Genomic DNA, 46,338 nt, shown 5'->3' with positions numbered 1-46,338 from the left:
CGGGGCGCCTAAGATCAAAAGCAGAGCAAGATCAAGAGCGGCTCGCTTCGCATCCTGGTTACCGTCTGCTGCTACAGCCCATAAGTTGTGTAGATACCTATGGCCATCGCAGGCAAGCCAGCTCCCACATGTTGACCGAGGTTGCGGTTAAGTTAAATCCAGTGATCGCCGCTACGTTTAATCCTGAAGAGCAGGAATGTCACGACGTCGACTTTTTTTCGTCATGACGGCACTTTAGGCTGGGTTCGCAGGTCATTAATCTGCAACCGCTTTCAACATGAAGAAGGAGTCCACCATGGACGATTACCAGGAAGAACTGCTGGAGTACCAGGCATTCGAGCTAGACCCACTGGACCCAGCCGACGATGCTACCGAGCTGTAACACCGACTTCAGGCGGAGTGTCGCTGACTGCGGCGAAATTCCCCTGGGGTCTGGTTGTTCCAGCGCCTGAAGGCCCTTTGGAAGGCTTGGGCCGAAGCAAAACCGAGCAAGTAGGCGATCTCGCCGAACGCCAGTTCCGTGTCGCGAATGTAGGTCATGGCCAGGTCGCGACGGGTGTCATTGAGAATCGCGCGAAACTGCGTGCCTTCCTCGGCCAGTTTGCGCCGCAATGTCCAGGTGGGCAGCTTCAAGCGTGCCGCCACTTCTTCAAGGTCGGGTTCCCGGCCGCCATTGAGCATCGGCCCGAGCAAACGGGTAATGCGCTCGCGCAGGCTGCGGGTGCGGGTCAACTGCTCTAATTCCCTTTCACACAGCTGTAGCAACAGGTGCCAGGTGCTTGGGCAGTGCTGTGGGTTGCGCAGCGCCAGGGTGGGTTGGTTGAGGCGCAGTTGATTGACCTCGGCGCCGAAGTGCACCACGCCCTCTCCCAGTACCCTGTAGTGATCGTGGTAGTCCGGCGCGTCGAATTCGATTTCAATTCGTTGTGCCTGCACCGGCTGTTGCGCCAGGCCCGAGAGTTGCTGCAGCCAGCCGGCGATGATCGAATCCACCACAAAGCGGTTGTAGGCGTTATAGGGGCTGATGGAATAAAACCGCAGCCACGCGCCTTCGGCGTCTTCATGAAAGCTTGATTGCCCGCGATAGTTGGAACCGTACAGCGCTTCAAAGCGTGTGAGCGTCCTTGCGGCTTCGCGCACCGTGGGCGCTTGGGCGGCGGTGACGCCGGCAAGGCCGGCCTGGCTCAAGCGGCTGAGCTGGCCCATGCGCAAGCCGAGGCCGGGGTTGCCGGTCAGTTGGATGGCCGCGTGGCCCAGGCGCATGTAGCGCGGGATCGACAGGCGTGCGCCGGCTTCAGCCAGGCGCGCCGGGTCGAGGCCGTATTGCAGCAGTAGGGGCTGTGGGTCCAGGCCGTGGCTGTGGATGGCGTCGGCCAGGGTGTGCACGAAGCCCACCGACAGATCCCCCAGGCGCACCGGCTTCAAGGCGCTACAGCCAGATATTCAGCAGGCGCGCACCACGGGCGTCGCCATCGGCGAAGACTTGCCCATTGCGGCTGAGGAAACTCTGGCCGGCGCTGCCCAGGTCCCAGAACTGCCCGCGCAGAAAGACGCTCATGCCTGCGGTGGCTTGGCTGACGGGTGGCTGGCTGATCAGCGTGAGGCGACGCCAGGCTGCGCCCTCGCTGGTTTCTTCAGGCTTGAGGCTCACTTCTGACGGCGTGGATACGCTCTTGAAGCCACGCCACGGACGCTCCCAGGTGTCGCGGCCGGTGACAAAAGCCGGCACCGCGATCAATTGCGCGCCTTGCTCGTTGAGCTTGCGGTAGTTGTCCGGGTACCAGCTGTCACTGCCCACCAGGATGCCCAGGCGCCCGGCGGGAGTATCGACAACGTTGACGACATGCTCATCACCCGGCTCGATAAAGCCCCGCTCATCGTAGATCGGGTAAAGCTGGCGCTGCGGCTGGCCCAGCGGCAAACCGTCGGCGGCAAACACCACGCTGGCGTTGTACAGCGCGCCGTGGCCGATCTCCAGTTGCCCCTGAATCACGCTTGGGTTGGGCAAGGCAATGGAACCGGCCACCAGGGTCACGCCAAATTCTTTGGCGAGGCCGCCAAACAACACTTGATAGTCGCGGGCCATGGCCGGGGCTTTCATGCGCAGGTACGCATCATCCATGCGGTTGTCGCCGGTGGCGCTGATCCAGGCTTTGGCAAATTGCAGCGGGTTGCTGATCGACAGCCAGTTCATGGCGTCCTTGAGATGAGCGGCCTGGTACAGCTCATTCTTTTCGCCGCCGAGCATCAGCCAGGTGCCGATATGCTCCGGCAGCACCACCACGGTTTTGGCGTTGATCAGCCCCAGGTCCCGAGCGTTTTGCAGGTAGGCCGACAGCTTCAGGTGCAGGCGTTCCAGGCTCTGGTAATCGGCAGGGAACAGCTCCGGCTGGATGCCCAGCAGGTTGCCCCGGTCGGCCGGTTCGCCCTCATTGACGGCGAGGGTGATGCGCAGGTCGGACAGGTAATGCGCCACGGGGCGCTCCTGGGTCCAGACCAGATACGCGGCGAGGGAGGCAACCAGGGCCATGATGACGGTCAACGCTAGAAGTTTACGCATGGGGCAACAGACAACAGACCAGGTGCAGGGTTCGCGACTAGGGTAGGGCCCATGGCGTGGCTTGCCAAGGGGCGCTGTGCATTTGGATCAATAACTTGTCAGTTTCAGTCATTGAGCCGTGGTCCACCGCCTTTTAGTCTGTGGGACATAAACCGATGGCACGCCGTTCGAGTGCGCCACGTCCCGTGATGATCCGTTGTGGAGCTGTACCATGACCGCTGCTGCCTACCCGCACCTGCTGGCCCCGTTGGACCTGGGTTTTACCACCTTGCGCAACCGTACCCTGATGGGCTCGATGCACACTGGCCTGGAAGAAAAGCCCGGCGGTTTCGAGCGCATGGCCGCTTACTTTGCCGAGCGCGCCCGTGGCGGCGTGGGCCTGATGGTCACCGGCGGCATTGGCCCCAATGATGAAGGCGGCGTGTATGCCGGTGCGGCCAAGCTGACCACCGAAGAAGAGGCGCGCAAGCACAAGATCGTCACCCAGGCCGTGCACGACGCGGGTGGCAAGATCTGCATGCAGATCCTTCACGCCGGGCGTTACGCCTACAGCCCCAAGCAGGTGGCGCCGAGCGCTATCCAGGCACCGATCAACCCGTTCAAGCCCAAGGAATTGGATGAAGAGGGCATCGAAAAGCAGATCCAGGATTTTGTCACCTGCTCGCTGCTGGCCCAGGTCGCCGAGTATGACGGCGTCGAAATCATGGGTTCCGAAGGCTACTTCATCAACCAGTTCCTCGCCGCCCATACCAACCATCGCACCGACCGTTGGGGCGGCAGTTTTGAAAATCGCATGCGCCTGGCGGTGGAAATCGTGCGCCGTGTACGCGAAGCCGTAGGCCCGAACTTCATTATCATCTTCCGCCTGTCGATGCTCGACCTAGTGGAAGGCGGCAGTGTCTGGGAAGAGATCGTGCAGTTGGCCAAGGCCATCGAACAGGCCGGCGCGACGATCATCAACACCGGTATCGGCTGGCATGAAGCCCGTATCCCGACCATCGCCACCAAAGTGCCCCGTGGTGCGTTCAGTAAGGTCACGGCCAAATTGCGCGGTTCGGTGCAGATCCCGCTGATCACCACCAACCGCATCAACACTCCGGAAATCGCCGAGCAGATCCTGGCTGAAGGCGACGCCGATATGGTCTCGATGGCGCGGCCGTTTCTCGCCGACCCCGAGTTCGTCAACAAGGCCGCCGCTGGGCGCGCCGATGAGATCAATACCTGCATTGGCTGCAACCAGGCCTGCCTGGACCACACCTTTGGCGGCAAGCTGACCACCTGCCTGGTCAACCCGCGGGCGTGCTACGAAACCGAACTCAATTACCTGCCGGTCAAACAGATCAAAAAGGTCGCGGTGGTCGGCGCCGGCCCTGCGGGTCTGGCCGCTGCTACTGTGGCCGCCGAGCGCGGGCACCAGGTGACCTTGTTCGACTCCGCCAGCGAGATCGGCGGCCAGTTCAATATCGCCAAGCGCGTGCCGGGCAAGGAAGAGTTCTTCGAGACCCTGCGTTATTTCAACCGCAAATTGCAGACCACCCACGTCGAGCTGTGCCTCAACACCCGTGTAGACGTTGCGCAACTGGTAGCGGGTGGTTATGACGAGGTGATCCTGGCCACCGGCATCGCACCGCGTACCCCGGCAATTCCGGGTGTCGACAACGCCAAGGTGTTGAGTTACCTGGATGTGATCCTTGAGCGCAAGCCGGTGGGCAAGCGCGTGGCGGTGATCGGCGCCGGAGGCATCGGCTTTGACGTGTCTGAATTCCTCGTGCACCAAGGCGTCTCCACCAGCCTGGATCGCGAGGCGTTCTGGAAAGAGTGGGGCATCGACACTCAGCTGCAAGCCCGTGGCGGCGTGGCCGGGATCAAACCCGAGCGCCATGCGCCGGCCCGTGAAGTGTTCCTGCTGCAACGCAAGGCTTCCAAGGTGGGCGATGGCCTGGGCAAGACCACGGGCTGGATCCACCGCACCGGCTTGAAGAACAAGCAGGTGCAGATGCTCAACAGTGTCGAGTACCTGAAGATCGACGATGAAGGCTTGCATATCCGCATCGGCGCCGAGGGCGAGCCGCAAGTCCTGGCGGTGGACAATATCGTCATCTGCGCCGGCCAGGACCCGCTGCGCGAATTGCACGACGGCCTGGTGGCTGCCGGCCAGAACGTGCACCTGATCGGCGGCGCCGATGTGGCGGCCGAACTGGACGCCAAGCGCGCCATCAACCAGGGCTCACGCCTGGCTGCAGAGCTGTAAGGCACCAAGCGGGGCGGTGGTAGACTACCGCCCCTTTTTCATTCCGATACCTGCCGATGGGCCCTTTTGACTGGCTTCCTCATGCGCCCCTTGAACCCTTGCAGCTGGACTGGCTGAACGGGGTCGGGTTGGCCGTGCTGCGCCTGGACCGTATCGACCCGCTGATCAGCGGCAACAAGTGGTTCAAGCTCACCGAACACCTGGCCCAGGCCCGACGCGCTGGGGCCACCGGTGTGATCAGTCTCGGCGGCGCTTACTCCAACCATTTGCATGCACTGGCGGCGGCGGGCAAGCGCTTTGGTTTTCCCACGGTCGGCCTGCTGCGCGGCCATCCTCAAGACACCCCTACGGTTTTCGACCTCAAAGCACTTGGCATGCAACTGCATTGGCTCGGTTATGGCGGTTATCGGGCGCGGCATGAAGCGGGTTTCTGGCTGCCTTGGCGCGAGCAGTATCCTGGCTTTCATCCGATACCCGAAGGCGGCGGGGGGCTGGCTGGTGCTCGGGGCTGTGGCGTGTTGGTCGAGCAGGCGCGGGCGCAGTTGGGTAACCTCGGTTGGAGCGATTACGACGCCTGGTGGCTGGCGGCAGGTACCGGCACGACGGTGGCGGGGCTGGCGCTGGCGGAGGCGGGTGGGCATTGGGTGTATGGCGCTATGGCGGTGCCGGATGACCACGGTGTGGCGCAGAACGTGAATGCCATCGTGCAGGACGGTTATGCATTGCTGGACGCCAGCCGCGGTGGCTTTGCCAAGGTCGATCCGCTGTTGCTGGACTTCATTGAGCGCACCGAACAAGCGTGCGGCCTACCGCTGGAGCCGCTCTACACCGGCAAGGCGCTGTTGGCGTTGAAACAGCAGGTCGAGGCCGGACGCTTCACCCCCGGCACGCGCCTGATCTTCATCCACACCGGCGGCCTGCAAGGCCGCCGAGGCTTCAGCGACTGGCGCAAACCTCTTGTGGGAGCTGGCTTGCCTGCGAAAGCCATAGGTATCTACACAACTTCGGTACGACGCTGAACCTGTGGCGAGGGAGCTTGCTCCCGTGACGGCCTGACAGCCGACGCTGATCTGGCTGAGGCACGGCGATCCAAATGTGGGAGCTGGCTTGCCTGCGAAGGCGGCCTGACAGTCAACGCAGTTGGACCGTGTACATATCCATTGCTGCGGTAACGGCCACTTAGGGTTCCGCTCTGACAGCGGGTCACTTTTGGAAGGACCCAAAAGTAACCAAAAGGTCCTCGCCCCACCACTCGGCACCTCGCTTAGGCTCGGTGTGCCCGTAATCCGCCAGTGATTTGGGGGGCCGCCGCCACGCGCCATCCATGGCGCGTGGCGGCTAAACCGGCATCCCTGCCGGTTTACCCCCCAAATCACTGTCGAATTCCGGCCAGCGTGGTTTAACGGGGCGCCTGAGATCAAAAGCAGATCAAGATCAAGAGCGGCTCGCTTCGCATCGTGGTTAGCGTCTGCTGCTACAGCCTACAAAGTTGTATAGATACCTATGCTGCGAAAGCGGGAGTGCAGTAAGAGATACTGTGACTGACACACCGCCTTCGCGGGCAAGCCCGCTCCCACAGGGGAGTTGCGCTTAACTGATGGCCTAAGTTCAGTCCATGAATGGGTTAAAGCCTCCTTCCAGCCGGCATCATGCGCAGCGCCGTGTTATCGCGCATCACGTAATGATGAAAGATCCCCGCCAACGCGTGCAGCCCAATCAGCCAGTAACCGACCTGGGCGAACAGCACATGCCAGCCTTCAATCTCTTTGGCCAGTGCCTTGTTCTCAGCGATCAATGGCGGCAATTCCATCCCATAAAACATCACCGAATGCCCTTTGGCACTGACGATCAACCAACCGGCAATCGGCAACCCGATCATCAACGCATACAGCGCCCAGTGCATCAGCTTCGCCAGCAGGCTCTGCCATTGCGGCGGTGCCGGCACGATCTTCGGCGCCACCCCCAGGCTGCGGGCAAACAGGCGCAGCCACACCAGCACAAACACGGTAAGGCCGAGCATAAAGTGCATTTCAACAATCAAGGTGCGCGCACCGCTGCCTTTGGGGAATTGGCCGCGCAGTTCAATGCAGGCGTAGACCACCGCCAGCAGCACCACCATCAACCAGTGCAACGCAATCGACATGGTGCTGTAGCGTGTATCGGAATTTTTCCACGGCATCGCTGTGTTCCTCACTCATCAGGGCATACCTCCATTCTTTAGCGATGGAGTGCATTAACTCTATGCCTGTTTTGAGCGCTGCGCTTGTTGCCAATGCCGTTGTCTTGACCTCGGTCAGTAGGCCTGCGGCATTTCCCCGCGGGCCAGGCGCTGGTTGATGTCGCTGATGACCCGCGGCAGGTCGGTAATGGTGTCGATCAGATAATGCGGGCGCGACCCTTCGAACATCGCTTCGATGCGCTGGCGCTCGCTGGCCAGTGTGTCGCTGTCCAGGACGCGGAACTGCTCGTAGGTAAGGCCCAGCGCGTTGCCCGAGCAGGTCAGGGCCACCGTCCACATGCCGGCACGTCGGCCTTCGAGAATGCCCGGCACGGTGTCATCGACCTTCACGCAGGCCGCCACATCATCGATGCCCAGGGCGATCACGTTGGCCAGCGCCTGGGCCGGCCATGGTCGGCCGTTGGGCACTTCGTCAGTGGCCACGACGTGGTCGGCGACGTAGCCGTTGGTGGCAGCCAGGGCCACGACCTTGTCCATCACCTGCTTGGGGTAGCCGGAGCAGGAACCGATCTTGATACCTTGGCCGCGCAGGGCGGCGATGGTGTCGAGGGCACCGGGGATCAGGGCCGAGTGTTCGGCGATCTTCTCGATCTGCAGCGGCATGAAGCGCTGGTAGATGGCGGTCACGTCGTCGTCGGTGGGCGTGCGGCCGAACGCCTGGCGGTAGCGTTCGGCAACCTGCGGCTGGTCGCAGAGGGTGCGGATATGGTCCCACTTGCCCATGCCCATCGGGCCACGGGCCTCCTCGATAGACACCTGCACGTCGAACTCGGCGAAGGCCTCGACAAAGATCTGCGTAGGGGCGAAGGAGCCGAAATCGACCACCGTGCCGGCCCAGTCGAGGATAACGGCCTGGAGGGTGTTGGGGTTTTGATAGTTCATGGTTCAGATCCTGTGGGGTAATAACATTCATCTATGTAGGAGCGAGCTTGCTCGCGAAAAACATCCAGGCACCGCGTTGACTCAGGATGCCCGCGCTATCGTTAACGTGCTTCGCGAGCAAGCTCGCTCCTACACATTTCTTGCAGCACCTCGGCGATGGCCTTGACCGCTGCGCGCATGCCATCGGCGTCGACATGGCCGATGCAGCCCACGCGGAAGGTTTCCACCTGGGTCAATTTGCCCGGGTACAGAATGAAACCCTTGGCCTTGACCCGTTCGTAGAACGCTTTGAACTGGTAGCGCGGGTCGTCGGGGGCGTGGAAGGTGGCGATGATCGGCGCCTGGATCGCCGCCGGGAGAAAGCTGCGCAGGCCCAGTTCGGCCATGCCGTCCAGCAATGCCTGGCAGTTGTTCGCATAGCGCCGGTGACGGGCGGGCAAGCCGCCTTCCTCGGCGTATTGCAACAGTGCTTCATGCAGGGCGGCGACCACGTGGGTGGGCGGAGTGAAGCGCCACTGGCCGGTCTTGACCATGTAGCTGTGCTGGTCGAACAGGTCCATCGCCAGGGAATGGCAGTTGCCCTGGGCGGCGGCCAGCGCGGCTTTTTCGGCAAAGACAAAGCCCATGCCCGGTACGCCTTCCAGGCATTTGCCCGAGGCGGCGATCAGCGCGTCGAAGGGGACTTCGCGGGCGTCAATCGGCAGCGCGCCGAAGGAACTCATGGCGTCGATGATCAGGCGCTTGCCGTGGCGTTTGACCACCTCGGCAATCTGCGCCAACGGGTTGAGAATACCGGTGCTGGTTTCGCAATGAATCAGCGCGACGTGGGTGATGGCGCTGTCGGCGTGTAACAGGCGATCCACATCGGCGGCAGTGGTGGGCTCGTCTTCGGCGGTTTCAAAGGTGCTGAATTCGCGGCCAAGCACCTCGCAGATTTTCGCCAGGCGCTTGCCGTAGGCGCCGTTGATCAACACCAGCACCTTGCCATTGCGGGGGACCAAGGTGCCGATCGCAGCTTCGACGGCGAAGGTGCCGCTGCCTTGCAACGGCACGCAGTGGTGGCTGTCGGCGCCGTTGAGGATTGCCAGCAACTGCGTGCACACGCTGGCGGTGAGCTGGTTGAAGCGGTCGTCCCATGAGCCCCAGTCCACCATCATCGCCTGGCGGGTACGGTTCGATGTGGTGAGGGGTCCGGGGGTCAACAGGATCGGCGCGGCAGGGGTCATGTCAAATCCTCGCAAGGTGTCGGGGGTCAAGCTACGGCGCCTAAATTGCAGTTTGGCTTGTCATCAATCAAATTGTTTGTTGTTATGCGAGCTATCAGTGAGGCCGATAGCTATGAACCTGTTTCAACTGCGCGCATTCGATGCCGTGGCCCGTGAGGGCAGTTTTACCCGTGCGGCGGCTCGGCTGTTTATCAGCCAGCCGGCGGTGACCGGGCATATCAAGGCGCTTGAGGAGCACTACCAGATCCCGCTGTTGCGTCGCACCGCACGCCGGGTGGAGTTGACCGAGGAAGGTGCGCGCCTGGCGGCCATCACCCGCGCTATCTTCGGCTTGGTCGACGAGGCGCAAACCATGTTGGAGGCCAACCGCCAGTTGCTCACCGGGCGCCTGGAAGTGGCGGCGGATGGCCCTCACTTGGTCATGCCGATGATCGCCAGCCTGCGCGCACGCTACCCCGGCATTACCGTGAATCTGCGTTTGGGTAATGCTCAGGAAACTCTGGCGGCGCTGCTGTCCGAACATGCGGATGTGGCGGTGCTCACCGAGGTGGAACCGCGCAATGGCCTGCACTTGCAACCCTTGGACGAGTCACGGATTTGCGCCTTGGTGCCGGCCGCGCACCCGTGGGCCAAGCAGCGCAAGGGTATTGAACTGGCGCAGTTGCATGAGGTGATCATGGTGCTGCGCGAGCCCAGTTCCATCACCCGCCGTACCTTTGATGACGCGTGCCTGGCGGCGAATGTGCAACCCAAAGTGCTGTTGGAACTCGACAGTCGTGAAGCCGTGACCGAAGCGGTGGCGGCAGAGTTGGGGGTGGGTGTGGTGTCGTCGATGGAGGTCAGCCCGGACCCGCGTGTACAGGCGGTGCCGATCCTCGGCGATGGCCTGCTGAACCAGCACATGCTCGGCTGCATGGAGCGCCGCCGCTCGCTGCGCTTGATTCAGGCGTTTTTCGAGTTGGCGTGAAGGCTTTCACGTACGATCTCCAGGAAGGTCGCGACCACGCGGCGTGAACTCTGTTCTTTCAGGCACACCAGGGTTTCTTTCATGCGTTGGGTGCAATCGCGGATGGGCATGGCGTACACCCGCGCGTCGGCGCCGAACTCTGCCGCCGACACCACGCCGACGCCAATCCCGACCACCACCGCTTCGCGGGCGGCTTCGCGGCCTTCCACCTGGATGGCCGGGCGAATGCGCAGGCCGGCCTGGCGCATTTCCTGCTCCAGGGTCTGGCGGGTGACCGAGCCGGTTTCCCGCAGTACCAGCGGGGTGTCATCCAGGTCGGCCAGGCAGATTGATTCGCGCCCGGCCCAGGCATGATCCCGTGCGACAAAAGCCAACAGTTGGTCGTCGGGCAGCGGCACTGACAACAGGCGCGCATCATCGACATCGCGCCCCAACAGCGCCAGGTCGGCCTGATAGTTGTAAAGACGCGACAGCGACTCGTCGGTATTGCCGGTTTCGATTTTCACGCTGATCCCAGGGTAGCGTTGGCAGAAGCGCGCGATCTGCGGCAATACGTGCACGGGCGCATCCACCGCCAGGGTGAGGGTTCCGGTGAGCAGGGCACGCGAATCCTGCAGCAATTCTTCGGCTTCGGCCTCGATCACAAACAGGCGTTGGGTAATGGCCAGCAGGCGTTCACCCAGATCGGTCAGGCGCACCGAACGCTTGTTGCGGTGAAACAGCAACACGCCGAAGCGCTCTTCCAGTTTGCGCACCTGGTCGGAAATCGCAGGTTGGGTCAGGAACAGGCGTTCGGCGGCCCCGGTAAAACTGCCGTGAATGGCCACCGCATGGAAGGCTTTGAGCTGGGCATGGGAAACCGACATGGCACATCCTCTTAAAAGCTGAACTTATATTTGAAATACGATAAATCGATTTTACCTATGAGTCAGCCATTGCTTTGATGCTCCTCAGTCGCCGTAGGTTGAGTCCTACAACCACGGCGATCATGGGCGCAGGCACACCGCACCCATCTGACCAATGCCGCGCTATTCAAGGCCCGGTATTGCAGTGCTCAACCATAAAAACAACAGGCGTTTTCTTTCGATTCTGCCGGCACACTCACACCTGAGGTCAGAACCACCATGAATATCCCTATGGGTAGCATCAAGCGTTGGCGCGTGCAGATTTTCGCGATTACCTGGCTGGCGTACGCCGCTTTCTATTTCACCCGCAAAGCCTTTTCGGTGGCAAAGCTGGGGATTGGCGACGACCCGAGTTTTACCCTCGACAAAATGACGATGGCCAACCTGGATGGCCTCTACCTCGCCGCGTATGCCGTGGGCCAGTTCACCTGGGGCATGCTTGCCGACCGCTTCGGGCCACGGGTGGTGGTGCTCGGTGGCTTGCTGATTTCTGCGGCTGCGGCGCTGGTGATGGGCACCTTTGCCACGTTGCCAATCTTTGTCACCTGCATGTTGATACAGGGCTTGGCCCAGTCCACTGGCTGGTCGGGGCTGTGCAAGAACCTCGGCAGTTTCTTCCCGGCCCAGCAGCGGGGACGGGTGCTGGGGCTGTGGAGTTCGTGTTATGCGTTTGGCGGGTTGGTTGCGTCACCGTTTGCCGGTTGGTGGGCTTATACGCTGATCGGCAGCTGGCATGCGGCATTTATTTCCAGTGCCGCAGTGGTGGCCGTGGTGGCCGTGCTGTTCTTTATGTTCCAGCGCAATACTCCACAGGATGTGGGTTTGCCGGCAGTCGAACCCGAGCCGGTGTTGAGTGCCGAGCAGTTGGCCGCCGAGCAGCGCGTCAGCGTACTCGAACCCCTGCGCGCGATCCTGCGCAATCGCACGGTATTGACCCTGGGACTGGCGTACTTCCTGCTCAAGCCGGCGCGCTATGCGATTCTGTTGTGGGGCCCGGTGATCGTCTACGAGCAGATGCCGTCGGTGGGCAAGGTCGGCGCCGCCATCGTGCCCACCGCGTTTGAGTTGGCCGGTTTGCTCGGGCCGGTGTTGATCGGCCTGGCCTCCGACAAGCTGTTCGGCGCGCGGCGCATGCCCGCCTGTGTGCTGAGCCTGTTGGCGCTGACGGTTGCCCTGGCGTTGTTTATGGGCGCGCTGCACACCGGCAGTGTAGCGCTGGTGATGACCTTGCTGTTTGTCATGGGGCTGACGCTGTATGGGCCGGACTCGATGATCAGCAGCACGGCGGCCATCGACTTCGGCACCGCCAAGGCCGGCGCTACCGCTGCGGGCTTTGTCAACGGCTGCGGTTCGGTGGGGGCGATCCTGGGTGGTTTGCTGCCAGGCTATTTCGATACCGTCACGGTTTTTATCGTGTTTGCCGGTGCGGCACTGTTTTCGTCGCTGGTGCTGATGCCCTACTGGAATGCCAGGCCCGCCGTACTGGCCCAGGCCGGGGATTTTGTGCCGGACCGCAATGCGGTGATCAAACCCCTGCGCACCTGAGTACCCTGGCCGGTTTTTTGGTGGAACGAAGCGTTCTCGCGCTATAAACTCTGCCCCCAAAGCGCCGGCCAGTAGACGTTTGGGCGCGATGGAAATAAGAGAGTGAGTCATGGGCGCACAGTGGAAAGTCAAACATAAAGAAGCGGCAGCCAATGCCAAGGGCAAGATTTTCGGCAAGCTGGTGAAAGAAATCACCATCGCCGCCCGCAACGGCGCCGATACCTCCACCAACGCGCACCTGCGCCTGGTGGTGGAACAGGCCAAAAAGGCCTCGATGCCCAAGGAAACCCTGGACCGCGCGATCAAGAAGGGCGCCGGTTTGCTCGGTGAAACCGTGCAATACCACCGCGTGACCTACGAAGGTTTCGCGCCGCACCAGGTGCCTTTGATCGTCGAGTGCGTGACTGACAACATCAACCGCACCGTGGCGGAAATCCGCGTGGCCTTCCGCAAGGGCCAACTGGGCGCTTCCGGTTCGGTGGCGTGGGATTTCAACCATGTCGGCCTGATCGAAGCATCGCCGGACACCCCGGACGCCGATCCGGAAATGGCCGCCATCGAAGCAGGCGCCCAAGACTTTGAAGAGGGTGAAGAAGGCGCCACCTTGTTCATCACCGAAACCACCGACCTGGATGCCGTGCAGAAGGCCTTGCCGGAGCAGGGCTTCACCGTGCTGTCGGCCAAGCTGGGTTATATCTCCAAGAACCCGGTCAGCGGTTTGACCGATGAGCAGATGGCAGAAGTCGAGGCGTTCCTGGAAGGCCTGGACAACCATGATGATGTGCAGGATATGTTTGTCGGCCTGGCGGGCTGATGTTTATCTGAGTACACGCGGTCAACCTGTGGGAGCGGGCTTGCTCGCGAATGCGGTGTGACAGTCAACAGATGTATTGGCTGTGTTCCACCGCATTCGCGAGCAAGCCCGCTCCCACATTGGTTTAGTGGTGTTGCATAGATTCGAGCAAGACCTCAATTGCTTCAAAGCCCGGCCGCGCCAGCACATCCGGCTGGCAGCAGCGTTGTTGCAGTGCCTGCAAGCTTTCGTCACTGGCCTCAGCCCGCTCCAACAACTCCCCCAGCAACACCCCGAACGCGCGCACTTCAATACGCTGCAGCGCACGGGTTTCCAACGTGTCCGCCGTGGCATGGAAGGACGCCGCGCCAAAGTCTCCCAGCAAGCAATCACCCTCTGCGTTCCACAAAATATTGTGGCCATACAGGTCACCATGGGTAATGCCTTGGCGATGCAGGTGCGCCGCCACCGAAGCGATGCCCCGTGCCATGCGCAGTGCCACCTCCAGGCTGAAACGGGTGGTGGGTGCGTAGACATCCCGCGTGCACGACGCCAGGCTCGGCAGGGCCGCGAGGTTGCGGTAACTCGGGTCGATCAGGTCCATCACCAGGGCGGCCTGGTTGTCGGGGTGGCCGATGACGCGTCCTTCAACCTTGATCAGGTTGGGGTGCAGCCCGGCGGCGATGCAGGCTTGCATTTCATGCAGCGGTGAACCGTCGCTGGTGATGGTGCCTTTGTACAGCTTGACCGCAACCGGCAACGCCCGGGGTTTCCACAGCGCCTTGCGAATGATCCCCGAGGCACCTTCGCCCAGGACTTCGCCCATTTCCAGTTCCTGCCAGGCAATGTTCGGCGTCGCCTCATCACTGCTTACCTGCACGGCCATTTCCACCGGGTTGCCGGCGTAGGCCAGCCAGGTCAGGCTCGGCAGGGACAGCAGCCATTGCGGCAGTTGGGTGAGGCGGTTGGAGGCGATGCGGATCAACTCCAGGTTTTGGCATTGGGCCAGGCTTGGCGGCAGGTCGGTCAACTGGTTACCGGCCAGCATCAACTTTTGCAGCAAGGGACGTTGGCCCAGCTCATCGGGCAACTGGCTGATGCAGTTATCGGTGAGGATCAGCCAGCGCAACAGCGGCGGCAGGGCGGCGGCGGGTACCTGGCTGATCTGGTTGGCCTTGAAGCCGATCATGCTCAGCTTGGCGCACTGGCCCAGGCATTGCGGCAGTTCGGTAAAGGCGTTGTCCGAACAGAACAGCACGCGCAGGTGCGTCAGGCGGTGCAGGTCGTCGGGCAGGCTGCTCAGGGCGTTGCCGGTGAGGTTGAGGATTTCCAGCGAGTCGGCCAGATCGAAAATTTCCCGGGGGAACTCGGTCAGCCCGCAGGCCAGGTCCAGGCGTGTAGCGCCGGCCAATTGGCCAGCCATGAGTTGGGCGAGGGTATTCATGCAGGGCGCGGTGCTCGGAAGAGGGCGTAAAAGGCGCTCATGATAGCGGCTCGGGCGCGGTTTGCGGGCACAGGGTGTGCAATTGGCGCAGGCGACTGGCGGTGCGGGCGAGGTCGATGGCCTGGCCTTCCAGGCATGTATCCAGGGGCTGGTGGCCGATCAGCGTCAGTTGCTTGTCCTGGTCGTAGAGCACGTCTACCAGGTTGATAAAGCGCTGCTGCACGGCGATAGGGCATTCGGCCAACTGCGGCAGGCCGTCGATGATCCAGTGGTCGAAGTCCTGGCACAGCAACAGGTAGTCCATGACCGCCGTGAGTTGTTCGCACAGGTCGTTGAAGGTGAACGTGATGGTTCGCGCCTGATGGCCTCGGCACTTTAACTGCCGAGTGCCGACCTTCAGGGTGTGCGCCGGGCAATCTGTGGCAGGCAGGCCCAGGCTTTCACGCTGGCCAGCCGTACCTGGCCAGACGTACTGGCCGCCCGTGAAGCGCTGTTGCGCGTGGGTCTGGGCCAGGCTGCGAAAGTCCTGGGGCGCACTGACTTCCAGCACGTCCATGCGCGCGGCGATCAGTTCGATCACCGGTTTGAAGCGCTCGTGGTACAGCGGGTTGGGCAGCAATCCTTCCGGCGGGTAGTTGGAAGTCACCAGCACCAGCACGCCGCGCTGGAACAGGGCCTTGAACAAACGGCTGATGAGCATCGCATCGCCGATATCGTGCACATGGAATTCGTCGAAACACAGCACTCGGCAGCCGGCCAGCAGCTCGTCCAGCGTGACGCCCAGGGCATCGTCATGCTCGCGGTGCAGGAACATGCCCTGGTGCAGCCGGGCGAAGAAGGTGTGGAAATGCACGCGCTGCTTTTGGGCGATGGGCAGTGCCTGGAAAAAGCCGTCCAGCAGCCAGCTTTTGCCACGCCCCACCGGGCCATGCAGGTACAGGCTGCGCGTGGCCTGGCCGTTGAGCAGGTGCTGGGCCTCGCGATTCAGGGCGCTAATCGCCCGGATTTGCCCATCACTGAGGGTATAGCCCTGTTGTTCGGCTTTTTTCTGAAAATACGTCGGAATAAGTGAGGCGTCCGAGGCGTCGGTTTTTTTACCCAGCAGGCGCTGGAGCAGGGCAAGCACGGCCAAGAATAAACACTCTGTATTACGGTGGTCGCTCACTGTAAGACGCTCGAAACCATTTGACCAATAGCGAAGGACCCCAAGCCTTGCAAACTGGCACTTTCGGGTTAACTGGCTAACCTCATACACAGTTGTTACCCCTGTATAAGGAATTGGGGCTGTGAAGGGACCGGCGGTATTGGCAGTCATGGGCACGATGCTCTGCAACACGGCTTTTGCTGCGCAACTCCAAGTAGAGGTGCGTATCGACGTGCAGCGGGGTTGCCAGTTGGTGGGCACCACCCGCAGTGCGGGCATCGAGCAACTTGGCGTATTGGATTTCGGCAGCGGCCCGCGTCTGGATGACCCGGCCGGCCCCCTGAGTGCGGCCCTGATCAGCCAGCGCCAGCCGCGCCTGGAATGTAACCCCGACACGCCTTATCAGGTGCGCGTTGACGGTGGCCTGCATGGCGGCGTCGGCGAAGTGCGTTATCTCGCCAATCCGGCACCCTCCAGCCGGCCCATTCCCTATCGAATCTATGCCGACGCCGCGCGGCTGATCCCCTTGCCGGTGGACGTGCCCGTCAGTGGCCGCGTGCCAGACACCGGCTCTGTAGACCTGCCGCTGTATGGGCGCATCGAACCGCTCAAGGACATCCCCGCCGTCGGCCGTTATTCCGACCTGCTCAAGGTCACGGTCACATGGTAAGCCGCTACCTGGCCGTGACGGCCCTGGGCGGCCTGCTGTTGCTGGCGGATGACGTGCAGGCGGCGGTGGTCAACGGCCAGGTCCACGCGCGGTTGGTGATCACCGCCAGTTGCGAAGTGAGCAAGGGCGTGGAAACCGCGCCGGTCACCCCCGAGGGCGGCACCGCGCTGTTGGACTTTGGCAGCCAGGGGCCGACCTGGAACGAGACCTTGGACGCGGCGATTTCCGATGGCGACAAGGCGCCGCTGTCGGTGTCCTGCAACCCCTCGGTGGTCAGCAGTTTCACGGTGACCATCGACGGCGGCGCCAACGGCGACGGCACCACACGGCGCCTGAGCAATGGCCGCCAGACCATTCCCTATCGACTCTCGGCTGACCCCCAGGGGCGCAGTGCCTACCGCATCGGCCAGCAACGCAATTTCGTCGTGACCCAGGGCACCCAGGTACCAATCCCGGTATTCGGCTCCGTGGTGGCGAATACCAGGGCCCTACCGGCCGGCATCTACACAGACACCCTGACGGTGACTCTGGATTGGTAAACCATGAGGATGGATATCATGCATGTACTTGTATCGCGAATCGGCCTCTGTGCCCTGGGCCTGGGGCTGGCGTCCAGCCTGAACGCGGCGACCACGGTGACCGGGCAGATCAGTTCCAGCCTGACCTTGATCGCCAGTTGCCAGGTCAACGGCTCTGGCGCGGCCACCGGGCTGAATTTCGGTAGCTTGAATTTCGGCACCACCAACAGCCTGTTTACCAATGCCGACGCCCAGTTGCTCGGCGGCACCGGTACCGGCGGGGCGTTGTCGATCCTGTGTTCGGCTGGCACCGCGCCAACGATCAAGGTGCGTGCCGGCGCCCACGATGGCGCTTCCCCCGGTGGCACCCGAGCGTTGGCCGATGGCGTGGGTAACTTCGTGCCCTACGATTTTTACACCGACAGTGGGCGGTCAGCGCTGTTGGCGATTGACGGCGTGGTGACACTTGCCACCAGTACCGGCGTGGCACAGACCGTCAACCTTTACGGCCGGGCGGTGGGCAAAGCGGGGCTGCCAGCGGGCACCTACACCGACACGGTGGCCGTGGAACTGACGTTCTAACGATGTGGCCCAGGGTGTTGCTCGCCGTCGGCCTGGCGATGCCGTTGCCGCTGTCGGCGGTGGTCAACCAGAGCTTCCAGGTGAGCGCGACCATCACGCCAGGTTGCCTGATCGTGGGCGGCGGCTCCAACTACGGCACGTTGGCCTACGGCAGCTATTCGGCCCTGGCCACCAGCACGGTGACGGCGGCCCTCACTGGCGGTGTAACCCTGCAATGCACGCCGGGCGTGGCCCTGAGCATGAGCGTCGATGGCGGCCTGCACAGCAGCACTGGGCGCAACTTGCAGCTCAACAGTGGCAGCGCGCGAGTGGCATACCAATTGTTTCGCGATGCGGCGTTCAGCCAGAGCCTGGGTATCAGCCAGAGCGTCAGCGTGACGTACAGCGATGCGAGCAACATCAGCCTGCCGATTTACGGGCGGGTGGTTTTACCGGGCAATCAGCCTGGGGGGACGTACAGCGACACGCTGCAGGTGCAGCTGACGTGGTAGGGCTAACGGTTTTAAGGAGGGGTGTTATGGGGTGTGCTTTGCGACGGTTATGGACCGCGGGTTTCGCCTTGGGGGCGTTGTGTACGGCGGGGTTTGGACAGGCGGCCAGTTCGGTGCTGATCTGGCCCATCGACCCGGTGCTGGAGGCCGACCAACAGGCCAGCGCGCTGTGGCTGGAGAACCGTGGCACCGAGACCGCCAACCTGCAGATCCGCGTGTTTGCCTGGAGCCAGAATGGCTTTGACGAGCAGTACCAGAACCAGCGCGATGTGATCGGCAGCCCGCCGGTGGCCAAGATCGAGCCGGGCCAGAAGCAACTGGTGCGCCTGACCCGCACCCGGGAAGTGCCGCCGGGGCAGGAGTTGGCCTATCGCATCATCATTGACGAAATCCCCTCGGCGCTGCAGGTGCCCACGCCGCCGGAGGGCAAGAACACAGCGGCGGCGATTCGCTTCCAGATGCGTTATTCGGTGCCGTTGTTTGCCTACGGCGCCGGCTTGTGGAGCAAGGACGACGCTACCCGCCAGCGCGACCCCAAGGGCGCGGGCAAGCCGCAGTTGAGCTGGCAAAAGGTCAACGTGGCAGGGCGCAACTACATCGAGGTGCGCAACCAGGGCGCCGTGCATGCGCGGCTCACCGATGCGTCATTCAAACAGGGCGGGCAGACGCGGCCGTTGGTGGACGGTTTGCTCGGCTATGTGCTGCCGGGCGCGAGCATGCGTTGGCCGGTGCCGGACGCCGTATCGGCCGACCAGCCGTTGCAGGTGCGGGTCAACGGCGCGCCGCAACTGGAGAGCCTGGCGCCCAAGCGATAGCCGTTATGTAGCGCAACGGGCACGCGCCCGGGTTTTAACAGGATGGAGATGTCCATTGAAGGACACAACGCCATGGTGAGTCGTGGTTGGGCTCGGGTTTTATGGCCGTCGGTGGCAGTAGCAAGCGGGCTGTGGGGCGCAGCGATGGCAGGCGACTTGCCGCCGCCGCCCGGCAGCATGGAGGCAGTTGCCAATGCACAGCTGTTTCTGGAACTGGTGGTCAACCAGATGGACACCGGACGCGTCATTGCGGTCGAGCAGCGCGCTGGCCAGCTGTTTGTGCCGGCCAGTGCGTTGCAGGACGTGGGCATGAAACTGCCCGGTGAGCCGGTCGGCAGCGTAGCCCTGGACCAAGTGCCGGGCCTGCACAGCGACTACGACAGCAACGGCCAGCGCCTGTTGCTGGATGTGCCGCCCTCGTGGTTGCAGGAACAGTTCATCGGCAACCGCAATACCTATCCGCGCACCCAGGCCATGAGCAGCTTCGGCGCCTTGCTCAACTATGACGTGTATTTCAATGACACCGACGACGGCGGCAGTTACCTCGCGGCCTGGAACGAAGTGCGGCTGTTCGACACCTGGGGCACCTTGTCCACCACCGGGCAACTGCGCCAGACCCTGTCCGATGGAATCAGCGGCGGCACCCTCAACAATGGTTATCGGCGTTACGACACCACCTGGCGCTTTTCCGATGATGAACGCCTGCTGACCTACGAGGCTGGCGACGTGATCAGCGGCGCGCTGCCCTGGAGTAGCTCGGTGCGCCTGGGCGGGGTGCAACTGTCCCGGGATTTTGCCGTACGCCCCGACCTGGTCACGTACCCCTTGCCGCAGTTTGCCGGTGAGGCGGCGGTGCCGTCGTCGGTGGATCTGTTTATCAACGGCTACAAATCAGACACCGCGCAACTGCAACCCGGCCCCTACACCTTGACCAACATCCCGTTCATCAACGGTGCCGGCGAGGCCGTGGTGGTCACCACCGATGCCCTGGGCCGCCAGGTGTCGACCACGGTACCGTTCTACGTCACCAGCACCTTGCTGCAACAAGGCTTGACGGATTTTTCGCTGGCCGCCGGTACCTTGCGCCGTGACTACACCCTGCGGGATTTCGGCTACGGCCCGGGCGTGGCCAGTGGCACGTTCCGCTATGGATATTCCGATAACCTGACCCTGGAGAGCCACGCCGAAGCCTCCAGCGACCTGACCCTCGGCGGGCTCGGCGGTAACCTGCGCCTGGGCAACTTCGGCGTGCTCAATACCGCCCTCAGCCAGAGCCAGTTCGACAGCCGCACGGGCCAGCAACTGAGCCTCGGTTACCAGTACAACAGCACGCGCTACAGCTTTATGTACCAACGGGTGGAGCGCCGCGACGACTATGCCGACCTGACCCTGGTCGATACCCCTTACGCCAGCCTCAGCAAGCGCAGCGAGCAGGTGACCCTGAGCCTCAATCTCCAACGTTTCGGCAGCCTGGGCTTGGGCTATTTCGACGTGCAGGCCGCGGACGACTCGCGCACGCACCTGCTTAACCTGAGCTGGAGCAAACCGTTGTGGCGCAACACCAGCTTTTATCTGTCGGCCAATCGCGAAATCGGTGACAGCAACTGGGCCATGCAGGCGCAACTGGTCATCCCGTTCGACCTCAACGCCAGCCTGGCCTTGAGCGCCGAGCGCAGCAAGGACGGCGCCAGTCGCCAGCGCATCAACTACAGCCGCGCGGTGCCCAGCGAAGGCGGGGTGGGCTACAACCTCGGCTATGCCCAGGGCGATGCCCCCAGCTATCGGCAAGCCGACCTGACCTGGCGCTTGCAGTCGGTGCAGTTGCAGGCTGGTGTGTACGGCAGCAGCGAGGCCATGACGCGTTGGGCGGACGCCAGCGGCTCGCTGGTATGGATGGGCGGCGAAACCTTTGCCGCTAACCGTATCAATGACGCGTTTGTGGTGGTGAGCACCCAGGGTTTCGCCGGGATTCCGGTGCGTTACGAAAACCAACTGGTGGGCCAGACTGACCGCAACGGCCATTTGCTGGTGCCGTGGAGCAGTGCCTATTACCGCGGCAAATACGAGATCGACCCGTTGAACCTGCCGGCGAATGTGCAAAGCCCCAATGTGGAACAGCGCGTGTCGGTACGCCGGGGCAGTGGTTACTTGCTGGAATTCCCCCTGCGCCGGGTGCTCGCCGCAAGCATCACCCTGGTGGACCGCCAGCACCAGGAATTGGCGCTGGGCAGCCTGGTAATGCACGAGCAAAGCAACACTCAGGCGGTGGTCGGCTGGGATGGCCTGGTGTATCTGGAAAACCTCAGCGCCCACAACACCTTGCAGGTCACTTTGGGAGAGGGCCGCACTTGCCAGGCAACCTTCGATATTGATGAGCAGCAACAGGATGTGCCCTTGATCGGGCCGTTAGTGTGCCAATGAGGGATTGAACAGGGAGTGTTCAGGTGAGGGGCAGCGTAGGGTTGTATGGCGTAGGTGTGTTGTTTTGCGGGCAGGCCATGGCGGCGTGTTCGGTGGTGTCCACCGTGCCGGCCAGTTTTGGTTCGATCAGTTCGATGACGGTGCGTACCGCCGCGCAAACCAGCTCTACGACAAACTCGGGCTTGAGTTGCACCCCGGCATTGATTTCGTTGCTGGTACCCACTGACCACTTTTACGCCACGATCACCTCCACCCAAAGCGGCATGGTCGGGCCGACCGGTGATGTGATCGGCTACACGATTTACGGCAACAACAGCACCAGTTATCCCATCACCCGTGGTGCGCAGTTCGATTTCGGCGGCGCTGGCGGCATCGCCCAGAGCATTGGCCTGGTCACTGGGCCCGGCGCGAAAACCGTGCCGCTGTACCTGAGCAGCATCACCGGCAGCAACGTCGCTGCCGGGGTGTACACCGAGACATTGAGCATCGCGTGGAACTGGAACTATTGCTCGGGAGTCGGCATTGGCGGCGCCTGCCTGGGACGTGACACTGGCAGCGGCACGGCGTCCCTGACCGTCAGCATGACCGTGACCAACGACTGCCAGATCACCGCCCCGAATATCAGCTTTGGCAGCGCGCCGGTGGTCAGTGGGTTTACTGCGGTGACCGGGCAGACCATCAACATCGCCTGCACCAAGGGCAGCGCCTATACCGTGGGCTTGAGCGATGGCCAGAACCCGGTGAGTGTCGGTGGTCGGCGGCGCATGATTTCCGGCAGCAACTACCTGGCCTATGACATTTTCCAAAGCGCCGGCACCACGCGTTGGGGCAGTGTCGGCACGGCGCGGCGGGCCAGTTCCACGGCCGAGGTCAACCCTGGCAACGGCTTGGGCGTCGGTAGCCAGGTGTTCAACTACAACGCCAAGGTCTACACCGACCAGCCCACGCCACCGGCCGGCACCTATCTGGACAATGTGGTGCTGGATGTTGGTTTCTAGAACTGCGTCTGCAGCGCGGCGGCCTGATCCACCGGGCTGACCATCGCATAGTTGTAGCCCCCGCCCGACCAGTAGTCGGCCTGCAAGCCATCGGCACTGCGGCTGCCGCGAGGCAGGAAACCGTTGTTCGGGCCCGGCGGGCGGATATAGAAGCTGATGCGCCGGCCTTGGGCGTCCTGGTACAGCACCATGGCTGCCGCGCCTTGGTCGGTGGTGAGCAGGCGCCCGCTGACCGGCTTGAAGCCGGCTTGGCTGAGGTCGGGCAGGCGATGGGCCTGGTTGAAATAACGGTCGAGCCAGGCCTGCATGGTGCCACGGTCCTGGGCGTTGTAGTCGGCGGGCATGATGCCGTCCTGGGCAAACAGGCGGTAGGCCTGCATGGCGTCGGTCATCGGCAGCAGCGGCGGCTGGGTGGCTTCGCGGGCGTGCCAACCGCCAAACCCGCCGAGGCTCACGGCGATCAGCAACAACGCCGCCGTGGCCAAGTGCCGACGGGACTGTTTCTTGATGCGCTGGCGAATCAGCGCCGGGTCCAATGCCGGGTTGTGCGGCTGTTGCAGGGCGCCGCTCAGCGACGCACGCAGCAACTGTGCATCCTGTTGCCAGGCCTGTACCTGGGCCGCCACTTCGGGGTGGCTGGCCAGCCAGGTTTCAAGCACACGGCGATCGCTGTCCAGCAATTGGTGATCGACGTAGGCGTGTAAATCGCGTTCGCTGGGGGGCAGGCTGATCATTTGAGTCTCCGCAGGGAAGGGCCGGTCATTTCGCCATCGCTGAGTTGACGCAACGCTTGGCGCGCGCGGGACAGGCGTGACATCACGGTACCGATGGGCACCTTGAGGATCTCGGCCACCTCCTTGTAGCTCAAGCCTTCGACAGACACCCACAGCAGCAGGGCGCGCTGTTCGGTGTTCAGTTGGTCGAAGGCTTGCAGGGTGGATTGGGCCAGCACCGTGCGTTCCACCGAAGGTTGCTCGTCATCTCGACCGGTGAAAAATTCGAGCATGCGCGCATAGCGACGGCTGCGGCGGTGGGCGTCGAGGAACTGGCGGTACAGGATCGAAAACAGCCACGCACGCAGGTCGCCCTCGATACGTTTATCGGCCCAGGCAACGATGGCGCGCTCCAGGGTCGATTGCACCAGGTCATCGGCGCTGCTGCTGTTGCGCGTCAGGGACACGGCAAAACGCCGCAACCTGGGGATGAGTTCACGTAACTGTTCGTCGAGTTCATGCATGGGATGAGTCTACTCACTTGTGTTGAGGTAGACGTCGGTCTGTGTAGGTTATTCCATGAACTGTGCAAAGAAACTTCCCCAGGTATGAGTGGGAAGCTTCTGCATAGCTTGAGAGTCTGTAATCTCGTGCGGCGTCCTCTATCCACCCTTGTATCTGTCGGTATTCAGCCGGCAGGCCAACAGAGAGAGGGTGCTCATGACGTATTCACCGAGCGTTAAACAGTTTTTTTCCAACGCCTCGCTGGCTCATTTGCCTGCCGCGCAGCGAGTTCTATTTGAGCAATGGGGATGCGGCCCTTCAGCGCTGACCGCCTACGCCAACGTACACCACGCCATCGAAGCACAAGCGAAGTTGGCGCCACACGCCACAGCGGCGGTGTGCGCGGGCCAACGTATCAGCTATGAACAGCTCAACCGACAAGCCAACCGTTTGGCTGTGTACCTGCTTGCAAAGGGTGTGAAGCGGGGTGACACGGTGGGGTTGTTCGTCGAACGTTCGATTCCCATGCTGGTCGGGCTTCTGGCGGTGTTGAAGGTGGGGGCCGCGTATGTGCCACAGGACGCCAGAATCGTGCCTACCCTGCAGTTGGGCATGGTTCTGGAGTCGTTGTCCAGTCCGGTCATTCTGACGTTGTCGAACTTGCTGGAGCACATTCCGGCAGACGCGGCCTCCCGCTGCTTGTGTCTGGACACGTTCATTGCGCAAACCCCTTGGGTGGCTGAGAACAATGATGGCGTGTCCGCCGAGGTCAGTCCCGATGGCCTGTGCTTTGTGCTGTTTACTTCCGGAACCACTGGGCGTCCCAACGGCGTGTGTGTCAGCCACCGCAACGTGTGCAACATTCTGTTGACCCAACCTGGGCAGATGGGAATGGCGCCGGGGCGCACTGTTGGGCAGATTCTCAATATCGGCTTTGATATGGCCGCCTGGGAAATACTCGGTTGCCTGGCGCATGGCGCGACCTTACTGATTCGCGGCAAAGATATCGCGCAGACAGCGGCCCAGTGCAACGTGTTGATCGCAACGCCATCGATACTGGCCACCCTGGACCCTTTGCAATGTCCCGACCTCAAGTACGTTGCGGTGGCCGGAGAGGCCTGTTCCCAAGCGCTTGCAGACCGTTGGGCCGAACACTGTACGTTCTACAACGGGTGCGGGCCCACCGAAACCACCATCGTTAACACCTTGCACCTGCACGTACCAGGCACGCCGTTGACTATCGGCAGGCCAACACCGAACAACACCGTCTATGTGCTCGATTACCAGGGGCGTGCCTGCGCGATAGGCGAGATGGGTGAGATGTGGGCCGGTGGTACGGGGGTAACGGCGGGCTATCTGAACAACAAGGCATTGACGTTGGACCGGTACCGACCGGATCCCTTTCGCGGCGGCGATGCGGTGATGTTTCGTACGCGAGACCTTGGGCGCTGGGTAGCTGACGGCCGACTCGAACATTTAGGTCGTGTGGATGACCAGGTGAAGGTTCGCGGTTTTCGCGTAGAGCTGGACGCGGTGTCGGCCGCTTTGGAGGCCGGTGCGAACTGCATGCGCGCGGTCACGTTGAAGCTGGACAATCGTACGTTGGTGGCCTTTGTCTCCCCAGCCAACGCTGACATAGAGGCTTGCCGGTTGGCCTGTCAACAGCGCCTGGCCTACTACTGCGTGCCGCAGTTCATCTACGCGGTGGAGGATTTTCCCCTGACCGCCAGGGGCAAGATCGACAAGGCACTGTTGCTGCAAGTGGCCCGAGAGTCGCAGGTGGCGGCGCAAGCGGTTTTGACCCAGGAGCCTGGTCATGATTGATGCGCTGACCCGTACCGTTGTGCCGCCCAAGCCAGCGCTTTGGCGACGCTGGGCTTCACTGCCGATGTTTTCTTATTACCACCGCCTGGCTTCAGGGGTTTTGATTGGCAACGCTGTGTTTGTGCTGTTGGCTCTGGACCTGCAAGCCATTGCGGTGCAGACGCTGTCGGACATGGTGCTGATTAACCTGTCGATCGCCATCCTGATTCGCCAGCAATACCTGATCAATGGCCTGTTTTGGCTGGCGACGCGGATACCGCGTACATGGCCGCTCGGTGTGCGGCGAAGCGCAGCCAAGGTGTACCACTTCGGCGGGCTGCACAGCGGCGCAGCCTTGGCGGCCACGGGATGGTTTGCGGGCTTGGTCGGTGTGCAGGTCACGCAGTATCTGCAGCAACCGGACAGTGTTTCGGCAGGTTCGCTCGGGGTCAGCGTGTTGCTGCTCAGCGTGTTGCTGTTCATGGTGGTTATGGCTCAACCACGTATTCGAAGCCGCTTTCACAACGGGTTTGAACGGGTTCATCGGTTTGCCGGTTGGAGCGCGTTGCTGTTGTTCTGGTGGCAAACGTTATCGACCACATCGAACCTGTTGCACAGCCTTTCGTTCTGGATGCTGGTCCTGCTGACCCTGAGCATCCTGCTGCCCTGGTTGCGGCTGCGCAAGGTTGCCGTTGAACACACGCGGCCTTCCACACATGCCGTGATTACGCGCTTGAGCCACACCTCGCCATTCGCCGGTTCATCCAGCGCAATCAGCCGCAGCCCGCTGTTGGAATGGCACTCCTTTGCCAATATTTGCGCGCCAGGCGAGGCGGGGTTTCGCCTGATCATTTCCCGCGCAGGCGATTGGACCGGGGAGTTTATCGAGGACTTGCCCCGCTATGTATGGGTCAAGGGCATTACCACCGCCGGCGTTGCCAATGTAGAAACCCTGTTCAGGTCTGTGGTGTACATCGCCACAGGCAGCGGGATTGGGCCTGTCATGCCGCATTTGCTCGCAGCGAAGGTACCTATTCAATTGATCTGGTCCACGCGTAGCCCGAGGAAGACCTACGGCGATGAACTGGTGGAGGAGATTCTGCGGGCCCAGCCACATGCAGTGATCTGGGACACCGATGAGCGCGGTAAGCCTGACCTGGTGCAGTTGGCCTATGGCGCGGTGCAAGCGTGCGGTGCCGAAGCGGTGATTTGTATTGCCAACCAGGCGTTGACTCAACGCGTGGTGCAAGAGTTGGAAGCGCGCGGAATACCCGCCCAGGGTGCCATCTGGGATTCCTGAGACAGCCTGAAGTGTGAGCGATATCAATCAAATCGTTGGAGATGCCTATGAATGTTTTAATGGAACGTCATGACCGCGTGGTCCTGATCAAGCTCAACCGCCCTGAAGCCAAGAATGCGCTGAGTTCGGCGATGATGAAGGCGTTGATCGGCCATTTGGCTGCAGTGGACCAAGACCTTGGGGTCGGGTGTGTGGTGATTACGGGAACCCGCGAGTTTTTTGCGGCAGGGGCCGATATCAAAGAAATGAGCGGCAAATCCTATCTGGACATGCTCAACGAAGACTACTTCGCCGGCTGGGAAGGTTTCACCCGTTTACGCACCCCCACGATTGCCGCAGTGACAGGCTATGCGTATGGCGGCGGCTGCGAACTGGCGATGATGTGCGACATGATATTCGCCGCTGATACCGCCACTTTTGCCCAACCAGAAATCAAGCTGGGGGTTATTCCGGGGATGGGGGCGACCCAACGTTTGACAGGGTTGATTGGCAAGGCCAAGACGATGGACCTGGTATTGACGGGGCGGCCAATGACCGCCCAGGAAGCCGAGCAGGCGGGGTTGGTGTCTCGCGTTTACCCGGCCGCGAACTTACTGGATGAAGTACTGGCAGTGGCGGCACAAATTGCCTCCTTTTCTCGAACGGCCACCCGCGCAGCACGACAGGCGGTGGAGCAATCCCTGGAGGTCGGCTTGCACGAAGGTGTGCGTCAGGAGCGTAGGTTGTTTCATGGCCTGTTCGCCACGCCTGATCAGCAAGAAGGCATGCAGGCGTTTCTTCGCAAACGACAGCCATTGTTTAACCAGCGCTAGAACGGAGTGGATCTACCAGCGCGTCTACTACAAAAAAACTACAGTCAACGGGGAATAAGCCTACGTGAGATTCGTCTCATAACACTTTTCCCCTGCGGCCACTGGCCCTGGAGTTTTTTATGGTTGATCACTCTTTACCGCCGCGTCCGCCTCTTAGTACCGCCAGCCTGCTGGTCAGGCTGGCGTGTATTGGGGGCGTAGTGGCGGTGGTGGTAGGGGCATTTGCCTACGTCAATGGCACGCTCGACCCACAACGTCTGCGGCCAAAGACCTTGGTCAATGCCCTGGAAACCAATAACGGCGTGCATCCGGGCTTTCGCCGTAACCATGCCAAGGGCGTGTGCGTGGCGGGGTATTTCCAGAGCAGTACCGAGGCCCGTGCGTATTCCAGTGCCCAGGTGTTCAGCGAGGCCAAGACCCCGATCATTGGCCGCTTTGCCTTGCCCAGCGGCAACCCCTACGCGCCGGACAGCAGTGTGCCGATTCGCAGCTTTGCCGTGCAATTCAGCCAGGCCAACGGCCAGCAATGGCGTACAGGGATGAACAGCATGCCGGTGTTCCCGGTGGGCACGCCCGAGGCGTTCTACCAGTTGCTCAAGGCCGGTGCGCCAGACCCGGCCACGGGCAAGCCGAACCCCTCGAGCATGCCGGCGTTTTTTGCCGCACACCCCGAGACCGCGCCGTTCCTGGCCTGGGTCAAGACCGCCAAGCCATCGGCCAGTTACGCGACTGAAACCTATAACGGCATCAACGCGTTTTACCTGGTGGCTGCCGATGGCACACGCCAGGCCGTGCGTTGGGAGGTGATGCCCGAGAGCCAGGACGCGGCGGGTGATACCGCCCCTGCGGGCAGTGACTTCCTGGAGCAGGATTTGGTACGACGCCTGGCTGCCGGGCCGTTGCGTTGGCAGTTGAACATGACCCTGGCCAACCCAGGCGACCCATTGGATGACGCGAGCAAAACCTGGAGCGGCGCACACAAGGTGCTCAACGCTGGCACCCTTGTGCTGCAAAGCAGCCAGCCCCAGGCAGACGGCGATTGCCGCGATATCAACTTTGACCCGCTGATTCTGCCCAGTGGTATCCAAGCCTCCAACGACCCCTTGCTGGCCGCACGTTCGGCCGCGTATGCCAGTTCGTACCTGCGCCGGGCCGGTGAAGTCAGCCCGTTGCACAGCGCCCCTCAGGAGTCGAAGCCATGAATGCTCAACCACGGTTCTTTGCGCCCCTGGCGCGCGTGCTGCACTGGCTGATGGCGTTGATGATCATCGCCATGCTGTTTATCGGTGCGGGCTTGGCGGCGTCAGTGTCGGAGCGTCATGAGTGGCTGATCCACCTGCACAAGCCGCTGGGCATTGCGATTCTGGCGCTGGTGATCGTGCGCCTGGCGGTACGTTTCTCGACGCGCCAGCCGCCGTTGCCAGCGGATTTGCCGGTGTGGCAAAGGCTGGCAGCCAAGGCTTCCCATGTGCTGTTGTACGCCTTGATGCTGGTGTTGCCGCTGCTGGGTTGGGCGATGATTTCAGCGGCCGGTGACCCGGTGATGCTCAGCAGTAACCTGCAACTGCCCGCGCTGGTGGGGGCGAATGCGCCGTTGTTTGCGTTGTTGCGCAAGGCTCACGGTTATTTAGCCTATCTACTGTTTCTCACTGTGCTGGTGCATCTGGCGGCCGCGTTGTTCCACGGTCTGATCCGCCGCGACGGCGTCTTGCAAAGCATGACCGGCAGTAAGGATTGACCGCTTTTTGTGGCGAGCGAGCTCGCTCGCCACAAAGAGCTTGTCACAGGGGTTAGCGCAAACGCTCGACGATATCAGCGACGCTGCTCAACACGTCCTTGCCCAACTGTTTCGAACGATCGCCTGACCAGCCAGTTCGCAGGTTGGGGGCGTCGTCGTTGTCCTTGAAGGGCATTTCCAGGGTCAGGGACAGGCAGTCGTACTTTTCTCCCACCGCGTTGCAGGCCAGGGTCATGTTGGCTTGGCCGGGCAGGTCGCGGGTGTAGCCGTGGGTGGTCTGGAAGTCCCGGGTCAGGTGGCTCAAATGGCTGCGGAAGTGTTTTTCCAAAGCTTCGATACGCGGGGTGTAGCCCGGGTTGCCTTCGCAGCCGGCGGTGAACACGTAGGGGATTTCTTCATCGCCGTGGATGTCGAGGAACATATCCACGCCGTATTTTTCCATCTGTTGCTGGACGAACAGGACTTCGGGGCTGAGTTCCTGGCTGGCGCTTTGCCAGGCGCGGTTGAGGTCCTGGCCCATGGCATTGGTGCGCAGGTGGCCATGGAAGGCGCCGTCCGGGTTCATGTTCGGAACCAGATACAGATCAGCGACGGCCAGCAGTTTTTTCAGTTCGTCGTCGCCGTCCTTTTGCAGGCGCTCAATCACGCCCTCCATAAACCATTCGGCCATGTGTTCGCCGGGGTGCTGCTGGGCGATGATCCACACCTTGCGCCGGCCTTCGATCCCTTTGCCACGGCGCAGCAGTTGGATATCGCGGCCTTCAGCGCTCTTGCCGGTGGCCAGCAGGGTGACCCCGGCGTACTTCAGAGCTTGCTCGATCAACCAGTCATGGCGTTCACGGCTGTAGGGTTCGAAGTAGGCAAACCAGACGTACTTTTGCCGGGTCTGGAGGGTGATGTGCAGGATCTCGCCATCAAAGCGCGTCGGTACCCGGAACCAGTTGATATGGTCGTAGGACGCCACGGCGTTGTAGCCGCTCCAGGCATTTTTGTAAGACGAGCGCCCGGCGTTGCTCAAGCGAAAGGTATGGGTGTGCCCCACATGCATGCCTTCGGCCTTGAAGTGGAACCATTGGTAGTGATCGCTGCGGGTGTCGGGTTTGATTGCCAGCAACAACTGATAGGCGTCACTGGCATCCAGGACCTGGATGTTGCCGCTGTCGAAGTCGGTGCTGATCTTGATGGAGGTCAAGGCCACGGTCATAGTCTGGTTGCCTGAATATGAGTGATGTGGCGGCTATCTTACACAGGGGTTCGGTAAAACCTGGATGCAAAAATTGTTGCAGGGGGAGGGGGCGTCATCCGTGACGCCGCGGCAGCTTAGAGTCTATGAGATTGATTCTCAAGCGCTAATTCGCAGATATACGGGCTAGAGCGTTCGGACGACTTTCTTTGAGCGATAGTCTTTTGCTACCATGCGCGCCATCAAGCAACACACAGTCTTCATTAGCCTGAAGCCACGCCAGGGAAACTGGCAAAAAAAAGACCCGGCCAAAGAGCCGGGTCAAAAACCGTGATTAGCCTGATGAGGAGATATTCCAAGAGTCCGACCTAAGGTCTCTTGGTCTATCGACTGATCTCGCGATCAGCTGAGCCCAATAATAATCATTATCATTTGCAAGTCAAATGTTTTTATCCATGGGATAGAAATATTTTTCTTTCGTGCCTGCTACGCGTTTGCCGCCGCCCCTGGCGCCTGCAACGACCGCTCCACCATCGCTTTCGCCATATCGATCAAATACACCACCGAAAACGCCAGATCACGCTGGTTGCCTTGATGGCTGCACGCCGATTCGTAGGCGGTAGCCGCTGCACTGCGCAACAAGTCCGAGGCGTGTATCAGGGCTTCCTCCTGGCTCACTTCGGGTTTGATCGCGAACATGGCCCCGTCCGAGGCCGGCGTCGACCGATTTTCTTTCAAGTAGTAGTCCAGTGCGCGCTGGGCCGCGCCACTGCTGCACATGTCGTTTACTTCAGTCAGTTCGGATGTTTCGGGCGTTGGGTGCGTGCGGGTCGTCATAAGCGGCAGTACTCCGGTGGGTGTCGAAATCCTTGGGCTTGATGATAGTACGTATCGTATTCCTGTCGTTTTATGGATTACTACAAACTGTTTATTGCCCGCAAAAATGGGCGCCGTATTGTGATGCGCCATGGATAACTGGATAGCGTTGGTCAAAGCCAACATGAAAGACCGCAAGGTCACGCAGGATGAACTGGCGCAGCGCCTGGGCATGTCCCAGGGCGGCATCGGCCATTGGCTCAATAAACGCCGTGTGCCGAGCCTGGCGGACATGAACCGCGTACTGGCCGAACTGGGGTTGGGGTATTTGGAGGTGGCGCTGGAGATTCGTGAACGGGCCACGCAAGCGCCTGAACTGCAAGCGCACTACAACCCGTATTTCCGCTACCCGGTCAGCGACTGGAAGCAGGCCTGCGAGCTGCGTGAAGAGCGGGCACCTTATAGAACCGAGCGCTACGAATTGACCGATTACCACGCTCAAGGTGAGGCATTCTGGTTGCCGGTGACAGGGGACGCCATGACTGCGCCCACGGGCATGAGCATTGCGGCTGGCATGATGATCCTGGTTGACCCGGCCATACCGCCCGAGCCCGGCAAACTGGTGGTGGCCCAATGGGCCGGTAACCCCCACGCCACCTTTCGCCAATTGCAGGAAGAGAGCGGCCAGCACTACCTGGTGCCGCTCAATCCCACTTACCCCAAGGTGTTGCTTACCGACGGCTGTCGCCTCCTGGGTGTGGTGGTGCAGGCCACGGCGAAGTTCTAGTCGGCCGTTTCAAGCTCCACCAACGCGCTGCCTTCGGCCACCATTTCACCTTCCTGGCAGAACAGCGCCTTGACCACACCGGCGTGGGGCGCACGGATGCTGTGTTCCATCTTCATGGCTTCGAGTACCACCAGTTGAGTACCAGCCTCAACGGTTTGACCCACTTCTACGAGTACTCGCACAATGCTGCCGTTCATGGGGGCAGTGAGGCCGCCCTGATGAGATTGATTAGCCTCGACCGCCGCAATCGGGTCGAACAGGCTGACGGCATGCATCTCACCGTCCCAACGCAGGTACAGGCTGCCTTCATTGCGCACCGCCAGATGGGCACGGCGCACGCCCTGGTGTTCAGTCAGCAATTGTTCGCCGCATAACTGCGCTGAGTGGCCGGCCAGTGTCATCAGCCGATCCTGTCCATTGCAGCTCAGGTGCAGCGACACCTCGGCAGGCAAGCCCGCACGAAAGCCCTGGTTATTTGCCCAAGGCCCATCACCCACCGGCAAGCTCTGCATAAACGCCGCGCCCGCCGCCTGCCAGAACTCATCGTTCAAGGCCCCTGGCGTCGGCAACAGCTCATCCTGATAGCGCGGAATAAACCCGGTGTCCAACTCGGCCGCGGCAAACGCAGGGTGCCCGATGATGCGGCGCAAAAAGCCCAGGTTGGTCTTGAGCCCGCCGACTGCAAACTCATCCAGCATGCTCAATAAGCGCAGGCGCGCCTGTTCGCGGTCTTCGCCCCAGGCAATCAACTTGCCGAGCATCGGGTCGTAGAAGGGCGACACGCTGTCGCCTTGCTCGACGCCGCTGTCCACGCGGCGCCCAGCGCCAGGGCGGCACTCGCGGTACAGCGCCAGGTGCCCGGTGGCCGGCAGAAAGTCATTGGCCGGGTCTTCGGCATACAGCCGCACTTCAATCGCATGACCGTTCAACGCGACCTGCTCTTGCGTGATCGGCAGCGCCTCGCCCTGGGCCACCCGAATCTGCCAGGCCACCAGGTCGAGGCCGGTAATCGCTTCGGTCACCGGGTGCTCGACTTGCAGCCGCGTGTTCATCTCCATGAAGAAAAACTCGCCACGGGCATCCAGCAAAAACTCCACCGTGCCCGCGCCGACATATCCGATGGCCTGGGCAGCGCGCACGGCTGCTTCGCCCATGGCCTTGCGCTGCTCCACACTCAAGCCGGGCGCCGGGGCTTCTTCCACGACCTTTTGATGGCGCCGCTGGATCGAGCAGTCGCGTTCATTGAGGTACAGGCAATGGCCATGCTGGTCGGCAAACACCTGGATCTCCACATGCCGCGGCTTGAGCAGGTATTTCTCCACCAGCATCTGCCCGTTGCCGAAGGACGACAACGCCTCACGCTGGGCGGAAGCCAGGGCTTCGGCCAATTGGCTGACATCCTCGACCACCTTCATGCCCTTGCCACCGCCGCCCGCCGTGGCCTTGAGCAGCACCGGGTAGCCGATACGTTCACAGGCGGCGCGGAAGGTCTCCAGGTCCTGGGCCTCGCCGTGATAACCCGGCACAAGGGGTACGCCAGCCGTTTCCATCAGGGCCTTGGCCGCGGATTTGCTGCCCATGGCGTCGATGGCCGAGGCGGGCGGGCCGAGGAAGATCAGGCCTGCCGCCTCGATGGCCCGGGCAAAGCCGGCGTTTTCTGAAAGGAAGCCGTAGCCGGGGTGAATCGCCTGGGCGCCGCTGGCGTGGGCGGCGGCAATCAGTTTGTCGATTTGCAGGTAACTGTCGGTGGCTTTGCTGCCGCCCAGGTCGACGCGGATATCGGCTTCACGGCTATGGCGGGCATCGCGGTCGATGGCGCTGTGCACGGCTACGGTGGTCAACCCCATGGCCTTGGCGGTGCGCATGACCCGGCAGGCGATCTCGCCACGGTTGGCCACCAGAACGGTGGTGAGTGTGCTCATGAGCGCGGCTCCTGGTCTTGCCAACTTGGCGCACGCTTTTGCAGAAACGCGCGCAAACCTTCCTGGCCCTCGGCGCTCACCCGAATGCGCGCAATGGCGTTTTCGCAATAGCGGCGCAGCGCGGGGGTGAGGGCACCGTTGCCCACTTCACGCAATAAATCCTTACTGGCACGCATGGCCGCCGGGCTGTTTTGCAGCAGGTTGGCGACCCACTGGTCCACCTGTTGATCCAGAGTCTCGGCCGGATAACTTTCCGCCAGCAAGCCGATCTCCCGTGCGCGTTGGCCGCCGAACCGCTCGGCCGTCAGTGCATAGCGACGGGCAGCGCGTTCGCCGATGGCCTGCACCACGAACGGGCTGATCACCGCCGGTGCCAGGCCGATACGCACTTCCGACAGGCAGAACTGCGCATCATCGGCGCCGATGGCCATGTCACAACAACTGATCAGGCCCAGCGCGCCACCGTAGGCGGCGCCTTGTACCACCGCCAGCGTGGGGATTTTCAGCTTGGACAGGTTGTACATCAGCTCTGCCAGTTCCCGGGCGTCGTCCAGGTTGGTGTGGTAGTCCAGCTCGGCCGATTGCTGCATCCAGGCCAGGTCGGCACCGGCGCTGAAGTGCTTGCCACGCCCGCGCAGTACCAGGAAACGCAGGGACGGGTCGCCTTGTACGCGGTCAAGGGCCAGGATCAGCTCGCGGATCATCTGGGCGTTGAACGCGTTGTTCTTGGCTTCACGGCTGAGCCACAGCGTGGCAAAGCCACGGCGGTCGGTGATCAGTTCGAGGGTGTTGAAGTCGCTCATGCAAGGAGCTCCATGATAATGAGAGGCCTCCTGTAGGAGCGAGCTTGCTCGCGAAGATCGTCAACGATAACGCGGGGCTTGAGAATGACCGCGTTGCCCTGAGGTTCTTCGCGAGCAAGCTCGCTCCTACAGGTTACATGCGGAACACGCCAAAGCGGCTCGGCTCGATGGGGGCGTTCAGTGCGGCGGACAAGGCCAGGGCCAGCACGTCGCGGGTCTGCAGCGGGTCGATCACGCCGTCATCCCACAAGCGCGCGCTGGAGTAGTAGGGGTGGCCCTGGGTTTCATACTGGTCGAGGATCGGCTGCTTGATCGCGGCTTCCTCCTCGGCACTGAAGCCGTTGCCGGCGCGCTCAGCCTGTTCGCGCTTGACCTGCACCAGCACCCCGGCGGCCTGTTCGGCCCCCATCACGCCAATGCGTGCGTTGGGCCACATCCACAAAAAGCGCGGGTCGTAGGCGCGGCCACACATCCCATAGTTACCCGCACCAAAGCTGCCACCGATGATCACGGTGAATTTCGGCACCTTGGCGCACGCCACGGCGGTGACCAGCTTGGCGCCATGCTTGGCAATGCCGCCGGCCTCGTACTTCTGGCCGACCATGAAACCAGTGATATTTTGCAGGAACAGCAGGGGAATTCCGCGTTGGCAGGCCAGTTCGATAAAGTGCGCGCCTTTTTGCGCGGCTTCGGCGAACAGGATGCCGTTGTTGGCCAGGATCGCAATCGGGTAGCCATGCAAATGCGCAAAGCCACACACCAAGGTGGTACCGAACAAGGCCTTGAATTCATCGAACACCGAGCCGTCCACCAGCCGTGCGATGACTTCGCGCACATCAAAGGGTTGCTTGGCATCCGCCGGGATCAGGCCGTACAGCTCGTCGCTGCTGTACAACGGCGCCACCGGTGGGCGTCGCAGCAGCTCACCTTGCTTGCGCCAATTGAGGTTGGCCACGCTGCGCCGCGCCAGGGCCAGGGCGTGTTCATCGCTGTCGGCATAGTGGTCGGCCACGCCGGAGACCTTGCAATGCACATCGGCACCGCCCAGGTCTTCGGCGCTCACCACTTCACCGGTGGCGGCCTTCACCAGTGGCGGGCCGGCGAGGAAGATGGTGGCTTGCTGGCGCACCATGATCGCTTCGTCGGCCATGGCCGGCACGTAGGCGCCGCCGGCGGTGCACGAGCCCATCACCACGGCGATTTGTGGAATACCCTGGGCGCTCATGTTGGCCTGGTTGAAGAAGATCCGCCCGAAGTGCTCGCGGTCGGGGAATACCTCGTCCTGGCGCGGCAGGTTGGCACCACCGGAGTCCACCAGGTAGATACACGGCAGGCGGTTCTGCTCGGCGATGGTCTGGGCGCGCAGGTGTTTTTTAACGGTCAGCGGGTAATAGGAGCCGCCTTTGACCGTGGCATCGTTGGCCACGATCATGCATTCGACGCCTTCCACCCGGCCGATGCCGGCAATCACTCCGGCCGCCGGGACGTCTTCGCCATACACTTGGTGAGCGGCCAGTTGGCTCAGCTCCAGAAACGGCGAGCCCGGGTCGAGCAGACGGTTGATGCGCTCGCGGGGCAACAGCTTGCCGCGAGAGGTGTGGCGCTCCTGGGCCTTGGCGCCGCCACCTTGGTGGACGTGGGCGAGCAGGCTGTGCAGGGCGTCGACCTGTTCAAGCATCGCCGCTCGGTTAGCGGCGAATTCCGCCGAGCGCGGGTTGAGCTGGGTGTGCAGGGTGGCCATCGTGCACTCCTTCAGCGGGTTTCGTTGAACAGTTCGCGACCGATCAACATCCGCCGAATCTCACTGGTGCCCGCACCAATTTCGTAGAGCTTGGCGTCACGCAGCAGGCGCCCGGCGGGGAATTCATTGATATAGCCATTGCCGCCCAGAATCTGGATCGCATCCAGGGCCATTTGCGTGGCGCGCTCGGCGCTGTAAAGAATCACGCCCGCGGCGTCCTTGCGTGTGGTCTCGCCGCGCTCGCATGCCTGGGCCACCGCGTAGAGGTAGGCACGGCTGGCGTTGAGTTGGGTGTACATATCGGCGACCTTGCCCTGGATCAGCTGGAACTCGCCGATGCTCTGGCCGAACTGCTTGCGGTCGTGGATGTAGGGCACGATCAAGTCCATGCATGCCTGCATGATCCCGGTAGGCCCACCGGAGAGCACCACGCGTTCGTAATCCAGGCCGCTCATCAACACTTTCACGCCGCCATTGAGCACGCCGAGGATGTTTTCTTCGGGTACCTCGACATCGTCGAAAAACAGCTCGCAGGTGTTGGAGCCGCGCATGCCCAACTTGTCGAATTTGTTGCTGCGGCTGAAGCCTTTCCAGTCGCGCTCGACAATGAAGGCGGTGATGCCGTGGGGGCCTTTTTCCAGGTCGGTCTTGGCGTAGATCACGTAGGTATTGGCGTCCGGGCCGTTGGTGATCCAGGTCTTGCTGCCATTGAGTACGTAGTGGTCGCCGCGCTTGTCGGCGCGCAGTTTCATCGACACCACGTCAGAACCGGCATTCGGCTCGCTCATGGCCAGGGCGCCGATGTGCTCGCCGCTGATCAGCTTGGGCAGGTACTTGAGTTTTTGTGCGTGGTTGCCGTTGCGGTTGATCTGGTTGACGCACAGGTTGGAGTGCGCGCCGTAGGACAACGCCACCGAAGCCGAGCCACGGCTGATTTCTTCCATGCTCACCACATGGGCCAGGTAACCCAGGCCGGCACCGCCGTACTCCTCGGGCACGGTGATGCCCAGCAGGCCCATGTCGCCGAACTTGCGCCACAGGTCAGCGGGGAACAGGTTGTCGATGTCGATCTGGGCCGCGCGCGGTGCGATCTCCTTGGCCACGAAGGACTGCACCTGGTCGCGCAGCATGTCGATGGTCTCGCCGAGGGCGAAGTTCAGGGACGGGTAACTCATGGACAGGCACCTTAATGTGAGCTTTGTTGTTGTGTGGGCGGGGCGCGGGAGGAGGGCGCTCACCTTTACGTTAACGTAAGCTTGCGTTACGACGCTGTCAATCGTAGTTTACGTATACGTCAACCTACAAAAAAGATAACAGGGGTCGTTATGGATCAACCGCACCCGAGCTACAGCCGTGGCTCCCAGGACAAGACTTTGCTGGCCATGACCATTGGCCAGGCATTCGATCACACCGTCGCGCAGCATCCACAGGGCGAAGCCTTGGTGGTGCGCCACCAGCAGCGGCGCTACACCTGGCGGCAACTGGCCGAGACGGTTGAGCTGCACGCCCGCGCATTCCTCGCCCTGGGTATGCAAACCGGTGACCGCCTGGGTATCTGGGCGCCTAACTGTGCCGAGTGGCTGATCTGCCAGGTGGCGAGCGCCAAGCTCGGGGTGATCCTGGTCAATATCAACCCGGCCTATCGCAGCAGCGAGTTGGACTACGTGCTCAAGCAGTCGGGCTGCCAATGGCTGGTATGCGCCGGTTCGTTCAAGACCTCTGATTACCACGCCATGCTCCAGGCGCTGAAGCCCCAGCTGCGCGGCCTCATCAGCCTCGACCCCAGCCCGCCGCCGGAATTCATGCCCTGGTCGCAGTTGGCGGCCCTTGGCGCAGGCGTGCCGCCCGAGCAATTGCACAGCCGCCAGGCCAGCCTGCATTTCGATCAACCTGTGAATATCCAGTACACCTCCGGCACCACCGGCTTCCCCAAGGGCGCCACCCTCAGTCACCACAACATCCTCAATAACGGTTACATGGTCGGTGAAAGCCTGGGCCTGACGGCAGGGGATCGCCTGGTGATCCCGGTGCCGCTGTATCACTGCTTCGGCATGGTCATGGGCAACCTCGGTTGCATCACCCACGGCACTACCATGATCTACCCCAATGACGGTTTCGACCCGCTGCTGACGCTGAGCGCCGTCGCCGAAGAAAAAGCCACCGGCTTATACGGCGTGCCGACCATGTTCATCGCGCTGCTCGATCACCCGCGCCGGGCCGAGTTCGACCTGTCCAGTCTGCGCACCGGCATCATGGCTGGGGCGACATGTCCGATCGAGGTGATGCGTCGGGTCATTCATGAGCTGCACATGAGTGAAGTGCAGATCGCCTACGGCATGACCGAAACCAGCCCGGTGTCGCTGCAGACCGGCGCGGATGACGATATCGAACGGCGTGTCACCACCGTGGGCCGCACCCAACCGCAACTGGAAACCAAGATTGTCGACGAGGCTGGTAACACCGTGGCGCGCGGCATGATCGGTGAGCTGTGCACCCGGGGTTACAGTGTGATGCTCGGTTACTGGAACAACCCTGAGGGCACCCGTGAAGCCATCGACGACGCCGGCTGGATGCGCACTGGCGATCTGGCGACCATGGATGATCAGGGTTACGTGTGCATCGCCGGGCGTAACAAAGACATGATTATTCGCGGGGGGGAGAACGTTTACCCCCGGGAGCTGGAAGAATTTTTCTTTACTCATCCGGCCGTAGCGGACGTGCAGATCATCGGTGTTCCAGATGAGCGTTACGGCGAAGAGATTGTTGCCTGGATCAAGTTCCATCCCGGGCAGGTGGCCAACGAGCTGGAGCTATTGAGCTGGTGCAAGGACCGTATCGCCCATTTCAAGACGCCCAGGCATTTCAAATTCGTGGATGAGTTTCCGATGACGGTAACGGGCAAGATCCAGAAATTTCGCATGCGGGAGATCAGCATAGAGGAATTGGCGTCTACTCGTGGCTGAGGGAGGGTTTAATCGCGGTGTGGGGTATGTGGATACCCCTCTTTGATGGAGCAATGATCGGATATTGATTGTTTGTTCTGTCAAATGGAATTCGGTAAATGAGCGATCTTGATCAACGCGATAGCAGTCAGTCGGGGGCGGCGCAGAGTGTGCACGCGAATGTCATACTGGATCGGGTGCCATCTTGGTATGACGGCGCTACTGCCAAGCACAAAAAGGCATTCGCTGAAACACAGTTAGTCGTGCCGCAGTGGTATACAAATTTATCGCCGCAGAGAAAGTTGGTCGTGACGACGGCCTATACGCGTAGTTTTAGAGCACTGAACAAGCTGGATGCAAAGTTCAGTAAAATGCAAGGTGCTGTGACGTTCTGCGAGCCTCTTCTAGTGGCGGCAATGAAAGAGGAGTTTGGTGAGGATTATGATGTCAGGCGGCTGTTTTTTGCGCGCAAGGTATTTGTGCCTGCTGATCGCTCAAAAGTTTTTGGTCTGGAGGCCACTGGATATTGCCGCTATGAAGGCGTCAGTTTAATCGAGGCCGCGTTAAATAACTTCGCGACCGAAGAGACGCTTGAAGTGGCTGACAAGGATGCCAGTATCATCACACGGTATGATTTTCACGAGCGGTCTCTTGCATTTAATGAGGCCGAGGTCCTCGCTCGTAAAACTCCGATAAAACCCTCCTTGTTTGCAAGTCTGTGCAGAACGTTGGATTTAGGCGCGCAATACTTGAGGCATGTTGAGTCGTTTGTCAGCCCCGTCGATACACCCAACTTAGCTGCGGGTACCTCGGCAAGAGCCCTTCGTCACCTGATGATTGGCGCGACCATGCAGCAGTTGACGTTCGCCGCCGAAGTGGCGCTTGAGCGCCGGCACATCAAGAAAGAGGCCTACCAACTGATACAACAGTTGGTGTGGCATCAGAAGGAACTGACGTGGCTGGGAAAAACAGTCAGTTGTTCATGTTTGAACGTGTTGGGGCAGCCGTTGGCGAAAATTATTGTTATCGGTCATTTGAATATTTACCCCGTGCACGGTGTATTTGTGTACAAGCGCGAACCCTGTTTAGTATTCATTCCGGGAGATCCTGTTTGCATGCTAAAGGAGTACGAAGGCTTAAATGACTTCAAAGTCGATTTGGTGGAGCGATTATGCCAAGCGGATTACCGGCTCTTTTTCAGTCAGTTCGTTCCGCACGCGAGCCGGTCACAATTTTTTACCAAACTGAAGCGGCACCTTGATCCCACTGACCAATTTTCTGAACTTAAAAATTTTGATGCCAACAAGAAAGACATAAGAACATTCACCATGGGTTACGGGCTGCGTCTTTCGTTGTTGTGGCAAGACTATGCTCGGCAAAACGTCGATCTCATGCTCAATAACGCCCAGGCGATCGCCGTTTCCACCGATGCGGCAGAGGTGCGTGCGCGTAACGCGTGGCTGCTTAAGTTAGGCAGCACGGCTCTGAATGTTTTGAACGTGGCAGTCCTTGTCTTTCCAGAACTGGCGCCCGTCATGTTGCTGGTTGGCGCGGTGCAAATGCTGCATGAGGTCGGCTCAGGTATAGAGGCGTGGGAAGAGGGGGATAAAAAAGCCGCATGGGCCCACGTTTCAGCCATCGTCTTCAATGCGGCAACAACGTATGTGGGCGCCAAGTTGTTACCGCTTGTCAAGACAGCATTTGTCGAGAGCCTGGCCCACGTGCGTTGCCCTGACGGCAATATCCGGCTGTATTCTCCTGACCTCAAACCCTACCAGCGACAGGTCACACTGCCCGATGGGCTCTCAGCCAATGAGCATGGCTTATATGAACATGAAGACGGCTTATACCTGCGGGAAAACCATACGTATTACCGGGTGGAGAGGGTAGGGACCAGCAATGACTATAAAATCCTGCACCCGGACAACGCGGCAGCTTACACCCCAAAGGTAAGCCGTACGAGCGCTGGCGCTTGGGCCCATGAGCATGAAAGCCCGCTGACACTGACCGATTCGCAGTTGATGCAGCGGCTTGGCCCGACAGCAGAGCGTTTTGCAAATGAACCCCTCAAGCTTGAACGCATTGTGCAAATGTCTGAAACCAATATGGACGCTCTGCGCAAAATGCATGCAGATCAGTCACCACTGCCTGGCCTCCTGGCCGATACCTTGAAGCGATTGGAAATGGACAGTGCAGTGGCGCAGGAACCCAACACGGTCAGCGCCTCACAGAGGGCGGCGCACCTGTCTGAGCTTTTCGCTCAACGCTATGCCGCTGCCGAGAGCGCAGGCAGCGAGGCCGCAAGGTTGATCAAGCGTGTGTTTCCCTCGCTTCCCCAATCCGTTATTGAAGAACTGTTGAACGCTGCCAACTCTGCAGAAATGAGGAGTCTCACCGAACACAATCGCGTGCCGTTGCGCCTGGCGGAAGAGGCTCGCCATTATCAACAGCAAGTGCGTTTGGCGCGGGCTTACGAAGGGCTGTACCGCAAGACCCTGGGTAATGACGATACACAACGCATGGTGCTGCACAGCCTGAGTAAGCTGCCTGGTTGGCCCAGCGACCTGCGCATCGATATCGTCGAGCGGCTGCCCGTAGGGGAGCGTCTGCTGGATTCATTGGGACCTGCGCATGCGGCCGTCAAGCGTCGCTTTATCAAGTTTGGCTCCCAAAATCTTTATGAAGTCCAAGACGATAAGTTTGCGATATTGAGTTCGCAGGCGGATATCTATGGGGCTGTCCAGTCGGCGGTTTCGCCCGAAGATTGGAGGGCGATGAAATTGACCGCTCATGATCGTGGCGCGAGCCTGAAACAGGCGCTGGAGCACATGTCGCTGATGCCGCGCGATGAACTGCGCAGGCTGTTAGGGATGCAGCCTGTCAAACCACGCTACAAACCGCCAATGCGTCTTGCCGATGGGCGCATGGGTTACCCGTTGAGTCCGGTAGTTGGCGCGGGGCGTCGGCCTTATGCGTGTGAAAGGGCAGCGATAGATCTTTATCCGTCACAGTCCATTGAGGAGGTGGAGCAAATGTTGGGGTTGCAAGGCGTCAGCGATATTGCGTTCCTGGCAAAAATGGAAGCACTCAATCGCGAGTTTACGCAACTCAAGACCGACCTGGACGCTTGGCGCGACGCAGGAGAGCAGCAACAACGCAGGGCCCGAGGTCGGGTCGCCAATACACTCAAAGACGCATGGCAGCGTAGGTCATCGCAACAAGCCCAGGCTTCCGAGCAGGAGGGGATGAAATACATCCTGCGCTTGGCCGATGAGCAAATTGGTGAGTTACCTCCGATTACGGCGAACATGGATCATGTGGACTGTCTTGATTTATCGAGAATGTATCTTTCGGATGCATCCTTGCCCTTTTTGAATGGGTTTGGCGGTTTGCGCTGGTTGGATATCAGCTACAGCAACTTCACGCGTTTGCCGGAGTTCGCCAAGGGTGGCGCGGGTCTGACCACGCTCAATTTGAGCGACAATGACATACGGCTGACGGGGCAAAGCCAGGCACGCCTCCAGGGCATGCGGAGTTTGACCACACTGAATCTCTCCCACAACCGTCATTTGGGATGGGCCGCCGACCTGAGCAACATGCATGATTTGAACCGGCTCAATCTGGCGAATACCGGAACGACAACGTTCCCCAGAGGCGTCGAACATCTGAATAACTTGGCCTGGATCGATCTGCATACAAACGCGATGACTGAATTGCCTCAGTACGCCCTCGATCATCCAAGTCGAATCAGTGTGCATGATAATCCTATATCGCAAGAGCGCTTTCCCGATGACCACGTCACCCTCGTCGAGGGGCGCAGGTTATGGCTGCACGATTCTCCCGCAGACATGCAAACCAGTCGCGGCGATATGTGGGACCAGCTCAGCTCCAGTCCTCAGGCTGAGGCGTTTTTCGCCGTGGTGGCGGACACGACACGTTGCGCAGAGTACGTATCCGGCGCCACTCGACCGCAGTTGGCCGAGCGCGTCTGGGACATGATTAAAGCGGTCTATGAGAATCAAAAGACCCGTGACGTATTGTTTAAGTCCGCTGATGGCCGCGCTACCTGTGGTGACGGAAGCGTACTTGAGTTCATGAAGCTGGAAACTGAGCTGTTAGTAGAACAGTCGCGTGAGAGGGTGGGGGAGCATGAGGTAGAAGCGACCTTTATCAGCACTGGCGAGCGGCTTTTTCGCCTGAGGTTGGTGGATATCATCGCTCAGCGTGATGTCGAGGCGCGAGGGCCCGACTTTGCGGAGGAGACCGAAGTTGTTCTTGCGTATCGCACCGGCTTGGCACAGCGGCTGAATTTGCCGATCAAAACCTTCGAAATGCTCTATCGCCAAACCGCGGGTGTGAGCTCAGAGACACTTGATGCTGCTTATCTAAAAGTGCTTGAGGACGAAAAAAATATGAGTGAAAAGAGTCGTTTTTTTGTAGACATGGCGTTTTGGAGGAAGCAGCTTCGCGCCCAATATACACAGGAACTCAACGCCCTGACGGCCACCGATTTTGAGTTGATAACTGAAACGCGAGAGGCATTGGAAGAGGTGACTGAACTGCAAAAAAGCCAGGGTCGCCCTGTAGATCAAGAGGCAAAGCGGGTGTGGCAGCGGGACTACGACGAAGCGATTGACAGCGTTGCTAACCTGCTGGGTAAGAACCGGGATGAGATTCTGACCGACGGTTCCATGACCGATGCTTTTTATAACCAGCAAATGAGACAACTGGGGGCGCAGCGACAAGCCAAGGAGACAGCGGCGATGCTGGCCCTGACGGTCACAGTGCTTAACAATTTCTCAGCGAAGAAGGTGGCATCCGCGTAAGTCAAAAAGTGCGAGCAGCACAAAGGGGACCCGAAGGTCCCCTTTAATTTGTCGTTGCGTGCTCTTTTTTTATTATTGAGGGGCGGCCTGTTGTTGTTTTTGGTAGCCGTGGCCCGTACCGCTTTTTTTGGCGACCCCCATCCGGGGTCAAGAGCAAACGTATTTTTTTGAACGCTGACCTGCTTCTTCGTAAACGATCCAACCAGTGGGTAGCTACCTGAGGTAGTTTTATTTTTCTCTATCCGGTTGCGGGTTGCGGCATGCCGTACCCTGGGAAGCACATCTTCTCCAAAAAAATCTGTTAGCTGCGTCTCTGCCGTGTTGTTTTTGTTATGTCAGAGTCGTTTCGTCTTATTTTTATTAGGTTTGGCGCTTTTTATTCTTGTTATGCCATAGAGATAGCAGAAGGCGTGCCAACTTTTTAAAAGCCTTTTAAATCAATGAGTTAGTTTTTTGGTCGGCGTTTTCGTTCAGTCGGTGCGGCCGATTTTGTTCCCGCGTTACCCGTTATGCCGGGGGGCGGTAACACATTGTCACAGCTATGCTACTCACCCGGCGTTACGCACCTTCGCCACGCGGGACCCGGTTGGCCGTCCCAGCACCTGGCTGATCTGTTGGCCGGCGCCAATCAGGCGTTCCAGGTCGATACCCGTGTCGATACCCAGGCCGTTGAGCAGGTACAGTACGTCCTCAGTGGCGACGTTACCGCTGGCGCCTTTGGCGTAAGGGCAGCCGCCCAGGCCGGCGATAGAGCTGTCGAACACCGTGATGCCTTCCAGCAGGCTGGCATAGATGTTGGCGATGGCCTGGCCGTAGGTGTCGTGGAAATGCCCGGCCAGCTTGTCCCGTGGCACGTGCGCGCCGACCACTTCGAACAGGCGTCGGGTAGCGCCCGCGGTGCCAGTGCCGATGGTGTCGCCCAGGGACACTTCATAGCAGCCCATGGCATACAACTCGCGGGCGACCGCCGCCACTTGCTCCGGGGCGATCTCGCCTTCATAGGGGCAACCCAGCACACAGGACACGTAACCGCGTACGCTCACGCCGTGCTGCTTGGCCGAGGCCATGATCGGCGCGAAGCGCTCCAGGCTTTCGCTGATCGAGCAATTGATATTGCGCTGGGAAAACGCCTCGGAGGCCGCCGCAAACACCGCGACTTCCTTGACCCCGGCCGCCAGCGCATCCTCGAAGCCGCGCAGGTTCGGTGCCAGGGCACCATAGGTCACACCAGGCTTGCGCTGGATCTGTGCAAAGACTTCGGCGGAGCCGGCCATTTGCGGCACCCACTTGGGTGAGACAAAACTGCCGACTTCGATGTAGCTCAAACCGGCGGCGCTCAAGGCGTCTACCAGTTGGACCTTATCCGCCACGCTAATGGGCTGGGCTTCGTTCTGCAAACCGTCGCGCGGGCCGACTTCAACCAGGCGTACGTGGGAGGGGAGAGACATGGCAGTTACCTTCTGGTCAATGGCCGGCTTGGCTGATGGTCTGCGCCAGGGCCTGGGTGCAACGCTCTTCAGCGGTGTCCAGTTCCAGCTTCATCTGTTCGATATCCAGCAGTTGCTGTTCCAACTGCTCACGGCGTTCGGCAATCTTGGCCAGCATGCTGTTAAGTTGGATCTGATTGCCGCCGGTGGGGTCGTAGAGTTCGATCAACTCGCGGCATTCGGCCAGGGAGAAGCCGATGCGCTTGCCACGCAGGATCAGCTTGAGGCTGACCTTGTCGCGCCCCGAGTAAATGCGCTCCTGGCCCCGACGCTCCGGGGCCAGCAAGCCTTGTTCTTCATAGAAACGAATGGCGCGGGTGGTGATGTCGAGCTCGCGGGCGAGGTCGGAGATGCTGTAGGTGGTGCTCATGGCAGTGCTCAAGAAAGTCTTGGCGCTAAGCTAATTACAGGTTGACGTAAACGTCAAGGGCCGCTGCGCAGCCCATCGGAAGCAAGCCCACAGACATAGGTATCTACACAACTTCTGGGCTGTAGCAGCAGACGGTAACC

At 60.8% G+C, this 46,338-nt stretch carries 39 protein-coding genes; 21 read left to right on the top strand and 18 right to left on the bottom strand.

Translation table 11 applies throughout. From position 1 onward, the window contains the following. Window positions 1-227 (top strand): hypothetical protein (locus tag A7K61_RS33330; RefSeq protein ID WP_218188550.1); only part of this gene is annotated, 227 nt, incomplete at its 5' end. 163 nt (window positions 228-390) lie between these two features. On the opposite strand, the gene A7K61_RS16935 is transcribed toward A7K61_RS33330, so the two are convergent. After that, complete coding sequence (locus tag A7K61_RS16935) at window positions 391-1,425, bottom strand: AraC family transcriptional regulator (protein ID WP_047711201.1); 1,035 nt, start codon at window positions 1,423-1,425, stop codon at window positions 391-393. Between the two features lie 4 nt (window positions 1,426-1,429). Beyond that, window positions 1,430-2,560, bottom strand: a complete 1,131-nt coding sequence (locus A7K61_RS16930) for a carbon-nitrogen hydrolase family protein (RefSeq protein ID WP_069557976.1) — start codon at window positions 2,558-2,560, stop codon at window positions 1,430-1,432. 211 nt (window positions 2,561-2,771) lie between these two features. Between A7K61_RS16930 and A7K61_RS16925 the strand changes: the two genes are divergently transcribed. Together A7K61_RS16925 and A7K61_RS16920 are read left to right on the top strand one after the other, a co-directional pair. After that, window positions 2,772-4,811, top strand: coding sequence for an NADPH-dependent 2,4-dienoyl-CoA reductase (locus A7K61_RS16925; protein ID WP_069557975.1), 2,040 nt, complete (start codon window positions 2,772-2,774; stop codon window positions 4,809-4,811). Between the two features lie 56 nt (window positions 4,812-4,867). After that, on the top strand, window positions 4,868-5,830 hold the full coding sequence (locus A7K61_RS16920) for a 1-aminocyclopropane-1-carboxylate deaminase/D-cysteine desulfhydrase (protein WP_256557898.1): 963 nt from the start codon (window positions 4,868-4,870) through the stop codon (window positions 5,828-5,830). A gap of 605 nt (window positions 5,831-6,435) precedes the next feature. On the opposite strand, the gene A7K61_RS16915 is transcribed toward A7K61_RS16920, so the two are convergent. The 3 genes from A7K61_RS16915 to A7K61_RS16905 form a co-directional block, all read right to left on the bottom strand. After that, window positions 6,436-6,990: a cytochrome b gene (locus tag A7K61_RS16915; RefSeq protein ID WP_069557974.1), complete on the bottom strand. Its 555-nt coding sequence runs from the start codon at window positions 6,988-6,990 to the stop codon at window positions 6,436-6,438. A gap of 114 nt (window positions 6,991-7,104) precedes the next feature. Continuing rightward, window positions 7,105-7,932, bottom strand: a complete 828-nt coding sequence (gene phnX / locus A7K61_RS16910; RefSeq protein WP_069557973.1) for a phosphonoacetaldehyde hydrolase — start codon at window positions 7,930-7,932, stop codon at window positions 7,105-7,107. A gap of 101 nt (window positions 7,933-8,033) precedes the next feature. Further along, window positions 8,034-9,158, bottom strand: coding sequence for a 2-aminoethylphosphonate--pyruvate transaminase (locus A7K61_RS16905; protein ID WP_069557972.1), 1,125 nt, complete (start codon window positions 9,156-9,158; stop codon window positions 8,034-8,036). A 112-nt stretch (window positions 9,159-9,270) separates the two neighbouring features. On the opposite strand from A7K61_RS16905, the gene A7K61_RS16900 reads away from it, so the two are divergent. Next, window positions 9,271-10,125, top strand: coding sequence for a LysR substrate-binding domain-containing protein (locus A7K61_RS16900; RefSeq protein WP_047711196.1), 855 nt, complete (start codon window positions 9,271-9,273; stop codon window positions 10,123-10,125). On the opposite strand, the gene A7K61_RS16895 is transcribed toward A7K61_RS16900, so the two are convergent. Further along, the gene (locus tag A7K61_RS16895) at window positions 10,101-10,991 is read right to left on the bottom strand and encodes a LysR substrate-binding domain-containing protein (RefSeq protein ID WP_032896540.1); all 891 of its coding nucleotides are present in this window, start codon (window positions 10,989-10,991) and stop codon (window positions 10,101-10,103) included. The genes A7K61_RS16900 and A7K61_RS16895 overlap by 25 nt on opposite strands. A 258-nt stretch (window positions 10,992-11,249) precedes the next feature. Here A7K61_RS16895 and A7K61_RS16890 point away from each other — a divergent pair, with 258 nt between their 5' ends. Together A7K61_RS16890 and A7K61_RS16885 are read left to right on the top strand one after the other, a co-directional pair. Continuing rightward, window positions 11,250-12,575, top strand: coding sequence for an MFS transporter (locus tag A7K61_RS16890; protein WP_069557971.1), 1,326 nt, complete (start codon window positions 11,250-11,252; stop codon window positions 12,573-12,575). Between the two features lie 109 nt (window positions 12,576-12,684). Further along, a complete protein-coding gene (locus A7K61_RS16885; RefSeq protein WP_044274673.1) occupies window positions 12,685-13,389 on the top strand; it encodes a YebC/PmpR family DNA-binding transcriptional regulator in 705 nt (234 codons plus the stop codon). Window positions 13,390-13,513: 124 nt separating this feature from the next. Here the strand turns inward: A7K61_RS16885 and A7K61_RS16880 are convergent, their stop codons facing one another. Together A7K61_RS16880 and zapE are read right to left on the bottom strand one after the other, a co-directional pair. Further along, a complete protein-coding gene (locus A7K61_RS16880) occupies window positions 13,514-14,812 on the bottom strand; it encodes a protein kinase (protein WP_069557970.1) in 1,299 nt (432 codons plus the stop codon). A gap of 37 nt (window positions 14,813-14,849) precedes the next feature. Beyond that, window positions 14,850-15,944, bottom strand: a complete 1,095-nt coding sequence (zapE, locus tag A7K61_RS16875) for a cell division protein ZapE (protein WP_069557969.1) — start codon at window positions 15,942-15,944, stop codon at window positions 14,850-14,852. Between the two features lie 190 nt (window positions 15,945-16,134). Here zapE and A7K61_RS16870 point away from each other — a divergent pair, with 190 nt between their 5' ends. From A7K61_RS16870 to A7K61_RS16840, 7 genes are all read left to right on the top strand, one after another. Then, entirely contained in the window at window positions 16,135-16,626 is a 492-nt protein-coding gene (locus A7K61_RS16870) for a spore coat U domain-containing protein (RefSeq protein ID WP_169918422.1), read from the top strand. Continuing rightward, a complete protein-coding gene (locus A7K61_RS16865) occupies window positions 16,620-17,165 on the top strand; it encodes a spore coat protein U domain-containing protein (protein ID WP_069557968.1) in 546 nt (181 codons plus the stop codon). Before A7K61_RS16870 ends, A7K61_RS16865 begins: the two co-directional genes overlap by 7 nt. Window positions 17,166-17,183: 18 nt before the next feature. Next, entirely contained in the window at window positions 17,184-17,726 is a 543-nt protein-coding gene (locus tag A7K61_RS16860) for a spore coat protein U domain-containing protein (RefSeq protein ID WP_003192220.1), read from the top strand. A 2-nt stretch (window positions 17,727-17,728) separates the two neighbouring features. Then, complete coding sequence (locus A7K61_RS16855; protein ID WP_032896551.1) at window positions 17,729-18,217, top strand: spore coat U domain-containing protein; 489 nt, start codon at window positions 17,729-17,731, stop codon at window positions 18,215-18,217. Window positions 18,218-18,243: 26 nt separating this feature from the next. Then, window positions 18,244-19,032 (top strand): molecular chaperone, encoded by a 789-nt coding sequence (locus tag A7K61_RS16850; protein ID WP_032896553.1) that lies wholly within the window; start codon window positions 18,244-18,246, stop codon window positions 19,030-19,032. A gap of 72 nt (window positions 19,033-19,104) precedes the next feature. Beyond that, window positions 19,105-21,453 (top strand): fimbria/pilus outer membrane usher protein, encoded by a 2,349-nt coding sequence (locus A7K61_RS16845; RefSeq protein ID WP_069557979.1) that lies wholly within the window; start codon window positions 19,105-19,107, stop codon window positions 21,451-21,453. A 77-nt stretch (window positions 21,454-21,530) separates the two neighbouring features. Continuing rightward, window positions 21,531-22,451, top strand: coding sequence for a spore coat U domain-containing protein (locus tag A7K61_RS16840; RefSeq protein ID WP_069557978.1), 921 nt, complete (start codon window positions 21,531-21,533; stop codon window positions 22,449-22,451). On the opposite strand, the gene A7K61_RS16835 is transcribed toward A7K61_RS16840, so the two are convergent. Together A7K61_RS16835 and A7K61_RS16830 are read right to left on the bottom strand one after the other, a co-directional pair. Further along, window positions 22,448-23,185 carry an anti-sigma factor gene (locus A7K61_RS16835; protein WP_069557967.1) on the bottom strand — a complete coding sequence of 246 codons (738 nt, stop codon included), beginning with the start codon at window positions 23,183-23,185 and terminating at the stop codon, window positions 22,448-22,450. The two genes, A7K61_RS16840 and A7K61_RS16835, sit on opposite strands and share 4 nt — an antisense overlap. Then, window positions 23,182-23,688: an RNA polymerase sigma factor gene (locus tag A7K61_RS16830; protein WP_069557966.1), complete on the bottom strand. Its 507-nt coding sequence runs from the start codon at window positions 23,686-23,688 to the stop codon at window positions 23,182-23,184. Before A7K61_RS16830 ends, A7K61_RS16835 begins: the two co-directional genes overlap by 4 nt. Window positions 23,689-23,884: 196 nt before the next feature. On the opposite strand from A7K61_RS16830, the gene A7K61_RS16825 reads away from it, so the two are divergent. From A7K61_RS16825 to A7K61_RS16805, 5 genes are all read left to right on the top strand, one after another. After that, window positions 23,885-25,492 carry an amino acid adenylation domain-containing protein gene (locus tag A7K61_RS16825; protein WP_069557965.1) on the top strand — a complete coding sequence of 536 codons (1,608 nt, stop codon included), beginning with the start codon at window positions 23,885-23,887 and terminating at the stop codon, window positions 25,490-25,492. After that, a complete protein-coding gene (locus A7K61_RS16820; RefSeq protein WP_069557964.1) occupies window positions 25,485-26,771 on the top strand; it encodes a hypothetical protein in 1,287 nt (428 codons plus the stop codon). Before A7K61_RS16825 ends, A7K61_RS16820 begins: the two co-directional genes overlap by 8 nt. 47 nt (window positions 26,772-26,818) lie before the next feature. Then, window positions 26,819-27,583, top strand: a complete 765-nt coding sequence (locus tag A7K61_RS16815; protein ID WP_047711187.1) for an enoyl-CoA hydratase-related protein — start codon at window positions 26,819-26,821, stop codon at window positions 27,581-27,583. Window positions 27,584-27,702: 119 nt separating this feature from the next. Then, window positions 27,703-28,785, top strand: a complete 1,083-nt coding sequence (locus tag A7K61_RS16810) for a catalase family peroxidase (protein WP_047711186.1) — start codon at window positions 27,703-27,705, stop codon at window positions 28,783-28,785. After that, on the top strand, window positions 28,782-29,321 hold the full coding sequence (locus tag A7K61_RS16805; RefSeq protein WP_032896571.1) for a cytochrome b: 540 nt from the start codon (window positions 28,782-28,784) through the stop codon (window positions 29,319-29,321). The genes A7K61_RS16810 and A7K61_RS16805 overlap by 4 nt, the downstream gene beginning before the upstream one ends. Window positions 29,322-29,373: 52 nt before the next feature. Here A7K61_RS16805 and A7K61_RS16800 read toward each other — a convergent pair whose 3' ends face one another. After that, window positions 29,374-30,525 (bottom strand): M14-type cytosolic carboxypeptidase, encoded by a 1,152-nt coding sequence (locus A7K61_RS16800; protein WP_069557963.1) that lies wholly within the window; start codon window positions 30,523-30,525, stop codon window positions 29,374-29,376. Between the two features lie 465 nt (window positions 30,526-30,990). Beyond that, a complete protein-coding gene (locus A7K61_RS16795) occupies window positions 30,991-31,284 on the bottom strand; it encodes a DUF6124 family protein (protein ID WP_044274680.1) in 294 nt (97 codons plus the stop codon). A gap of 187 nt (window positions 31,285-31,471) precedes the next feature. Between A7K61_RS16795 and A7K61_RS16790 the strand changes: the two genes are divergently transcribed. Beyond that, entirely contained in the window at window positions 31,472-32,107 is a 636-nt protein-coding gene (locus tag A7K61_RS16790; RefSeq protein ID WP_044274660.1) for a LexA family transcriptional regulator, read from the top strand. On the opposite strand, the gene A7K61_RS16785 is transcribed toward A7K61_RS16790, so the two are convergent. The 4 genes from A7K61_RS16785 to A7K61_RS16770 all read right to left on the bottom strand — a co-directional run bounded on the left by A7K61_RS16785 (window position 32,104) and on the right by A7K61_RS16770 (window position 37,748). Beyond that, window positions 32,104-34,029, bottom strand: a complete 1,926-nt coding sequence (locus A7K61_RS16785; RefSeq protein ID WP_069557962.1) for an acetyl/propionyl/methylcrotonyl-CoA carboxylase subunit alpha — start codon at window positions 34,027-34,029, stop codon at window positions 32,104-32,106. The two genes, A7K61_RS16790 and A7K61_RS16785, sit on opposite strands and share 4 nt — an antisense overlap. Beyond that, a complete protein-coding gene (locus tag A7K61_RS16780) occupies window positions 34,026-34,832 on the bottom strand; it encodes a gamma-carboxygeranoyl-CoA hydratase (protein ID WP_044274658.1) in 807 nt (268 codons plus the stop codon). Before A7K61_RS16780 ends, A7K61_RS16785 begins: the two co-directional genes overlap by 4 nt. Before the next feature lie 133 nt (window positions 34,833-34,965). Continuing rightward, a complete protein-coding gene (locus A7K61_RS16775) occupies window positions 34,966-36,573 on the bottom strand; it encodes a carboxyl transferase domain-containing protein (RefSeq protein ID WP_069557961.1) in 1,608 nt (535 codons plus the stop codon). An 11-nt stretch (window positions 36,574-36,584) separates the two neighbouring features. Next, a complete protein-coding gene (locus A7K61_RS16770; protein WP_032896578.1) occupies window positions 36,585-37,748 on the bottom strand; it encodes an isovaleryl-CoA dehydrogenase in 1,164 nt (387 codons plus the stop codon). 150 nt (window positions 37,749-37,898) lie between these two features. Between A7K61_RS16770 and A7K61_RS16765 the strand changes: the two genes are divergently transcribed. Both A7K61_RS16765 and A7K61_RS16760 read left to right on the top strand, forming a co-directional pair. After that, on the top strand, window positions 37,899-39,536 hold the full coding sequence (locus tag A7K61_RS16765; RefSeq protein ID WP_069557960.1) for an AMP-binding protein: 1,638 nt from the start codon (window positions 37,899-37,901) through the stop codon (window positions 39,534-39,536). Between the two features lie 98 nt (window positions 39,537-39,634). Then, window positions 39,635-44,341: an NEL-type E3 ubiquitin ligase domain-containing protein gene (locus A7K61_RS16760; RefSeq protein ID WP_240661750.1), complete on the top strand. Its 4,707-nt coding sequence runs from the start codon at window positions 39,635-39,637 to the stop codon at window positions 44,339-44,341. A 548-nt stretch (window positions 44,342-44,889) separates the two neighbouring features. On the opposite strand, the gene A7K61_RS16755 is transcribed toward A7K61_RS16760, so the two are convergent. Both A7K61_RS16755 and A7K61_RS16750 read right to left on the bottom strand, forming a co-directional pair. Beyond that, entirely contained in the window at window positions 44,890-45,789 is a 900-nt protein-coding gene (locus A7K61_RS16755; protein WP_044274655.1) for a hydroxymethylglutaryl-CoA lyase, read from the bottom strand. Between the two features lie 16 nt (window positions 45,790-45,805). Continuing rightward, on the bottom strand, window positions 45,806-46,198 hold the full coding sequence (locus tag A7K61_RS16750; protein WP_032896584.1) for a MerR family DNA-binding transcriptional regulator: 393 nt from the start codon (window positions 46,196-46,198) through the stop codon (window positions 45,806-45,808). Between the last annotated feature and the right edge of the window lie 140 nt (window positions 46,199-46,338).

Origin of the sequence: Pseudomonas sp. AP42 (assembly GCF_001728935.1) — a bacterium.
Lineage (GTDB): Bacteria > Pseudomonadota > Gammaproteobacteria > Pseudomonadales > Pseudomonadaceae > Aquipseudomonas > Aquipseudomonas lactis.
The sequence above is the reverse complement of the archived record's forward strand: the minus strand, read 5'-3'. Positions and strand labels throughout refer to the sequence as shown.

Bases quoted from the DNA above. Each gene is read 5' to 3' on its own strand.
- A7K61_RS16930 (WP_069557976.1), bottom strand. From the start codon at position 2,560: ATGCGTAAACTTCTAGCGTTGACCGTCATCATGGCCCTGGTTGCCTCC.
- A7K61_RS16925 (WP_069557975.1), top strand. From the start codon at position 2,772: ATGACCGCTGCTGCCTACCCGCACCTGCTGGCCCCGTTGGACCTGGGT.
- A7K61_RS16920 (WP_256557898.1), top strand. From the start codon at position 4,868: ATGGGCCCTTTTGACTGGCTTCCTCATGCGCCCCTTGAACCCTTGCAG.
- A7K61_RS16915 (WP_069557974.1), bottom strand. From the start codon at position 6,990: ATGCCGTGGAAAAATTCCGATACACGCTACAGCACCATGTCGATTGCG.
- phnX (WP_069557973.1), bottom strand. From the start codon at position 7,932: ATGAACTATCAAAACCCCAACACCCTCCAGGCCGTTATCCTCGACTGG.
- A7K61_RS16905 (WP_069557972.1), bottom strand. From the start codon at position 9,158: ATGACCCCTGCCGCGCCGATCCTGTTGACCCCCGGACCCCTCACCACA.
- A7K61_RS16900 (WP_047711196.1), top strand. From the start codon at position 9,271: ATGAACCTGTTTCAACTGCGCGCATTCGATGCCGTGGCCCGTGAGGGC.
- A7K61_RS16895 (WP_032896540.1), bottom strand. From the start codon at position 10,991: ATGTCGGTTTCCCATGCCCAGCTCAAAGCCTTCCATGCGGTGGCCATT.
- A7K61_RS16890 (WP_069557971.1), top strand. From the start codon at position 11,250: ATGAATATCCCTATGGGTAGCATCAAGCGTTGGCGCGTGCAGATTTTC.
- A7K61_RS16885 (WP_044274673.1), top strand. From the start codon at position 12,685: ATGGGCGCACAGTGGAAAGTCAAACATAAAGAAGCGGCAGCCAATGCC.
- A7K61_RS16880 (WP_069557970.1), bottom strand. From the start codon at position 14,812: ATGAATACCCTCGCCCAACTCATGGCTGGCCAATTGGCCGGCGCTACA.
- A7K61_RS16870 (WP_169918422.1), top strand. From the start codon at position 16,135: ATGCTCTGCAACACGGCTTTTGCTGCGCAACTCCAAGTAGAGGTGCGT.
- A7K61_RS16865 (WP_069557968.1), top strand. From the start codon at position 16,620: ATGGTAAGCCGCTACCTGGCCGTGACGGCCCTGGGCGGCCTGCTGTTG.
- A7K61_RS16860 (WP_003192220.1), top strand. From the start codon at position 17,184: ATGCATGTACTTGTATCGCGAATCGGCCTCTGTGCCCTGGGCCTGGGG.
- A7K61_RS16855 (WP_032896551.1), top strand. From the start codon at position 17,729: ATGTGGCCCAGGGTGTTGCTCGCCGTCGGCCTGGCGATGCCGTTGCCG.
- A7K61_RS16850 (WP_032896553.1), top strand. From the start codon at position 18,244: ATGGGGTGTGCTTTGCGACGGTTATGGACCGCGGGTTTCGCCTTGGGG.
- A7K61_RS16845 (WP_069557979.1), top strand. From the start codon at position 19,105: ATGGTGAGTCGTGGTTGGGCTCGGGTTTTATGGCCGTCGGTGGCAGTA.
- A7K61_RS16840 (WP_069557978.1), top strand. From the start codon at position 21,531: ATGGCGGCGTGTTCGGTGGTGTCCACCGTGCCGGCCAGTTTTGGTTCG.
- A7K61_RS16835 (WP_069557967.1), bottom strand. From the start codon at position 23,185: ATGATCAGCCTGCCCCCCAGCGAACGCGATTTACACGCCTACGTCGAT.
- A7K61_RS16830 (WP_069557966.1), bottom strand. From the start codon at position 23,688: ATGCATGAACTCGACGAACAGTTACGTGAACTCATCCCCAGGTTGCGG.
- A7K61_RS16825 (WP_069557965.1), top strand. From the start codon at position 23,885: ATGACGTATTCACCGAGCGTTAAACAGTTTTTTTCCAACGCCTCGCTG.
- A7K61_RS16820 (WP_069557964.1), top strand. From the start codon at position 25,485: ATGATTGATGCGCTGACCCGTACCGTTGTGCCGCCCAAGCCAGCGCTT.
- A7K61_RS16815 (WP_047711187.1), top strand. From the start codon at position 26,819: ATGAATGTTTTAATGGAACGTCATGACCGCGTGGTCCTGATCAAGCTC.
- A7K61_RS16810 (WP_047711186.1), top strand. From the start codon at position 27,703: ATGGTTGATCACTCTTTACCGCCGCGTCCGCCTCTTAGTACCGCCAGC.
- A7K61_RS16805 (WP_032896571.1), top strand. From the start codon at position 28,782: ATGAATGCTCAACCACGGTTCTTTGCGCCCCTGGCGCGCGTGCTGCAC.
- A7K61_RS16800 (WP_069557963.1), bottom strand. From the start codon at position 30,525: ATGACCGTGGCCTTGACCTCCATCAAGATCAGCACCGACTTCGACAGC.
- A7K61_RS16795 (WP_044274680.1), bottom strand. From the start codon at position 31,284: ATGTGCAGCAGTGGCGCGGCCCAGCGCGCACTGGACTACTACTTGAAA.
- A7K61_RS16790 (WP_044274660.1), top strand. From the start codon at position 31,472: ATGGATAACTGGATAGCGTTGGTCAAAGCCAACATGAAAGACCGCAAG.
- A7K61_RS16785 (WP_069557962.1), bottom strand. From the start codon at position 34,029: ATGAGCACACTCACCACCGTTCTGGTGGCCAACCGTGGCGAGATCGCC.
- A7K61_RS16780 (WP_044274658.1), bottom strand. From the start codon at position 34,832: ATGAGCGACTTCAACACCCTCGAACTGATCACCGACCGCCGTGGCTTT.
- A7K61_RS16775 (WP_069557961.1), bottom strand. From the start codon at position 36,573: ATGGCCACCCTGCACACCCAGCTCAACCCGCGCTCGGCGGAATTCGCC.
- A7K61_RS16770 (WP_032896578.1), bottom strand. From the start codon at position 37,748: ATGAGTTACCCGTCCCTGAACTTCGCCCTCGGCGAGACCATCGACATG.
- A7K61_RS16765 (WP_069557960.1), top strand. From the start codon at position 37,899: ATGGATCAACCGCACCCGAGCTACAGCCGTGGCTCCCAGGACAAGACT.
- A7K61_RS16760 (WP_240661750.1), top strand. From the start codon at position 39,635: ATGAGCGATCTTGATCAACGCGATAGCAGTCAGTCGGGGGCGGCGCAG.
- A7K61_RS16755 (WP_044274655.1), bottom strand. From the start codon at position 45,789: ATGTCTCTCCCCTCCCACGTACGCCTGGTTGAAGTCGGCCCGCGCGAC.
- A7K61_RS16750 (WP_032896584.1), bottom strand. From the start codon at position 46,198: ATGAGCACCACCTACAGCATCTCCGACCTCGCCCGCGAGCTCGACATC.